Source organism: Leptospira ainlahdjerensis, from assembly GCF_016919175.1.
Lineage (GTDB): Bacteria > Spirochaetota > Leptospiria > Leptospirales > Leptospiraceae > Leptospira > Leptospira ainlahdjerensis.
Map to the genome: position 1 here is coordinate 57,672 of NZ_JAFFPU010000029.1, position 57,671 is coordinate 115,342.

50 protein-coding genes and 1 other RNA gene (2 of these 51 cut by a window edge) are annotated in these 57,671 nt (G+C 42.9%); 31 read left to right on the forward strand and 20 right to left on the reverse strand.

Features of this window, described 5'->3' with window-relative positions; all coding sequences use genetic code 11:
• From sucD to JWG45_RS07500, 4 genes are all read right to left on the reverse strand, one after another.
• Positions 1–218, reverse strand: partial view of a succinate--CoA ligase subunit alpha gene (gene sucD / locus JWG45_RS07485; protein ID WP_069606686.1) — the 5' end (the start) only. Its footprint begins 658 nt before the window's first position; only the first 218 of its 876 coding nucleotides appear in the window; it begins with the start codon at positions 216–218; the stop codon falls past the left edge of the window.
• Between the two features lie 12 nt (positions 219–230).
• Complete coding sequence (gene sucC, locus JWG45_RS07490; RefSeq protein ID WP_205279138.1) at positions 231–1,403, reverse strand: ADP-forming succinate--CoA ligase subunit beta; 1,173 nt, start codon at positions 1,401–1,403, stop codon at positions 231–233.
• 878 nt (positions 1,404–2,281) lie between these two features.
• Positions 2,282–2,923 carry a Holliday junction branch migration protein RuvA gene (ruvA, locus tag JWG45_RS07495; RefSeq protein ID WP_205279139.1) on the reverse strand — a complete coding sequence of 214 codons (642 nt, stop codon included), beginning with the start codon at positions 2,921–2,923 and terminating at the stop codon, positions 2,282–2,284.
• Positions 2,924–3,637: 714 nt separating this feature from the next.
• Positions 3,638–4,678 (reverse strand): MBL fold metallo-hydrolase, encoded by a 1,041-nt coding sequence (locus tag JWG45_RS07500; protein WP_205279202.1) that lies wholly within the window; start codon positions 4,676–4,678, stop codon positions 3,638–3,640.
• A 333-nt stretch (positions 4,679–5,011) separates the two neighbouring features.
• On the opposite strand from JWG45_RS07500, the gene JWG45_RS07505 reads away from it, so the two are divergent.
• The 5 genes from JWG45_RS07505 (at position 5,012) to JWG45_RS07525 (ending at position 9,352) form a co-directional block, all read left to right on the forward strand.
• Positions 5,012–5,278, forward strand: a complete 267-nt coding sequence (locus JWG45_RS07505) for a hypothetical protein (RefSeq protein WP_205279140.1) — start codon at positions 5,012–5,014, stop codon at positions 5,276–5,278.
• Between the two features lie 561 nt (positions 5,279–5,839).
• Positions 5,840–6,769, forward strand: coding sequence for a fatty acid desaturase family protein (locus tag JWG45_RS07510; protein ID WP_205279141.1), 930 nt, complete (start codon positions 5,840–5,842; stop codon positions 6,767–6,769).
• Positions 6,770–6,843: 74 nt separating this feature from the next.
• Complete coding sequence (gene pyrB / locus JWG45_RS07515; protein ID WP_205279142.1) at positions 6,844–7,770, forward strand: aspartate carbamoyltransferase; 927 nt, start codon at positions 6,844–6,846, stop codon at positions 7,768–7,770.
• Between the two features lie 6 nt (positions 7,771–7,776).
• Entirely contained in the window at positions 7,777–8,142 is a 366-nt protein-coding gene (locus JWG45_RS07520) for a DUF2203 domain-containing protein (protein ID WP_205279143.1), read from the forward strand.
• Positions 8,126–9,352 (forward strand): LL-diaminopimelate aminotransferase, encoded by a 1,227-nt coding sequence (locus tag JWG45_RS07525; RefSeq protein WP_205279144.1) that lies wholly within the window; start codon positions 8,126–8,128, stop codon positions 9,350–9,352. The genes JWG45_RS07520 and JWG45_RS07525 overlap by 17 nt, the downstream gene beginning before the upstream one ends.
• A gap of 414 nt (positions 9,353–9,766) precedes the next feature.
• On the opposite strand, the gene JWG45_RS07530 is transcribed toward JWG45_RS07525, so the two are convergent.
• On the reverse strand, positions 9,767–10,858 hold the full coding sequence (locus JWG45_RS07530; protein WP_205279145.1) for an aminopeptidase: 1,092 nt from the start codon (positions 10,856–10,858) through the stop codon (positions 9,767–9,769).
• Between JWG45_RS07530 and JWG45_RS07535 the strand changes: the two genes are divergently transcribed.
• The 6 genes from JWG45_RS07535 to JWG45_RS07560 all read left to right on the forward strand — a co-directional run bounded on the left by JWG45_RS07535 (position 10,857) and on the right by JWG45_RS07560 (position 18,155).
• The gene (locus tag JWG45_RS07535) at positions 10,857–11,963 is read left to right on the forward strand and encodes a S1C family serine protease (RefSeq protein ID WP_205279146.1); all 1,107 of its coding nucleotides are present in this window, start codon (positions 10,857–10,859) and stop codon (positions 11,961–11,963) included. The genes JWG45_RS07530 and JWG45_RS07535 overlap by 2 nt on opposite strands.
• A 180-nt stretch (positions 11,964–12,143) precedes the next feature.
• A complete protein-coding gene (locus tag JWG45_RS07540) occupies positions 12,144–13,448 on the forward strand; it encodes a pyridoxal phosphate-dependent aminotransferase (RefSeq protein WP_205279147.1) in 1,305 nt (434 codons plus the stop codon).
• A 33-nt stretch (positions 13,449–13,481) separates the two neighbouring features.
• Positions 13,482–14,258, forward strand: coding sequence for a glutamate racemase (gene murI, locus JWG45_RS07545; RefSeq protein WP_205279148.1), 777 nt, complete (start codon positions 13,482–13,484; stop codon positions 14,256–14,258).
• Between the two features lie 877 nt (positions 14,259–15,135).
• Positions 15,136–15,732, forward strand: coding sequence for an adhesin Lsa19 (gene lsa19, locus JWG45_RS07550; protein WP_205279149.1), 597 nt, complete (start codon positions 15,136–15,138; stop codon positions 15,730–15,732).
• Positions 15,733–15,778: 46 nt separating this feature from the next.
• Entirely contained in the window at positions 15,779–16,888 is a 1,110-nt protein-coding gene (gene purM, locus JWG45_RS07555) for a phosphoribosylformylglycinamidine cyclo-ligase (protein ID WP_205279150.1), read from the forward strand.
• A 73-nt stretch (positions 16,889–16,961) separates the two neighbouring features.
• Positions 16,962–18,155: a chloride channel protein gene (locus JWG45_RS07560; protein WP_408611615.1), complete on the forward strand. Its 1,194-nt coding sequence runs from the start codon at positions 16,962–16,964 to the stop codon at positions 18,153–18,155.
• 484 nt (positions 18,156–18,639) lie between these two features.
• On the opposite strand, the gene len is transcribed toward JWG45_RS07560, so the two are convergent.
• From len to JWG45_RS07575, 3 genes are all read right to left on the reverse strand, one after another.
• Positions 18,640–19,335 carry an endostatin-like outer membrane protein, LenA/LenB family gene (gene len, locus JWG45_RS07565; protein ID WP_205279152.1) on the reverse strand — a complete coding sequence of 232 codons (696 nt, stop codon included), beginning with the start codon at positions 19,333–19,335 and terminating at the stop codon, positions 18,640–18,642.
• A 600-nt stretch (positions 19,336–19,935) separates the two neighbouring features.
• The gene (locus tag JWG45_RS07570; protein WP_205279153.1) at positions 19,936–20,859 is read right to left on the reverse strand and encodes a sensor domain-containing diguanylate cyclase; all 924 of its coding nucleotides are present in this window, start codon (positions 20,857–20,859) and stop codon (positions 19,936–19,938) included.
• A 123-nt stretch (positions 20,860–20,982) separates the two neighbouring features.
• Positions 20,983–21,915 (reverse strand): sensor domain-containing diguanylate cyclase, encoded by a 933-nt coding sequence (locus JWG45_RS07575; protein ID WP_205279154.1) that lies wholly within the window; start codon positions 21,913–21,915, stop codon positions 20,983–20,985.
• Positions 21,916–22,528: 613 nt separating this feature from the next.
• On the opposite strand from JWG45_RS07575, the gene mutL reads away from it, so the two are divergent.
• The 4 genes from mutL (at position 22,529) to JWG45_RS07595 (ending at position 26,466) form a co-directional block, all read left to right on the forward strand.
• Positions 22,529–24,319 (forward strand): DNA mismatch repair endonuclease MutL, encoded by a 1,791-nt coding sequence (gene mutL, locus JWG45_RS07580; protein ID WP_205279155.1) that lies wholly within the window; start codon positions 22,529–22,531, stop codon positions 24,317–24,319.
• Positions 24,288–24,908: a YqaA family protein gene (locus JWG45_RS07585; protein ID WP_205279156.1), complete on the forward strand. Its 621-nt coding sequence runs from the start codon at positions 24,288–24,290 to the stop codon at positions 24,906–24,908. The genes mutL and JWG45_RS07585 overlap by 32 nt, the downstream gene beginning before the upstream one ends.
• 62 nt (positions 24,909–24,970) lie before the next feature.
• Positions 24,971–25,198, forward strand: a complete 228-nt coding sequence (locus JWG45_RS07590) for a hypothetical protein (RefSeq protein WP_205279203.1) — start codon at positions 24,971–24,973, stop codon at positions 25,196–25,198.
• Positions 25,195–26,466, forward strand: a complete 1,272-nt coding sequence (locus JWG45_RS07595; RefSeq protein WP_205279157.1) for a replication-associated recombination protein A — start codon at positions 25,195–25,197, stop codon at positions 26,464–26,466. Before JWG45_RS07590 ends, JWG45_RS07595 begins: the two co-directional genes overlap by 4 nt.
• Here the strand turns inward: JWG45_RS07595 and JWG45_RS07600 are convergent, their stop codons facing one another.
• Together JWG45_RS07600 and hisC are read right to left on the reverse strand one after the other, a co-directional pair.
• Positions 26,467–26,637, reverse strand: a complete 171-nt coding sequence (locus JWG45_RS07600) for a hypothetical protein (RefSeq protein ID WP_205279158.1) — start codon at positions 26,635–26,637, stop codon at positions 26,467–26,469.
• Between the two features lie 518 nt (positions 26,638–27,155).
• Positions 27,156–28,259: a histidinol-phosphate transaminase gene (hisC, locus tag JWG45_RS07605; protein WP_205279204.1), complete on the reverse strand. Its 1,104-nt coding sequence runs from the start codon at positions 28,257–28,259 to the stop codon at positions 27,156–27,158.
• A gap of 152 nt (positions 28,260–28,411) precedes the next feature.
• Here hisC and JWG45_RS07610 point away from each other — a divergent pair, with 152 nt between their 5' ends.
• On the forward strand, positions 28,412–28,582 hold the full coding sequence (locus tag JWG45_RS07610; protein WP_205279159.1) for a hypothetical protein: 171 nt from the start codon (positions 28,412–28,414) through the stop codon (positions 28,580–28,582).
• On the opposite strand, the gene JWG45_RS07615 is transcribed toward JWG45_RS07610, so the two are convergent.
• The 3 genes from JWG45_RS07615 to JWG45_RS07625 form a co-directional block, all read right to left on the reverse strand.
• Positions 28,575–29,732, reverse strand: coding sequence for a M48 family metallopeptidase (locus tag JWG45_RS07615; protein WP_205279160.1), 1,158 nt, complete (start codon positions 29,730–29,732; stop codon positions 28,575–28,577). The genes JWG45_RS07610 and JWG45_RS07615 overlap by 8 nt on opposite strands.
• A gap of 5 nt (positions 29,733–29,737) precedes the next feature.
• Positions 29,738–30,697, reverse strand: a complete 960-nt coding sequence (locus tag JWG45_RS07620) for a YjgN family protein (RefSeq protein WP_205279161.1) — start codon at positions 30,695–30,697, stop codon at positions 29,738–29,740.
• A 103-nt stretch (positions 30,698–30,800) separates the two neighbouring features.
• The gene (locus tag JWG45_RS07625) at positions 30,801–32,411 is read right to left on the reverse strand and encodes a peroxidase family protein (RefSeq protein WP_205279162.1); all 1,611 of its coding nucleotides are present in this window, start codon (positions 32,409–32,411) and stop codon (positions 30,801–30,803) included.
• Between the two features lie 278 nt (positions 32,412–32,689).
• On the opposite strand from JWG45_RS07625, the gene JWG45_RS07630 reads away from it, so the two are divergent.
• Both JWG45_RS07630 and JWG45_RS07635 read left to right on the forward strand, forming a co-directional pair.
• Positions 32,690–34,399 (forward strand): EAL domain-containing response regulator, encoded by a 1,710-nt coding sequence (locus tag JWG45_RS07630; RefSeq protein WP_205279163.1) that lies wholly within the window; start codon positions 32,690–32,692, stop codon positions 34,397–34,399.
• A gap of 115 nt (positions 34,400–34,514) precedes the next feature.
• On the forward strand, positions 34,515–34,904 hold the full coding sequence (locus tag JWG45_RS07635; protein WP_205279164.1) for a response regulator: 390 nt from the start codon (positions 34,515–34,517) through the stop codon (positions 34,902–34,904).
• 58 nt (positions 34,905–34,962) lie between these two features.
• On the opposite strand, the gene JWG45_RS07640 is transcribed toward JWG45_RS07635, so the two are convergent.
• Entirely contained in the window at positions 34,963–39,405 is a 4,443-nt protein-coding gene (locus JWG45_RS07640; RefSeq protein WP_205279165.1) for a PAS domain S-box protein, read from the reverse strand.
• A 731-nt stretch (positions 39,406–40,136) separates the two neighbouring features.
• On the opposite strand from JWG45_RS07640, the gene JWG45_RS07645 reads away from it, so the two are divergent.
• The 4 genes from JWG45_RS07645 to JWG45_RS07660 all read left to right on the forward strand — a co-directional run bounded on the left by JWG45_RS07645 (position 40,137) and on the right by JWG45_RS07660 (position 45,547).
• Positions 40,137–41,678: an LA_0442/LA_0875 N-terminal domain-containing protein gene (locus JWG45_RS07645; RefSeq protein WP_205279166.1), complete on the forward strand. Its 1,542-nt coding sequence runs from the start codon at positions 40,137–40,139 to the stop codon at positions 41,676–41,678.
• 34 nt (positions 41,679–41,712) lie between these two features.
• The gene (locus JWG45_RS07650; protein ID WP_205279167.1) at positions 41,713–43,827 is read left to right on the forward strand and encodes a methyl-accepting chemotaxis protein; all 2,115 of its coding nucleotides are present in this window, start codon (positions 41,713–41,715) and stop codon (positions 43,825–43,827) included.
• A gap of 603 nt (positions 43,828–44,430) precedes the next feature.
• A complete protein-coding gene (gene tmpT / locus JWG45_RS07655; RefSeq protein WP_205279168.1) occupies positions 44,431–45,066 on the forward strand; it encodes a thiopurine S-methyltransferase in 636 nt (211 codons plus the stop codon).
• Between the two features lie 70 nt (positions 45,067–45,136).
• The gene (locus JWG45_RS07660) at positions 45,137–45,547 is read left to right on the forward strand and encodes a hypothetical protein (protein WP_205279169.1); all 411 of its coding nucleotides are present in this window, start codon (positions 45,137–45,139) and stop codon (positions 45,545–45,547) included.
• A 775-nt stretch (positions 45,548–46,322) separates the two neighbouring features.
• Here the strand turns inward: JWG45_RS07660 and JWG45_RS07665 are convergent.
• Positions 46,323–47,366 (reverse strand): hypothetical protein, encoded by a 1,044-nt coding sequence (locus tag JWG45_RS07665; RefSeq protein ID WP_232380579.1) that lies wholly within the window; start codon positions 47,364–47,366, stop codon positions 46,323–46,325.
• Between the two features lie 158 nt (positions 47,367–47,524).
• On the opposite strand from JWG45_RS07665, the gene JWG45_RS07670 reads away from it, so the two are divergent.
• From JWG45_RS07670 to JWG45_RS07680, 3 genes are read left to right on the forward strand one after another with little or no spacing between them, the layout of a single operon-like run.
• Positions 47,525–47,878 carry a hypothetical protein gene (locus JWG45_RS07670; protein ID WP_205279170.1) on the forward strand — a complete coding sequence of 118 codons (354 nt, stop codon included), beginning with the start codon at positions 47,525–47,527 and terminating at the stop codon, positions 47,876–47,878.
• Complete coding sequence (locus JWG45_RS07675; protein WP_205279171.1) at positions 47,853–49,235, forward strand: PP2C family protein-serine/threonine phosphatase; 1,383 nt, start codon at positions 47,853–47,855, stop codon at positions 49,233–49,235. The genes JWG45_RS07670 and JWG45_RS07675 overlap by 26 nt, the downstream gene beginning before the upstream one ends.
• A gap of 8 nt (positions 49,236–49,243) precedes the next feature.
• Positions 49,244–50,017: an enoyl-CoA hydratase-related protein gene (locus JWG45_RS07680; RefSeq protein ID WP_205279172.1), complete on the forward strand. Its 774-nt coding sequence runs from the start codon at positions 49,244–49,246 to the stop codon at positions 50,015–50,017.
• A gap of 25 nt (positions 50,018–50,042) precedes the next feature.
• On the opposite strand, the gene JWG45_RS07685 is transcribed toward JWG45_RS07680, so the two are convergent.
• On the reverse strand, positions 50,043–50,270 hold the full coding sequence (locus tag JWG45_RS07685; protein ID WP_205279173.1) for a hypothetical protein: 228 nt from the start codon (positions 50,268–50,270) through the stop codon (positions 50,043–50,045).
• Between the two features lie 241 nt (positions 50,271–50,511).
• Here JWG45_RS07685 and JWG45_RS07690 point away from each other — a divergent pair, with 241 nt between their 5' ends.
• Complete coding sequence (locus JWG45_RS07690) at positions 50,512–50,967, forward strand: DUF192 domain-containing protein (protein ID WP_205279174.1); 456 nt, start codon at positions 50,512–50,514, stop codon at positions 50,965–50,967.
• Between the two features lie 33 nt (positions 50,968–51,000).
• Here JWG45_RS07690 and JWG45_RS07695 read toward each other — a convergent pair whose 3' ends face one another.
• Positions 51,001–51,606: a DUF3332 domain-containing protein gene (locus JWG45_RS07695; protein WP_205279175.1), complete on the reverse strand. Its 606-nt coding sequence runs from the start codon at positions 51,604–51,606 to the stop codon at positions 51,001–51,003.
• A 177-nt stretch (positions 51,607–51,783) separates the two neighbouring features.
• Between JWG45_RS07695 and JWG45_RS07700 the strand changes: the two genes are divergently transcribed.
• The 4 genes from JWG45_RS07700 to JWG45_RS07715 all read left to right on the forward strand — a co-directional run bounded on the left by JWG45_RS07700 (position 51,784) and on the right by JWG45_RS07715 (position 54,988).
• Positions 51,784–53,238 carry an MBOAT family O-acyltransferase gene (locus JWG45_RS07700; RefSeq protein ID WP_205279176.1) on the forward strand — a complete coding sequence of 485 codons (1,455 nt, stop codon included), beginning with the start codon at positions 51,784–51,786 and terminating at the stop codon, positions 53,236–53,238.
• Between the two features lie 138 nt (positions 53,239–53,376).
• On the forward strand, positions 53,377–53,736 hold the full coding sequence (locus JWG45_RS07705) for a PilZ domain-containing protein (protein ID WP_205279177.1): 360 nt from the start codon (positions 53,377–53,379) through the stop codon (positions 53,734–53,736).
• An 85-nt stretch (positions 53,737–53,821) separates the two neighbouring features.
• Positions 53,822–54,424, forward strand: a complete 603-nt coding sequence (locus tag JWG45_RS07710) for an RNA polymerase sigma factor (RefSeq protein ID WP_205279178.1) — start codon at positions 53,822–53,824, stop codon at positions 54,422–54,424.
• A gap of 6 nt (positions 54,425–54,430) precedes the next feature.
• Positions 54,431–54,988 carry an LIMLP_12425 family protein gene (locus JWG45_RS07715; protein ID WP_205279179.1) on the forward strand — a complete coding sequence of 186 codons (558 nt, stop codon included), beginning with the start codon at positions 54,431–54,433 and terminating at the stop codon, positions 54,986–54,988.
• 433 nt (positions 54,989–55,421) lie between these two features.
• On the opposite strand, the gene JWG45_RS07720 is transcribed toward JWG45_RS07715, so the two are convergent.
• From JWG45_RS07720 to JWG45_RS07730, 3 genes are all read right to left on the reverse strand, one after another.
• A complete protein-coding gene (locus JWG45_RS07720; RefSeq protein WP_205279180.1) occupies positions 55,422–56,363 on the reverse strand; it encodes a tetratricopeptide repeat protein in 942 nt (313 codons plus the stop codon).
• A 67-nt stretch (positions 56,364–56,430) separates the two neighbouring features.
• A complete protein-coding gene (gene hpf / locus JWG45_RS07725) occupies positions 56,431–56,718 on the reverse strand; it encodes a ribosome hibernation-promoting factor, HPF/YfiA family (protein WP_069609281.1) in 288 nt (95 codons plus the stop codon).
• A 189-nt stretch (positions 56,719–56,907) separates the two neighbouring features.
• A complete protein-coding gene (locus JWG45_RS07730) occupies positions 56,908–57,357 on the reverse strand; it encodes a tetratricopeptide repeat protein (RefSeq protein ID WP_205279181.1) in 450 nt (149 codons plus the stop codon).
• A gap of 126 nt (positions 57,358–57,483) precedes the next feature.
• Here JWG45_RS07730 and rnpB point away from each other — a divergent pair.
• An RNA gene (gene rnpB, locus JWG45_RS07735) (RNase P RNA component class A) lies at positions 57,484–57,671 on the forward strand; it runs 212 nt beyond the window's last position.

Consider the following 57,671-nt stretch of genomic DNA (forward strand, 5'->3'; position numbering starts at 1 on the left):
AAAATCACAGCCGCGTTTACGCCTTCGTTTTTTACGGAATCATGGATCGTGTTAAAAACGGGAACCTTGTCTTCCCATTTTGAACCGCCCTTTCCCGGGGTAACTCCGGCAACCACTTTGGTTCCGTAAGCTAACATCTGAGTTGCGTGGAAAGAACCTTCCTTACCGGTGATTCCTTGAACTACAACCTTTGTATTTTCATCAACTAATACTGCCATGTGTGTTCTCTCTTATTGAATCAGTTTGGCAATGGTACTTGCCGCTTCGCGGAGGTCGTCGACTCCGGTAATTTTGAGTCCGCTCTTATTGAGGACTTCTCTTCCGAGTTCCGAGTTGGTTCCTTGAAGACGAACCACGAGAGGAACTTTGAGATCCACAGCCTTCGCAGCTTCGATGATTCCTTCCGCGACCATGTCGCAACGAACGATTCCACCAAAAATATTTACGAAGATTCCCTTTACGTTCGGGTCACCGAGGATGATTTTGAATCCGTTGGTAACGGTGGTCTTGCTCGCTCCACCTCCTACGTCAAGGAAGTTCGCAGGTTCGGCGCCGGCGATCTTAACGATGTCCATCGTCGCCATTGCGAGTCCGGCTCCGTTGACCATACAACCGATGTTTCCGTCTAACTTCACGTAGTTGAGGTTGAACTCGGAGGCTTGCACTTCGAGAGGATCCTCTTCGGTTACGTCACGGAAAGCCGCGTTGTCCTGGTGACGGTAGAGCGCGTTTTCATCCAGATCCATCTTGCAGTCACCTGCAATGATTTCATTCTGTTTGGTAAGAATGAGAGGATTGATTTCTAATAGAGATGCGTCTTCTTTGATATAGGCTTCGTAGATCGCGAAGAGAAGATTCTGAAAAGATTTATGAGATTCGATCGGAAGTCCGAGTTCGAAAGCAAGTTGTCTTGCTTGGTTGAGTTGAAGGCCGATTCCGGGATCCACTGCGAGTTTGAGGATTTTTTCCGGATGAGTTTCGGCAACTTCTTCGATCTCCATCCCACCTTCCGTAGAAGCCATGATGATTGTCTTACGAATGGAACGATCGAGGAGAATACTCAAATAGTATTCTTTTGCGATGTCGATTCCTTGCTCCAGATATACTTTTAGGACTTTTTTTCCTTCGGGTCCGGTTTGAGGAGTGATGAGTTGCATACCGAGGATTTTGTCGATTGCGGCTAGTGCGTCTTCTTTTGTTTTGGTGACTTTGACTCCGCCGCCTTTTCCGCGTCCACCGGCGTGGATTTGCGCTTTTACAACTACCACGGAACCTTCGGTTGCGTAGGTAACTTCGTCGTGGGCTTTGGATCCGTTTTCTTTATTATCGATAACGACCCCAAAAGGTACGTTGGCTTTATGCCTTCTCAGGATTTCTTTTGCCTGATACTCGTGAATTTTCATGAATTAACCTTCATTGAACTTAGTTCAGTGCTTTTAGTAGGAGGAACAGTTTTCTCTAAATTTATAATGTTTTCGGCGGGAACTTTGGTGTCAGTAAAAAATTCGGAAGAATCTTCGTTTGAGGGTCGGGATTCCATTTGCTTGTGCCTTCTGTTTTTTTTGAGTCAGAAATCGGTTGGGTTTTGGAAAAGGATTTTTGGAGTAGAATCTTGGGCTGGGGAGTTCCTACGTTTTCGGGTTCCTTAGGGATTTTTGGTTGGAGAATTGGCATTTCAGTTTTGCTTGAGGATTGGTTCGTGAAACGAAATTTTGTGGGAACTCCCATTTTAGGGTTTCGTATTGGGAAAAGCAGGTTTTGATTTTGGAATCTAGGAACTCCCCTAAAAGATGTGCTTAAAAAATAACCACTGCGATTGGTACGGATTTGTTTCCAGAAAAAGAAAACAGTTCCTCTAACAAAAGAAAGGCTCAGATTAAAACGTGGGAACTCCTATCCAAAGACTCGGGCTGGTAAAAAGAAGCTTTGCTTTAGAACGTGAGAACTCCCGCACTAAGACGATGCCTAACTCAAAAGCGACCGATCTTGATTTTCTCCCAAAAGAGGAACAGTTTTCTTTGCAAAAAGAAAGGATCAGATTAAAACGTGGGAACTCCTATCCAAAGACCCGGGTTGGTAAAAAGGAGCTTTGATTTTAAAACGTGAGAACTCCCATTCAAAGAGGTCCTAAAAAAAATCGGACCTGTAAGGTTGAAAAAACGCGATCTAACCAAAAAAAACTCTTAAAAAAAAAGTAGGAACTCCACATAAAAGGAACTCTTTTCCAAAAGGTTCTCCAGATTCTTCAGAAACATCTAAAAAAAGTAGGAACTCACACGTATCAGAGTCCTTTCAGAATTTCTCGGATGATTTCTCCCGGATCGGTTTCCGGAGAATTTTTCAAAATCTTTTCCACCTCTTTGACAGCTGCCTTTTCCTCAAAACCCAGCTGAATGAGTCCCAAAACGGCAATCTCCTTTCTACGTGAAGCCGCGACTTCTTCCGGGGTTGAGCTCGCGGAAGGAAGGGAGAAGGAAGTTCCCTTAGAAGGGGTTCCGGAAAGAAAGAGTTCCAACTTTTTTAGATTCTGTTTTACTTCAAAAAAAATCTTCTCCGAGGTTTTGCCTTTTACCTTGGGAATTTTTTCGAGTTCTTTGGCTTCTCCGGATTGGGCGATTCGATAGAGGTCTTCTGCAGAAAAAAAGGAAAGGATTTTGAGAGCAGTCAGTTCGCCGATTCCTTGAAGCCCTTTCATCACTTTGAAGAATTCTTTGTCTTGTTCGGTTAAGAATCCGAAAAGTCTCTCTCCTCTTTCGTTCATCGCGTGAAAGATATAAAGATGAATTTCCTTGGAAGAGGGAAAGCTTTTGAGTTCGAGGTAGGTTTTGAAAGAGATCGTGATCTCGTAAGTGATTCCTCCGGTTTCTAAGTGAGCGAATCCTACTTCTAATTTTCTAAGATTACCTTTCAGGCCTGAGATCATATCCTCCTATCCGTTCATCGGAAGTCGGACCGTAAAGATAAATTTTTCCTAGTATGGGAAGTCCCGGCTGAGTTTTTTTACCTCTAAGTGCGATCTCGTTTTTGCGAGGACAAAAAAAATCCAAAAAATTATCCGTTTCGTCCTGTTCCGAGGAGAAAAAATCAAAATGAAAGAACCTTTTTTTAAAAGTGAAACCTTCTTTTTTTCAATCGATTTGATCAGAATATAAAAAAAATCTTATATTCCAAAGAATCATCGGCGACAGGATTTGATTTCGGGGGACTTTCATTCGCTGGTTGTAAAATTTCCGAATTTGATTGAGGTCTTTTCAAAGAGTCTTCCTAAAAGCCTTTCCCGAAAGAAAAGTGAGTTCGAAAGAAAAGTGCCGGAGTTTTCGCCGATTCTACCTTGCGGTGATCGAGGAAAATTTGGAGCGGACTTCTGAGTGATCCATTCTCATGGGAGTTCCTACGCCCATTTAAACCCAGTGTTATACGTTTCTTTGAGCTCGAAAGGTTTTGGGATGGGTTCCTTTTTTTTGTTCAAACAAGAAAAAAACACAATTCAAGGGAACCGGGTTTTTTTATGAATCCGAAGGATTCTTATTTTAGAAGAAAACGTAGGAACTCACACATTTCTCCTTCTTCCACAAAAATGTTTTTGTCTTTTCAAACGTTTCACTTTTCAAAAAGTTTTTTCCAAAAATCCGAGCTTTTACAAGTCGATCATTTCTCCGATCGTCCAGATTTTTACGGGAGTTTTTTCCTTATTTTCGGAATGAATTTTTTTGAGATAAAGAGCCGATTCCGAAGGAAGATCGTCGCCCAATACGAAAGTTCCCCAATGAATCGGAAGTAGAAGAGAGGATTGTAGAATTCTGCCCGCCTCCAGAGCTTCTTTCGGACCGATATGTGCCGGTTCCATAAACCATCTCGGTTTAAAAGCGCCGATCGGAAGAACCGTTGCGGAAAAACCCAGCGGAAATTTCTTTTCAATTTCGGAGAAGTGTTTTGAGAATCCGGTATCACCTCCGAAGTATATGCGAATATTATCAAGTTCGAATGCGTAACTTCCCCAGTGGTATTGGTTCATATCGGTAAGGCCCATTCTACTCCAGTGCTGAGCCGGAAGAAAGTGGATCTTAGTTCCAGCGTATTCGGCGACGGACCACCATTCTTGAATTACCGCGTTTTCAAAACCTTCCTCCTTTGCAAATTCCTTCATACCGGAAGGAAGGTGAATCGTAACTTCCGGAAATAGTTTCTGGATTTTTCTAATGGAATCGATATCGAGATGATCCCTGTGAGCGTGGCTGACCGCCACGATATCCACACCGGGAAGATTCTCAGGTTGGATGGGAAGTTCGGTAAGTCGTTTAACAAAAGGCGGAATTCCGGTGAAGATCGGATCCGTAAGAATGTGCATTCTTTTTCCATGGAAGTTGGATGCGATCCAAACAGTTGCGTGGCCGAGCCAGATGATTCTTACTTTTCCTTCCGGAGCTAAAAAGTCTTCTTTGGTTCTCGGAAGAACCTCCGGAATCTGAGCCAGATTTCCATCGGCGGCCGGCGGATCGATAGGGCCGAAAATCTTCCATCGAAGGACCGAAAAAAAACTCTTATTCAGTCTTTCGTCTTCTTCGAGGTTATGATACTTTCCGTCTCGATAGTGAGAAGAACGGATTCGGTCGGGATCGATCGGAAAGCAGGAAGAAAAGAGAACCAGGATGTTTAGGAAGATAAAAAGAGTTTTCATGTTCATTGATTTTACAATTCGAACCCTGAGTTTTTCACCAGGTTCCGGAATGGCTCGAGTAATAGCGAATCTTCTTTCGAAAAAAAGAGAAACCGGCCTAAAACCGTGAGAATTTGAGTGAAAGAAAGTTGGATCAATAGGAGGAATCGAAAAATTCTTCCGAAATGTTCGCCCGGTTTTCTTGCGAAACAAGTCTCGAATTCTTGATTCCTGAAAAGAGATTGTTCATTCCCAAAGGGCGTTTGGTTCACTTTTTCTATTTCCTTTCCATTTTTGCAGGATCATTTTTTGGTTAGAGGAATCATTCTTTCCTCGTTCAAAAGGAGAACTCTTGTGAAACTCACCAACTTTTTTCAAATCTCGCTCGCCGCTTTTGCTCTCGCCGTTCTTTCCTGTTCCAATCTTGGTTTGGATCAGGATAAGGAAAAAAAAGAGGATGATAAGAAGAAATGTAACAGCGCCGTAGCTGCGTATATCGCCTGCAATTCTTCCAATCCTTCCATGGGAGCTTGTGATTCCCTTTATCTCGGCGTTCTTGGGATTTGTGGAAGTGCGGGAGGATCCGGAAGTTCAGGCGGCGGTGGCGGGGGAGGATATTGATCGTTATTTTATAAATTAATAATTTATAATATTAGAATCCTTCTTTTATTAAATTTGGTCGACCTTGGGAGATCGTTCGGCTTTCTTTTTTAAGACCTTTTTCTTGAAGAATGGAAGAACTTTCGATTCGAGAAAAAGGGACTTTCTTTTTGGGATCCCGGAACCGACCTTCGAACATGTATTTTTCGGCGCATTTTGGAAAAACAATTTAGAATCAACAAAATTCAAATTAGGAATTTTGTCGGAGTTCCTACATAAGAATTTTTTCTTGCGAAAAGTGAAATTCTGTGATAAAGGAAAGTCTGTCGTGGTTTTTTCCGCCACCCGCCCCTCCTCCCGAAAATCGGGCGGGGCGCGCGACCTTTACTGTAGAGCGTCGGAGTTCCGACAGATTCTTCGTGAAGATTCAATTCATCAGTGTATAAGTTAAGCTTCGAACGGAAGGCCCCATCCTTTGCATCGCCGGACATTCTTTTCGGAGATCCGAAAAGGAATCCAATTTTCAATTGTAGAATTTTTACTTCTCTTTGAAAAAGGAAAAACCGTTTCCGGTCTCAAAGAATGACAATCGCTCCTCGAAGAAATCTTCCCGAAAATAAAAACAGAAGGATCGCTTTTTTGTTAAGCGTATTCTTTTTATCATTCTATTTTGGAAACGAGTTCGGACTTTTTCAATCGATTTGGTGGATCGGAGCTCTCCTTTTTTTATCCACGATTCTTTCCTATACTCTCTGGGTCTTGATTCATGAATGTGTTCACGGTAATTTTTCGAATTCTCGAAACGAAAATCATCGGATTGGAAGAGTCCTTTGTATTCTTTTCGGAACACCGTATCAATTGGCAAAAACCGCGCATCTTATGCACCATAAGTACAACCGGCAAGAAGGAGAACGAATCGAATTCATAGAACAAAACGGAACCCCCTTTTTTTTGCAAAAATTCTTATATTACTTAAAACTCTTACAAGGAACCTTTTTTCTAGAAGTTGCGGGTGGTTTTCTTCTTTCTTTACCGCTTTCGTTTTCGATTCCGTTCGCCGAAAAATATTTCTCCCGTCTCCCGGTGCAAAAGGCCTTTTTCAAACAGGTTCAAAAACCTGAAATCGTTCGCGAGTTGAGGATCGATTCTTTCTGCATTTTATTTCTTTTCTCCACGGCCTTCTTTTTTTCGAATTCTTTCTTCTGGGTTTTAGGAGCGGCTTTGATCTTAAGAGGTTTTATCGTTTCGATCTTGGATCATTCCTATCACTACGGAAAAGAGATCGACGATCCGAATTCTTCTTTCAACCTCTCCGTTCCCCCGACTCTTTCCTTTCTATTCCTCAACTTTAATTATCATAGAGTTCATCATTTTTTTCCAGGTTGTCCTTGGGATCGTCTTCCCGATCAGTTCGCAAAGTCCGAAGACCGGATGGACCTTTCTCTTGTTCGGCAGGCACTCAATCAATTTCACGGGCTCTTACCTCTTCCCAAAAATTCTAAAACTTCCTAAGAATCCTTAAATTTGCGACGCGCTCGACTTCAAATTGATTGTCAAAAGGGGCATTTTTTACATTCTGTCGCTTAATGTCCTATAATCATAAGAATGTCTTGGATACGGAGCAGTTCTCCAAAACGGATTTGGATTTTCTCATCGAGAAAACCAGAGATATGGAACGCCTGGTGGAACAGAACAAGGCCTTTGGAATCCTAACTGGAAAACTTTTGGCTTCTCTCTTTTTTGAGGCATCTACAAGGACGCGTCTTTCCTTTGAGGCCGCGATGGAACGTCTTGGAGGAAGAGTGATCTCCACGGTGGGTTTTCAGTTCTCCTCTATTTCGAAAGGAGAGACGTTGTATGACACCATGAAGATGATCGAAGCCTATGCGGATATCGCCGTGATTCGTCATCCGGTGGAAGGTTCTTCCCGAATTGCCGCCGGTGCGGTGAAAATTCCGGTCATCAACGCAGGTGACGGAGCGGGGCAACATCCGACTCAGGCCCTTTTGGATCTTTACACGATCATTTCCGAAAAAGGAACGTTAGACGGCCTTACCGTGGCTTTTATCGGAGATCTAAAATACGGAAGAACCATTCATTCGCTTATCAATTTACTCAGACACTATAAGGTTCATCTTTATCTGATCTCTCCTCCGGAATTGGCGCTTCCGGAATCGTATAAAAAAGGTCTGGAAGGTTTTTCGATCACTTGGGAAGAGACGACCGATATCAAGGCGGTCTGGGATTGCGACGTAGCGTACGTCACTCGCATCCAAGAGGAAAGATTTCCGGATCACAAGGAATACGAAAGACTCAAGGACCTTTTTAAGATCAACAAAGAGCTGATTCTTGCTTCGAAAAAGGATACTACGATTCTACATCCTCTCCCTCGGGTGAACGAACTTTCGACCGACGTGGACGATCTCCCGAACGCGGCTTATTTTAGACAGGCGAGATACGGAGTCGTAAGCAGAATGACTCTTCTTTGTCTTTCTTTAGGACAGGATTTCTAAATCTTTTTGGAACGTAAAATCTGGACATTCGAAGAGGCGCGAAAAATTCTACCCACGGTGCGGGAGATTACGGAAGAATACTATTCTTATGTTTCAGGACTGACGACGGAGCTTCGGGAAAAAATTCTTCCCGAGAATGAAATGGAACAAAAGGAAGAATCGGTTCGAAGTTCCATCTTCGAATGGTCTTCCAAAGTTCAGAATTACGGAATCGAAGTCAAAGGACTCTGGCTTATAGACTTCGATCACGGAAACGGATATTATTGCTGGCACCTCGGCGAAGAGGATCTTCTTTTTGAACACGGATACGAAGAAGGTTTTGCCGGAAGAAAATTAATCGAAAGGGAAAACGAAGATGGCGAACATCAATGAGAACTATTTAAAATTAAAAGCGGGTTATTTATTTCCTGAAATTTCCAAACGTGTAAAGGTTTATTCCGAAAAAAATCCTTCCGCAAAAATCATTCGTTTGGGAATCGGAGACGTAACTCTTCCGATCGTTCCTTCCGTCGTGGACGCGATGGTGGCGGCTTCCAAAGAAATGGGAACTGCGGGCGGTTTTCACGGTTACGGACCGGAGCAGGGATATTCGTTTTTACTAAAGTCCATCGCGGACAACGATTACGGGACTCTGGGAATCAAGATCGACGAAAGCGAGATCTTTGTTTCGGACGGTTCTAAATGCGATTGTGGGAATATTCAAGAAATCTTTTCTACGGATGCGAAGATCGCGGTCGCGGATCCGGTGTATCCCGTTTATGTGGATACGAACGTGATGGCCGGTCGAACCGGTGAAATCGGCGCGGATGGAAGATATTCCAATTTGATCTATATGCCCGCGACAAAGGAAAATGGTTTTCAACCGGAGATTCCGAAAGAAAAGGCCGATATCGTCTATCTTTGTTATCCGAACAACCCGACCGGTACCGTGACTACGAAAGAAGCCCTCAAAGCGTGGGTGGAATACGCGAAGAAAAACAATTCCATCATTCTTTACGATTCGGCATATGAAGCGTTTATCAGCGAACCGGGCGTGCCTCGTTCCATCTACGAAGTCGAAGGTGCGAAGGAAGTTGCGATCGAGTTTCGTTCCTTTTCGAAAACCGCCGGCTTTACTGGACTTCGCTGCGCTTATATCGTGATACCGAAAGAACTCAAAGGAAGAACGAAGTCCGGAGAAGAAGTGAGTCTCAACGCACTCTGGAGCAGAAGACATACCACGAAGTTCAACGGAGTGTCCTATGTGACTCAGAAGGGCGCGGAAGCTTGTTATTCTCCTCAAGGAAAAAAAGAAATTCAAGAATCCATTGCATACTACATGTCCAATGCGGCGAAGATCCGAGAAGGTTTAAAAAAAGCGGGATACGAAGTTTTCGGAGGAGTCAACGCTCCTTATATCTGGCTCAAAACTTCCAACAATCTTTCTTCTTGGGATTTTTTCGATCGTCTTTTAGACAAGGCCCAAGTGGTCGGAACTCCTGGCTCGGGTTTTGGTCCAGCCGGAGAAGGTTATTTCCGTCTCAGCGCCTTTGGAAAAAAAGAAGACGTGGAAGAAGCGATCTCGAGAATTTCCTCTCTTTAAAAAAAATTGAAATCGAAAAACGGACCCTGTCGCTCGAGTGTTTCCGAGCCGACAGGTTTTTTTTGGAGCCACAAACGTTTCGTCCTTCGTCAAAAAAATATCCATCCCCAGCCCTTTCTTGCAGGGTCTTACCCGCAAGTTGAGAGGAGTTACAACAAGAATTTTCCCGAGACGAGGGTTTTGTAGGAGTTCCTACAAGGGAATTTTGACTTGTAAAAAGTGAAATTCTGTGATAGAGGAAAATTTCCGGAATTTTTCCACCACCCGCCCCACCACCCAAGATCTGGGCGGGGCCCGCGACTTTCACGGAAGAGCGTCGTAATTCCGACAGATTCTCCGAAAATATAGGCAACTTTCGAGTAAGGATTACCCTTTTTTTTGAGCACGAGCATCGTTTCGAATCGATCGAGAGAATTATTGTAAGAGTTTTTTTCTCTCCTCTTTAGTAAGAGCGACTAACGTTCTCATCCTTTCGTGAAATTTCCGGAAATCGTATCCGACGGTTGCGAATTCTTTTTTAAAAAAATCACTCCCGGAATGATAGCGCAAATATCCGATAAAGTCTTCGTTGTTCCATTCTCTTTTGGAAAGAGTTTCCATCCGGATCGTCTGAAATTCGTGTTTTTTGGAAAAGAGAAGATTCTTGAATTCGTTTAACAAAAGGGACTTTTGTTTTCTTTTTTCTTCGTCCTCCAGGGAGGAATTATAGAGGGTTTTCAGGCGATTGGCCGTCTGGACCAAAATCTCCTTTAACTTTTTGGACTCTTCCTTTCGAAGAAGAATCTCAATTTTCTGAGGACTTTCCTTTCCTTCTATCGATTCCAGATAACGAAAGGCACCTTCCTCCTCGACGAAGCTCGCATAACTCTCGTTAAAGACGGAATCTCCGGGAAAGTAGACCGTCGCGTGTGCCATTTCGTGAAAGACTAAGGAGGCGACTTCGTGCGGTTTTCCGTCCAGCTGAGAGGAAAAAATCGGATCTTCGAACCAGCCGAGCGTGGAATATCCGGCGGTGATTCGAATTCTTGTATCGAATCCTTTTTCCTTGAGTTCCTTTTCCTCTTCCTTCGCTTTTTCCAAACTGAAATAACCCTTGTAAGGAACGGTTCCTGCAATCGGAAACCACCAAGTATAAGATTCCAATTTGAGAGGATAACAGGCTGCGACGTGCCAACCCAATTCTTCCCTTTCGAGAGGAACGAAAGATTTAAAACCGGCCGCAGGTTCCAGGGCCAATTCTTTGATTCCGAATTCTCGGAAAGTTTCCACGTCCTTGAGTTTGAGTTTTAATTCTTCTTTTGTATTTGGATCTCTGAGAACTTCAGAGATCGGAGTTCTTTTGAGAAGAATTTCGAGTTGCCCCGTTCCCAAATGCCATAAATATCCGACGCAGTTTTGAAAACACAAAGCCAAAAAAAGAAGAATCCAGATTCTCGCGATATACGCAGTGGTTTTCGATTTACAGATGTTCCGCAAACCAAGAGGATAGAATTTAGGTTCTAACATGGAATTATTACGCACACTTCCAAGGATTGTTGTTTTAAACGGAATTCTTTTAGCCGCTCTCATTTTCATTCTGATTTTTCCGAAGGATTGCGCCTTGTCTTCTCTTTTCTCCGGCAAAAGGCCGATCTCACCCGGAGAACAAAAGTCGGCGATCGAAATTCAGAATTCCTTTCGCAACGTCTATCATCTCGTGAAGGATTCCGTCGTTTCGATCCGAACCAAAAAGAGCGAATCGATTTCAAATCCTTATCACTATTTCGATTTTAGAAACGAAAGACTCGCGTCTTTTGGAAGCGGTTTTTTTGTTCACGACAAAGGTTATATCGTCACCAACTATCACGTCATCGAAGGCGCTGAAAGCATCGAAGTGATCACTTCGAACGGTGGAATTCATTCCGCAAAGTATGTGGGGAGTCACGAAAGAGCGGACATTGCACTTTTAAAAATCCGAGAAGGTTCGGGTCTGAAGCCGGTCGTATTCGGAGACTCGGATCGGATCGAAGTGGGAGACTGGGCGATTGCGATCGGTTCTCCCTTTGGCCTCGAACGTTCTTTCAGCGTCGGGGTGGTTTCCGCGAAGTATCGCGAAGACCTGGATGAAACCGGTCAAACTCATATTCAAACCGACAGCATGATCAACCCGGGGAGCAGCGGAGGCCCGCTCTTAAATATCTATGGAGAAGTGATAGGTATCAATCGATTGATTCGGAGCGAGACTGGACGGAACTCCGGCATCGGATTTGCCATCCCGAGCAATTATTCTTTAAAGATCATTCGGATGATAGAAGCCAATCAAGGGCGTCATATCCGTCCCGCAATCTTGGGGGTGATGGCGACGGTGCCTCTTCCCGATCATAGAACGGCTCTGGGAATCCCGGATTCTTGGACGGGGGTTTTGGTTTACGATATGGATCCTCAATCTTCGGCGGAAGTCGGAGGAATCAAACGTTATGATTTTATTCTCGAGGCGAACGGAACCCCGATCAAAAATATTAATGATCTGCGCGAACAGGTTGGAATAGTGGGACTTGGGGGCAAGATCAAGCTCCGTATCTACCGGGACAAAACGATGTTGGAACTTCCGGTGAAACTGATACAAAAATAAAAAACGTGAGTTGGATGAAAGAAAATTCGGGCGATTCGCTCGCAAAAATTTTTCAAAGGAAGGCTCGCGACCGCGCTTTACGCTGCAATTCCTAACGGAATTTCCGCTACAATCGCTATCGCAGTTTCTAAAGACCCATGCTAAATCGATAATATAGAAAAGAGGATAGGACAGGACGGGATGAGAAGAAACATCGTTCACAGCGGAGCGGACGCTCTGATCTATGAAATCAGACAGATCGTAGCCGTCGCAAAAAAACTGGAGGCTTTGGGTCTTCAGATCACTTACGAAAATATAGGAGATCCGATTCAAAAAGGGGAAACCATTCCTTCTTGGATGAAAGAGATAGTTTCCAATCTGGTTCTCAAAGATAAATCCTGGGCCTATACCGCCACGCAAGGATACGAACCGACCCGTAAATTCCTCGCGGAAAAGGTGAACGAAAGAGGAGGGGCGCAGATCACAGCGGACGACCTTCTCTTTTTCAACGGTCTCGGAGACGCCGTTGCAAAGATCTTCGGCTTTATGAGAAGAGAAGCTCGAGTCCTTGGACCGAGTCCCGCGTATTCGACGATATCATCCGCAGAAGCCGCTCATAGCGGATACGAACATCTCACATACAATCTTCTTCCGGAAAACAATTGGATGCCGGATCTGGAAGACATAGAAAACAAGGTTCGTTACAACGATTCGATCACAGGAATTTTACTGATCAATCCCGATAACCCCACTGGCGCGGTATATGATAAAACTCTAATGAAGAAAATCGTGACGATCTGTGAAAAATACGATCTCATGCTGATCTGCGACGAAACCTACGCGCACGTAAATTATTCCGACGCCGGTCCGCTTCATCTTTCCGAGGTCATCGGGGACAAGGTTCCCGGAATGGCTCTTCGTTCGATTTCGAAAGAATTTCCTTGGCCGGGCGGACGTTGCGGATGGTTGGAAATATTTAATAAGGACAAGGACCCCGTTTTTAGTCGTTACGTAAAATCGTTGTTAGACGCTAAGATGTTGGAAGTCTGTTCGACCACACTTCCGCAGATGTCGATTCCTGAAGTCTATTCTCATCCCGAATTTATTCCTCACCTAAAAAGAAGAAACGAGAAGTTTAAAAAACGAGCTCGTCTCGCAACCGAAGCCTTTGCCGGATTAAAAGGAGTCAAGGTCAACGAACCGAAGGGAGCCTTCTATCTGACCGTAGCTTTCGAAGACGGTATTCTCAATTCTTCGATGAAGTTGAAGGTGGAGAATCAAAAGGCTTCCGATTTTATACAACCTCTCTTGGAACAAGCCGCGAACGATCGAAGATTTGTATATTATCTTCTTGCGTCTACTGGGATCTGCGTGGTGCCTTTGTCAGCGTTCTGCACAAAGATGGACGGATTCAGGGTCACTTTACTGGAAGAAGACGAAGAAAAATTCAACTGGATCTATAAAACCCTTCGAGAAAAGATCGGTGAGTATACCGCTTCCGCCTAACGCAAAAGATCGATTCAGAATGGGGTCTTCAATTTGAAAGAGCCGCTCAAGATCGGGCTGATGGATTCCGGAATGGGCGGGCTTTCCGTACTTAAGGAAATTCTAAAGTACCAAAAGGATTTGGAGGTCGTCTATTTTGGAGATCTCAAAAACAGTCCTTACGGGGAAAAAAGCGTTAAAACGGTTTTGGAATTGACTCGAGACGTCTGCAATCGGCTTCTCGAAGAAGACGTAAAGACCATTCTTCTTGCTTGTAATACGGCGACTTCTGCCGCCGCCGAAACTCTGAGAAAAGAATTTAAGATTCCTATCTTCGGAATGGAACCCGCGATCAAACCTGCGATCTTACAAAACCCCGGAAAAAGAGTCGCACTTTTGGCGACACCCGTCACTCAAAAAGAAGAGAAACTTCAGAAGCTCAAAAAAGAATTGAACGCGGACGATTTGCTTCTTCCGATTTCTTGTCCCGGACTTGCAGGTTTGGTGGACCGAGGAGATTTCGCCGGAGCTGAAGAATATCTGAAGCCGATTCTAAAAAGTCTTCAAGAACAAGAAGTGGAGATCGTAGTTCTCGGATGTACACACTACGTCTTTCTAAAAGAGATCCTTTTAAGAAATATGCCGGATTTGAAATTGTATGACGGAAATTTTGGCACGATCAAACACCTTCTCAATTCTTTGGGAGGATTTGTCTCCGGTTCCGAGTTCTCTAAAACGGAGAATACAAAATACAAACTCATCCTAAACAGCGAAGAAGAATTTCATTTTTCATTGGCTGACAATCTTTTGAACTCGAAGAGCGAAGTTTGAATTTTACCCCACCCCGATTAGAATCGCTTTTCGAAAGGAAAGCCGGCGAGGCTTTTTTCTTTCTTCGGGGATTGCACCAAAAAAATAACGTTGTCTCTAAAAATTCTAAGACCTTTATGAAAGATTCTTTATTCAGTAATTTATAAAATTCTAATGCAAAGAGGAGGGCCGGAGGAAGTCCCTCAAGAAGCGTTTACAATCCGTCGAAACAAAGCCGAAAACCTTTTTGGTCCTAATCTCACCTCTGTGGAAGTTCGCTGGATCCCGGCGAGGAGTGTTTCAGTTCAGATAATTTGTAGTAACTCCGACGACTCTTCCGTAAAAAACCAGGCGCCCCGCCCGATTTTCGGGTGGAGGGGTGGGTGGCGGAAAAAACCGCAAGTAGCTTTCCTATATCACAAAATCAAACTTTTCGCAAGAAAAAAATCCCATGTAGGAACTCCGACAAAATACGACGTTTTCTACGGATCCTGTCGCAGAAAAGAAAGCCAAAGAGTTTTTCTTATTCAGAAAAATCGACTCTTGGAAGGCGGGGAATTCTATCCCGTTTCAGTCGACCTCTTACAAAAATGGACATTGCGACAATTGCTTTCGAACCGATTCCGAATAAAAAGAAAAGAGCATCACAAAACAGAAAATTCTCGGACTTTCACCGGGTAGAGTTTCTGATCGTTTCGAGAGAATCCGACTTTGCAGAGTCCGAGAAATATTTTTCCAAAATTAAAAAATGCCTTTATTTGGAAATAAATTTCCTGATTCCTTTCAAAAAATTTTGAAATAAATTTCCTAAATTAAAACTAAAATTTCGATCCGATTTTTTCGAACTAGTGTATAATACGAAAACTCCTCTTTTAGGGGATTTAATCGGAGTGTTTAAATGATCCGTTTTATAACCGTATGCACTGTTTTATTCTTTTTGAATGTGTGTAAACCAAAGGTAGCGGAAAGTTCGGACGCGGTTGTTACCTTTCTCAAAGGAAAGGCTTCCATCGTGGAATCCGGTAAAGAACTTTCACCTCTTTCAAACGTCGCCGAAAAACAATCGGTCAAAACCGAGAGCGATGCCGTCTTGGATCTGACTTCCAAACTCGGAAGCTTTCGTCTTTTGGGCGGAAGTACGGCGAATGTCGCCTCTCTCAATGCGGAGACCGTTTCCTTTCAAGTTTCGGAAGGTAACGTTTTGATCAAGGCTTCCAAATTGACCAAGGGCCAAAGTCTTACCGTGGACACTCCAACCGTAGTCGCGGCTGTTCGCGGAACTCAGTTTTGGGGAAGAGTCAACGGCAAAGAAGAGTCCGGAACTTTTGCCGTGAGAGAAGGCTCCGTAGAAATCACACGCAAATCCGATAACGCAAAAATTCTGATCGAAGCCGGCCAAGCCTTAGATCTAAAACCGGGTGATAAAGAGTTAAAAACAAGAACCGCCGCAAAAGAAGAACTCTCTGCGATGGAGCAGATCGACCAGATGAAATGATTTCCTGAATTCCCGAATCTTCGTCCTTAAGTGCCGGATTTCCCGTATGGATCCGGTTTTTTTTTGTGTGCAGGGATTTTATCTTTTCCAAGCTATTCTAAAAAGAGTCGGGATCTTAAGAATGGAAGAAAAGATTACATACAAAAGCGCCGGTGTGGACACAGAAAAAGGCAGAGAGTTTGTTCAGAAGATCAAACGCAACGTGGAATCCACTCACGGACCGAGAGTTCTCGGAGGACTCGGCGGTTTTGCGGGCGCCTACGACGTAAGCTTTCTTAAAAAATACAATCAACCCGTTCTACTTTCGGGAACAGACGGAGTCGGAACGAAGATAGAACTCGCGAGACTTCTCAATACGTTCCACACGGTCGGGATCGATCTCGTCGCGATGTGTGTAAACGACATCCTTGTCTGCGGCGGAGAACCTTTATTCTTTTTAGATTATATTGCCTGCGGAAAATTGGATCCTGAAAAAATGGATCAGATCGTTTCTGGGATCGTACAAGGTTGCAAGCTGTCTAACGCAGCGCTTCTCGGCGGTGAAACCGCGGAACATCCCGGAACGATGAAAGAAGACGAATTCGATCTCGCGGGTTTTGTGGTCGGCGCAGTGGAAAAAGATCTGATGATCGACGGAAGCTCCATCCAACCGGGAGATCAGATTCTCGGATTAGAATCGAGCGGGCCCCATAGTAACGGCTTTTCTTTGATTCGCAAGTTGCTCTTAAAGGACGGAAAACATCTCCCGTCCGATCCAGAACAAGTAAAGTTCTTAAAAGACTACGCTCTCAAACCGACTCGGATCTACGTGGAAAGTATATTAAAACTTTTGCAAAAGGTTCCCGTAAAAGGAATGGTTCACATCACGGGAGGAGGATATCAGGAGAATGTTCCAAGAGTCCTTCCGCAAGGATCGAAGGCGAAGTTTTATAAAGAGAAAATTCCTTCCGGATACTTTTTTGAAAAGATCAAAAAAGATAAGAACCTCGACGAGCTGGAACTCTTTGCCACCTTCAATATGGGAATCGGTTATATGTTGGTCGTTTCCGAAGAAAACGTAAATTCAACAAAACAATTCTTAGAATCCTCCGGAGAATCCGTTCACTGGATCGGAGAAATCATCTCCGGTAATAAAGAAGAAGTTCAGTTCGTCTAACAGCGAAGATATGATGCATCTCGCCAATCTGCTTCGTTCTCCACTTCTGGTTCTTTCCAGAAAAAATCCTTTTATGCTTTCGAGGTTAACGTTTTTTTATGTGATTCTCGGAGTTGTAGGAGGTTTGTTTTCCGCGGCGTTTTGGATGTTGATCGAATATCTTATCCGTTTTGCCTCGAACGTAGAAGGAATTTTTACGATTCCGTTTATGACGGCTTCCGGACTTTTGATCGGTTTGATCATTCATTTTCTCGGAGAACCGGGGGAAATTTCATTAGTAATTGATAATATACGTTTTCGAGGCGGGAAATTGGACGCGAGTCAAAATCCGTCGATGGCCCTTTCTTCGCTTCTGAGCATCTCTTCCGGTGGAAGCGCAGGCCCGGAAGCTCCTTTGGTGCAGATTACCGGATCTTTTGGAAACTGGTTCGCTGAAAAACTCGGTTTAACCGGAGAAGAGTATCGTTCCATGACGATTGCTGGAATGGCGGCCGGATTTACTTCTCTTTTCGGTTCTCCGTTGGGGGGTGCGTTATTCGCGCTTGAGATTCTCCAACACAGACACGTAGTAGAATATTATAAGGCTCTTTTACCGGCGTTTTTATCGAGCACATCGGCCTTTTTCGTTTTTCTCTGGATGACTCACGCAGGACTCCAACCGACTTGGCATTTTCCTCAATATGTTCCGGGAGACATTCAAGATTTCTTATATGCCATTTTGCTCGGCGCTATCGGAGCCGGCTTGGGTTGGTTGTTTCACGGGCTTTTTTTGACGAACCGCTGGATTTATTCTAAAATTCCTGGAAGAATTTATTGGAAGACTACGATCGGTGGTTTGGTTTTAGGAATCATCGCTTGGCAGATTCCTTTGACGCGTTTTTTCGGACACGATCAACTCAATGAAATCGTGGAAGGAAAATTCACTCTCGTATTCTTAGCTGCCTTGATTTTTTGGAAAACGTTTGCAATCACGACGACCGTGACAACCGGTTGGAGAGGAGGGGTGATCATTCCTCTTTTTTTTCTTGGAGCCAGCACGGGAAAACTTCTCTTTGGAATTTTTCCCACCGAAAGCGAATCCTTTTTGATGATTTGTCTCATGGCCGCCGTGAATTCTTCCGTTACCAAAACGCCGATTTCCACTACGATTCTTTTGTCCGAGTTGACAGGTTTGTATAGTTTTACACCTGTTTTGATTGCAAGTCTCAGCGGTTATTTTCTTTCCCCTAAGGAACCGTTCATTTCCACACAAGGAAAAGAGGGTTAGAATTTTTATGGGTCGCCGAAGAGTGGCCACAATTTTTTTGGGAAGAATTTTTTTAGCCGGAGTTCCGTCCAATGTGCTCTAAAATCTCCGAGGAAGGGTTCAAAAGAAAAATAAAATTTTGTTCTATAGTTCCTCGAACATGAGTAAAAACGAAACACAAAGTTTTTCAAAGTGTGGGAACTCCAATAAAAATTGAACAACGAGAGTCTATTCTAAATTCTCCAAGCCGTTACCGGAAAGAAAATTTGTGGGAACTCCTGCGCTCTTAATGATTAAGAACGCAGGAGTGTTCTATCAATGTCTCTCAGGCTCCGGGCCGAACTCAAAAAGTTTTGAAATCGGGAAACGTGTTTCTTTGGTTCCTACATTTTGTCTTTAGAATATTCAAAAAATAACATTTGTTGTAAAATCCCCTTTCTTCTGTGGAAATGGAATTTTGAAGAGAATGGACGGAACACCGTATTGGATACGGTGTTCCTGAGTTTTACTGCTCCGCGCAGAGAAGATTTAGCTTTTGGTTGCAGTTCCAACCGTCGATGGTAAAGGCACCGCCTGGCGTTTCGTTCGGATTGGTAGCAGTCGTATTTCCCGCTTGGCCGGACGGGGTTCCGTCGTTAGAGGACCAAGCGTTGCAATCCGAACTGGCTTCCCAAGGAAAGGTTCCCGGTCCGCCGTTCAATCCGTTCCAGAAAAACTTTTGTGCACCTGCGTCGATTCCATTTTGGAGAGTGTCTACGACGATCGAATTTGAATTCGTCGTAAATGTAATCGTAGTTCCGTCGCTTCTTCGATATTGTTTGTTCGGATACAGAACCCAGTCTTTTAAACCCGGACTTCCGTCGCCCGGAAATACCACTTCGCGAACGTTCATCGATACAAGAACCGCTTTATAAGTTCCGTTGAGCCCGGCCGGCTTTGCGGCCGTACATTTCGAGTCGGCTCCTGCGATTCCTCCAAGATTTCCATCATAACCGAGACCGTTGTTGTTCGCAATGAAGGTTCTGCAAAACGCGGCGTCTTTACACGAAGTCGGAATGTTTGCACTTGCGTTCGCATTCGCGTTAACAAAAGAATAAAGCAAAGCCAGAAGGCTTGTATTGTCATCCTTAGGCTCTTCACAGGAAAATAGTGTAATTGAGAACGAAATTACACAGAGGAAAGTAAAAATTTTCTGAAACATCGAAAGCTCCTTTGCTTGGTTGAAACGAATTGAAGTTCGGAACCGCGGGACTTTCTCCCGAGAAACGATTCCAATTCGTTCTTGATGACTTTCTCAACAAACGAGGCTTTCGTTTTAAGTTTCAGCTTGTAACATGAATCGTTTTTTAGATCTGGTTTCGAAAAGAATGAATCGATTTCAACTTGCCATCGAAAGAATGGATTCTAAGAAGAGTTTTTCCCAAAAACTCAAAGTGTGGGAACTCCCATAAAAATTGAACAACGAGAGTCTATTCTAAATTCTCCAAGCCGTTACCGGAAAGAGAATCTGTGGGAACTCCTGCGATTTTTGATCCCAAGTTTCCCCAGTGCGGAAAAGATTTTTTTTTTAAGTTTAAGAGAAGCGTTGCATCTCTTGGTCGTGGGAGGATAGAAAGTGAATTCGATTGTACGGTTTTCGGAAATTTTTTCTAAAATAAAAAAAACAAATTTCCCCGAATCTGATCGATAAGAATCCGGAACGATTCCCCTTCGAATCCAAGTTTTGTTTTTTAGACCTTTCCTTTGAATTCTACGTTTGTTTTTTTAGACCGAGATCGGGTGCGGAATCAACAAGATCGGTTTAGAGGCCGCCTATACTTCGAAAATGAGTAGAGCGGTTTCTACCCTTCGTTTTGGATTCATAAAGAGCGTTGTCTGCTTCGTTTATCAAATCGATTGTCTTTTTACTTTCTTCCCGCGTTACCTGCATCGTGGCGATTCCGATGCTGATCGTAACGGGGATTCGATCCCAGGGAAAATTTCTTACCACTTGAACCAAACGTTCCGCGACTTCTCGGGCAGTTTCCTCGTTCTGATCGGGAAGGGCTATGATAAATTCTTCTCCGCCGTACCGAGCTAAGACGTCTTCTCCTCCTAAGCTCTTTGATAAGAGCTGAGAAATCGTGGTCAAAACTTCATCACCGGCCGGATGACCGAAACAATCGTTGTAATTCTTAAAGTGATCCACGTCGATCATCAGTAAGGAAAGAAATTTCCGTTTTCCTTCGGAAAAGGCGATCAGTTTGTTGAGATCTTCGTCAAAAGCTCTTCTATTTTTGAGATTTGTGAGCGGGTCCGTGGATGCTTGTTCAAAAAGACGATCGTTCGCTTCTTTGAGTTCCCGGGCTAGTTCTCCGATTTTTTTGTTCGACTCCACCAGCTCCGTGATATCTCTCCCGGTGATGTAGACAAGACCGGCTTCCAAATCCGGATAACCCGTCCAGGCAAAATATTTATAAGTTCCATCCGCGCATCGACAACGATTTTGAATCGAGGCTCTTGGAATCCCCGTATCTAGTTTGGCAAACTCCTGTATAGTTTCAACGTCGTCCGGGTGCAAAAGGTCGAAAGGGGTTTTTCCAAGGAGTATTTCGGGAGGCCAACCAAGAATTCTTTCAAAGGAGGGATTGACCGAAATGACGATTCCATCCAATCGTTGTATGGAAAAAAGGTCGAGTGAATACTGATAAAACTTTTCCAGATTGTATTCGTCTTTATAGTTCAAGAATGATTTCTCCTAACGTTGAATTTGAGAATCGGTTGAAAAATGAAAGTCCGCCTTTAAAAAAACGAAGTCCGTTCCGGCTGGATTGGATTCTCGAATTACCAAAAGGCTCTGACGGGATTTTCATTTCAGATCGGAAAAATGAGTCAAAGCGTCTCTTCCCCTCAGTTTGGATTCGTAGAGTGCACGATCCGCGTTCTCGATCATTCGGTTGAATAGATCCAGATTTTTTTCCACTGAAATCGAATCAAAAAAGAATGTAGTGATTCCGAGACTGACAGTGATCGGTCTTTTATCCCATTGGAATTTTCGGACCGCAGTCAGGAGACTTTCCGCGACTTCGATCGATTGCTCTCTCGACGTGTCGGGTAACGCGACTATGAATTCTTCTCCGCCAAATCGGGAAAGAATGTCGTTTTCACGAAACGTTTCCAAAAGAATCGAAGCCAATTGTACCAAAACCTGATCTCCGGCCGGATGTCCAAACTGATCGTTATAGGCTTTAAAATGATCCGCGTCCAACATCAGGACGGAAAGGCGTCCCTTTTCTTTTTGGAGTTTATGGATCAAATAGTTCAGTTCTTCATTAAAGGCCCTTCTGTTTTTGAGTTTAGTGAGCGGGTCTGTCGAAGCCTGCTCGAACAAACGATCGTTCGCTTCTTTGAGTTCTTGCGCGAGTTGGCTGATTTTTTTGTTGGATTCTACGAGGTCGGTGATGTCCCTTCCCGATGTGTACAACAATCCGGCTTTTAAATCCGGAAAGGAAGACCACTCAAAATGTTTATACTTTCCGTCCGCGCATCGATATCGATTTTGAAAGGAAATGGTCGGAATTCCCTCGTTCAATTTCGAAATTTCTTTGAGTGTGGATTCAAGATCTTCGGGATGCAAAAGATCAAACGGATTTTTCCCGAGGAGATCCTGCTCTGTCCATCCGAGAATTCTTTCAAAGGAGGGATTTACTTGAAGGACGGTACCGTCCAATCTTTGAATCGAGATCAGATCCAAAGAAAGTCTTACAAAGTTTTCAAGGTCGTATTCATTCTGAAAATTCATTTTTATTTCTCTACACAGCTCATTCGGAATCTAAGATTTTTTCTCAGAATTTAAAAACGATTTCTCCTCGTAAGAAGCAGAGAGGAACAATTTTTTCCCCGCGTTCAAACAAAGTGAAACTTCAAAAATGTTCTTTCTATCTCGTTTCGAAGCCGTTAAGAAAGAATGATTTTCTTTCTTAGAAAGCATTTTTCGAAAAGAAAAATAGTTAGCTCGTCTCTCCTTTTGCTATTAGAAGTGACGTTTTTTGAATTCGTTTCTTAACGAAGTTCCTAAGGAAGAGTCCAAAGAAGCAACCTTTTTCTGCGAGAAGGTATATTCTAATTATAGAATACATTTCAATTAAAGAGTGAATTTTATAATTAGAATGGAATGTTGATTTTCCTTTCTAAGAAGAATTGAATTCTTTTTGTCCTTTGAAATCATCCGATAAATTGAACGCTCTTTTGAATTCGAAGAAATCGGCCGTTGAACGCGGAAACTTGGATGATTCGATCTAAAACCGAAGGTTTACGGGAAGCGGCTTCGTTCTTTTGTGCTCGGAAAAATGTAGAATTCCAGGGTTCCCGTCCTTGACAGTGACGCTTTCTCTCCCAAGACTGGAGTGAAGTCCATGGGAAAAATCAGGGAACTCAGCCCCGAACTCATCAATCAAATCGCAGCGGGCGAAGTTATCGAATCGGCACATTCCGTTGTTAAAGAACTTATGGAAAATTCCATGGATGCGGGCGCTACTCAAGTCGACATCGAATCCAAGGACGGCGGACTTTCTCTTTTAAGAATCACAGACAACGGTTTCGGAATCGATCCCGAGGATTTAGAACCGGCTCTGAAAAGACACGCGACGAGTAAAATCAGAGACTACGGAGATCTGGAGAACGTTTTGAGTTACGGCTTTCGTGGGGAAGCGCTGGCTTCGATCGCTTCGGTCTCCCGCCTAACGTTGGAAAGCGGGACCAAGGATCAAAAGACCGCTTGGAAAATTCAGTCGATCGGCGGTAAAATTTCAGAGAAGGAAGAAATTCCCGGCTTTACGGGAACTAAAATTCTCGTGGAAGAATTGTTTTTCAATACTCCGGTCCGTAGAAAATTCTTAAAATCGATTCGTTCCGAAGATAAAAAAATTCGAGACCGTGTTACGACTCAAGCTTTGGCGAGAGAGGACATTCGTTTTCGTTTGTTCCAAGACGGAAAGGAAGTCTATGTGCTTCCGGCGAGGGAAAATAAAAAGGATCGAATCATCGACCTTTTTGGTGAAAACTTCCGAGATCATCTTTTGGAAGTGAGTTTAGATCGCGGCGGAATCAAGGCCTTCGGTTATATCAGCGATCCCGATTTTTATAAGTCCAATCGAACCGGTCAGTTTATCTTTATCAACGGGCGTCCTATCGAAATCAAATATAGTTCCGTGCTCTTAAAAAAAGCCTATGACGAACTCCTTCCTCCGAACGGACATCCGTATTGTTTTTTATTTTTTGAAATCGATCCTTCTCGAGTCGACGTCAACGTTCATCCCGCTAAAAAAGAAATTCGTTTTTTAGACGAAGAAGGATTCAACGGATTTTTTTTGACTCTCATTCAAAAGGAACTTCGTTCGAGCACTCCGGTCAGTTTTTTAGAACTCAAGAAACGTCTCTTAAGGCCTGCGCCCGAATCCTTTAAAAGCAGTTCTTTGTATCAGGCGCATTCTCCTGCCGGATACGGACAAAGTCCTCTTTTGAGCCGAGATATGTTTGCGGACGTTCCTCGTCAGGAAGGTTTTGATCTGGATCGGATGGGGCCGGGGGCCTCTTTGAACGCTCTGACGGATAACGTTGTAAAACATTCTTCTTTTATTCCTAAAAAACATTTCGGCGTTTTGTTTGAGACTTTTATTCTCGCGGAAGCGGAAGACGGTTTTTATATCATCGATCAACATACTGCACACGAACGGATTCGTTACGAAGAAGTTTTGAGAAAACTCGAAAAGAAGAATTACGGGATTCAACCGCTTTTGACTCCGATTCGAATCGATGTCTCCAAACAAGAACAAGAAGACATTTTAAATCGAAGAAAGGAATATGAGGAAGTTGGAATATTCTTGGACGCTTTAGGAGAGGATAGCGTCGTGTTAAGGGAAATTCCCGCTTATATGGAGCCGGGCCAGGAGAAAGAAATCATTCTCGATTTTTTAAACCGAACCGAAGGAAAAGAATCCAGCGAACCCGAGTTATACGATCTTATGGCGAAATGTGTGGCTTGCCGGTCCGCGATCAAAAAGGGGGATCATCTTTCCGATCCGATCCTCGCTGAAATTTTAAATCGATTGAGTTATTGTGAAAATCCTTCCCGTTGTCCGCACGGAAGACCTACCTTAGTGAAGTTGAGCAGAGATGACCTCGAAAGAATGTTCCACAGAAAATGAAGAAGTTCCGGATAAAGAACCGGATCGAGTCGTTCGCAAATTATTCCGCCAAACGTTAGTCGGAATCGTGATTCTCGTTTTGGGAGTTGTGTTCCTCGCGAGAGTTTTCCCCGAACCGGTCCTTGCGGTTTCGCAGAAGTTTATCGAAATCACGGGTGTTTTCGGAGTTGGGATCGGAATTCTTCTCGCGGATTCTTTGCACGTTTTTATTCCACCCGACGTTTTTTTGATGATCGCGGTCGCCGGAAAATTGAATTCCGTTCTTGTCATCGTTTCGGCTTCGATCGGAAGTCTGATCGGAGGAACGATCTCGTATTTAACCGGAAGAATTCTTCTGCCTAAAATCGAAGGTGTTGCGAGTTTTGTAAAAAAACACGAACAAAAACTCGAACACTACCTGCATCGTTACGGATTTTGGGCAGTGGTTTTGGCGGCTCTGACCCCGCTCCCGTATTCTTGGGTTTCTCTCGCGGCGGGGGCGATGAAAATGAGATATGTTCTCTTTTTTCAGGGTTGTCTTTTTAGAATTCCTCGGTTTATAGTATTCTATTATCTGATCCAATTCGGTTGGGTCGGAGGCGGAATGTAAACCTTCTGCTCTTTGCAGCAGTCTTATGATAAGAAGAATTGATTGCAATTAAGGTCGAATTTTTGGAAACCAACCAGCCTAATTTATTTCCTAAAACAAGAGAAGAGGTCATCCGAGAGAACTTGGATCTATTCGATCTTCCGATTCGAATTTCTGCGTTGATCGAAAACATTCTCCAAGGAAACATCCGAGAACAATCTCTGGTTTGTTGTCACAGCGCCTGCGACGTCTGCAACGCGACGATTAGAACTTGTCTTCGTAAGATTCGAAACGAATTGGAATCCACTTGAGCGATCTTTTTACAAAAAAGCCGATTCCGCCTTTGGCTCACAAGATTCGTCCTTCTTCTTTTGAGGAAGTGATCGGCCAATCCCGAGCTACTAAACAACTTGTAAACTATCGTTCTCCCGTTTCGATCATTCTTTACGGTCCTCCGGGCACTGGAAAATCCACGTTAGCCGGCATTCTATGCAGAAAATGGAATCTTCCGTATGTCGAATACAACGCCGTTTCGACCGGAGTCGCAGAGATCAAAAAATTATTGGAAAGGGCGGAGAGAGAAGGAACAATTTTACTCTTTTTGGACGAGATCCATCGTTTCAGCGCTTCGCAACAGGACAGTCTTTTGAAAGGTGTTGAAACCGGTCACCTCGTGCTTATCGGAGCCACGACCGAAAATCCTGCGTTTCGAATCACAAGACCTCTTTTATCGAGATGTCAAATTCTTAAAATCGAACCCTTGAGTTTGGAAGAACAATCCTCTCTTTTGGAAAGAGGACTGTCCAATCTTTCACCTCCGATCAAACTCAGCGACGAAGCGAAAGAAACTCTCATTCGATTCTCCGGAGGGGACGGAAGAAAACTTCTTTCCAACTTGGAAGGAATCAGTTTTAGTTTTCCTCCCGATTCTGAAATTTCCAAAACCGATATCGAAGAATATTTGGAAAGTCGAGTGATCGAATACGATAAGAGCGGAGAAGCCCACTACGACGTTATCTCCGCGTTTATCAAATCCGTCAGAGGAAGCGATCCCGACGCCGCGTTATACTATCTTGCCGTTTTACTCGAAGGCGGCGAGGATCCGCTTTTTATTATGCGAAGACTGATCATTCTCGCGAGCGAGGATATCGGAAACGCCTCCGTCAACGGTTTACCTCTTGCAGTTTCCGGTTTACACGCGCTCGAAGCGATCGGGATGCCCGAAGGAAGATTGATTCTCGCACACGTGACTACGTTTCTTGCTTCCTGTCCAAAGTCGAACGCGAGTTATCAGGGGATCGGAGCCGCGCTTTCTTTTGTAAGAGAACACGGAACAGGGATCAAAATTCCGAATCGTCTCAGAAACGCTCCCACCTTTCTTCATAAGAAGGAAGGCGCCTCGCAAGGATACGTGTATCCGCACGATTTCGGCGGTTTTAAGGAACAAAATTATTTCCCGGATGAAATCGCGGGGCAACCTCCGCGTTTTTACTTTCCGACCGGCAACGGGATGGAGTTAAAACTCAAAGAATATCTGGAGAAGGTTTGGGAAAAAACGCCTTGGAAGAAGGGAAGCTGATTATTTGTCGTAGAGTTCGGGGCGAATTCTAAACTGTTTGCTTGTAGTTTCTAAAAAATTGTTTTTGGTTTCTTTTTCGTTTTTCTGAGTTTGAAATTCAGCATTCCAATGTTTGGAACTTCTTTTGATCGGCGAGTTCGCTTGTTTTTGTTTTGCTTCTGAATTGAACATGTTTCCTCCTTTCGAAGATAAGACCTTTTAGGTTTAGTATTCGTTTCGTGTAGTTTTAGAAAATTCTAAACCCTTTTTTTAAAGGGAGAATTGCGTTTCGGTTACAAATTCGTTGTGTTCTTTGGCGCGGAGCCGTATCTTGAGATTTTTTCATTCTTTGTTTCAAAAGTTGAGGCTAAGATTGTTCAAAACGGAGTTCTCATGCGGTCTCGTTTTGAATCTCTGATCTTCCGCATTCTTATTTCTGAATTCTTCCGGAACTTGTTTTATCTCCACTCGCTCATTGAGAAGCGATTCGGTTCCCGACTGAAGCGGGTGAGGATTTTTGTCGGAGTTCCAACGAAAGAGACGAGGAGCTTTGTGCTTGCAAAAAGTGTAATTCTGTGATAGAGGAAAGTCTTCCGGAATTTTCCGCCACCCACCCCTCCACCCGAGATTTGGGCGGGGCGCGCGACCTTCACGAAAAGATTGTCGGAGTTACGACAGATCTCTCCAAGTATTCAAAAATTATGAAATTCTTATATAAATTCCTCTTTGAGAGCTTCGATGACTCTCTCGTTTTGTTCAGGTCTTCCGATCGTGATTCGAAGTGCATTGAGTTCGTAACTTTTTAAATCTCTTAGAATCAATCCTTTTCTCAAAAGAGATTGGGTGATTTCTGTAGAGGATTTTCCGTTTTTTCTTGCAAATAATGTGATGAAGTTTGCAAAAGAATCTATAAATTCTATACTCTGCTCTTTTGCAAAATCCTCGTACCGTTTCATTTCTTCCAGATTGATTCGGAGATAATTTTCGACGTGATCTTCGTTTTTCAGGGCTTCGGTTGCCGCGAGCGCGGAAAGATTTGCGACGCTAAACGGTGGACGCATCTTGTAGATATTTTGGATCAACTCGGCGTTCCCGATTCCGTATCCGATTCTCATTCCTCCTAGTCCGTAAACTTTGGAAAAGGTGCCCGTATAAAAAACGTTCGGAAAAAGATCCGTAACTTCCTTTGCGGGAATGAATTTTTCAGGATCTTTCCGTTCCCCGAATTCCATATAAGCCGCATCGATGACGACTAACGTATCAGGGGATAGTTGTTTTAAGAATTCATAAACTTCCGATTTGGAAAGCGCATCTCCGACCGGATTGGACGGAGTGCATAAAAACAAAATTTTAGGTTTTACAACCCTCGCTAAATCTAAGAATGCATTTAAGTCGTGCGGAACGGATTCGGTCGAGTGGATCTTTGCTCCGCACTGGAGCGCGTAGATCCTATACATCGCAAACGTGATCCGATTTATGAGAATCGAATCTCCCGGCGCTAAAACACATCTGCACGCAAAATCCAAAACCTGATCGCTTCCGTTTCCGGGAATGATCCTTTCGGGAGAAACTTCGAATTTTTTTGCGAGCGCGTTTTTTAAATCCAGGTAAGAATCGTCCGGATACTGGGACATTTTTGGCGCGAAGTTTCGAACCGCTTCGATGACGGTTGGAGAACAACCGAACGGGTTTTCATTCGATCCTAGTTTGATCACCTTTTCGGGGTCGATCCCGAATTCGCGAACCACGAGTTCTATCGGCTTTCCCGCTTCGTAACTTTTGAGAGAATTGAGTATCGGTTGAAACTGGACCATCATCTCCCATACTTCTGAGTCCGAAAAAATTTGGGAATCGATTTAAGAACATTTTTCCAGGGCTTTCGAAAAAAGATTTTGTCTCGTTGGGTTTTTTAAATTTCTTCCCTCTAATCCTTACAGGTTCGCCGAATAAAAAATCTGGAAAAGAAATGAAAGATACGCAGTTAGAACAAGAACTCCTGGAAGCGAAAATGCCGACCTCCTACGACCTAAAAAACGGCGAAGCTCTGCTTCAAGATATTCTAAGATCCTTTGAAAGTTTTGATCGTGCGTTAGGAAACACCGTAAAAGAGCTTTTTCCTCTGGACGAAATTAAGTAGATTCGGAGCAACTTTCCCGAATCTTTTTCCAGTTTTGTAATTGGATTCCTTTTGTTTTCGTTTTTATTCGTTTTGAAAAATCCTTCGCCTTTTGAATCCGGGCTTGATTGTCGGGATGTGTGCTAAACCAATCTAAAATTTTCTCCGGGTCCCATTTTTTCCCTTCCTCATCGGAATGTTTTTGATTCTTATTTTTTTTGTCCGATCTGATTTTCGTTTCTTCTCTTTCAAAAAAATCGATAAAACCCTGTACTCCCACTTCCGACTTTTTAAGAGTTTCAAACGCGTTCTCGTCGGCTTCTTCTTCGAATTCTCTCGAGTATCTTAGAATCGTGAGCGTATTGATGATTTCGGTGATCGTTTCCAAGGAGCCGATATCTTCAAAGCCGAGCCCGATCGCGAGTTTGATGACGATCGAAATTCCCAAAAGACGAATGACTTGTCTGATCCCGTGTCTTTGTTCTATGTGAGAAATTTCATGGGCGAGGATCGCCGCGATTTCCTCCGGGGTTTCGGATTCTCGGATCAGGCCGGAAAGAATATAAATTTTCCCTCCCGGAAGAGCAAATGCGTTTATATCATCACTTCTTAATATTCGAATTTCATACCGGTCTTTTCTTTTATTCGGAAGAATTGTTCTATAAATTTTTTCCACGCCGTATTTGAGTTTTCGGTTTTTACATTCGGAATAGCCGGCTTCGAATCGTTCGCCAATCAGATTTCCCAGAGATTTGTCCGCAGATTCCGGAACAAAGATATAAAGTCGATCGAGTTTTGTAAAAAGAAGCAGAACGATCCCGAACGCGAGAATACCCGCTATCAAAATCTGATACAAATTCGGAAGTTGTAGGAATCTAGAAATCAAACCGCCGGGACCGTCACCGAACGTCCTACTTCTGTTCTTTTTGATCCGTGCGGCTTTATCTTCGGATTCGAACGTTAGAATCAGATCGGATCCGTCTTCGTTCGGATTTTTTAGTTCCAGTCGGTATTCGTTTCCCAGCTTCTCAAGGGATTGAATTTGTGTATAAGAAAAATGGAATGTCTTTGGAGTTGAATCGCCGGATTCAAAAATCAAACCGGTTTCTTCGGAAGTTAGATCCCCAGAAACCGGAATCGCGGATTTTCCGTCGTAATAAAAATCCGGCATCCTTTTTAATTGCCGAAAATACTGCCGATTGCCTCGCTCGCCTCGGAAAGACCGTCAGCCAACGCGCTCGCGTTCGGATCTTTTATGCTCTGAATGGAGGACAAATCGGGGGCGGATTCCAAATATAAAGAATCGGTCAGGATTCTTAAACCTCGAAGATAAGCCCAAGGAACGCCGATCCCAAGCGTAAAAAATACCAGGACGATAGAGATTAGCCCGTTTATAAAAACGGTCCCACCTTTGAGTTCCGATCGAAAGGGGATTCCCTGAAACTTCGTGTGATTCCAGATGTAGTTATGAACGTTTGCGTGAAACCAAAATAAATAGATCCCGGCGGTCAAAGGAGTCAGGAATATTCCTTTAAGATAGATAAAGAACAGATCCTTTCCGTTTCCGTCGTATTGAAAGTTCGCGTTTCCTAAGTGAGATTTTTCAATATAAAATTTTTCCATACGATTGATAAACCAGGCGGAATAGATCCCGAGGGTTACCGCGGATAGAAGCGCGCTTGGAATAAAAATTCGAATCAGTTCCTCCACCCTTCCGCTAAATCGAAATCTAATATTGTTAAACGAAGTTCTACCCAAAAAATATCTTCTGGATCCGATTACGACATATGGAATGATGCATAAAAGTCCCATATAAAGCGCGATCGTTACGATCACCTTCGCCCAGATTCCTAAAAGGGAAGCTAAGAAGTAAATTCCTCCCGCGACAAGGGCTCCTAAAATAATAAGTCCCAATCCTTTTATAAAACCGAGGAAATTTTCCTTACCGGTACCATGATAATCGAATCTTTGGCCTTGAAAGAGGACGTGTCTGTGGACAAATTTCTGAGTATTCACCTTTGCCCAAAAATAATAAACACCGAACGTGATAAGAGTGAAAAAAATGTTCTTTAGATAGATTAAGAAAAGATCTTCTCCTTTTGCATCGATCGAGAATTTCTGATTTTCATTCTGCATTTCCATCTCCTGAGATTGTAAGTAGGAAAAATTTTAAAAGTACTGATCGATCAAGTTAGAGAGGATTACGATTCGTTCAAGAAAAAAATTTCCAAAGGAATTTTTAAAGTGTGAGCTTTCTATAGGTTTGTGTAAAATCTTCGAAAAACTTATTCTGATTGAGAGCGTATTCCAAAACGAGAGCCCTTGATTCGTCGTTTTTTAATAACTCCCTATCGTTTGGAATCAAAAGCGGGCCTTCGAGTCCGGCCTTTAATAGGACATGGAAGTAGCTGTTATCGAAATAATAAGGATTGGCGGTGAAGGATTCCGCGCCTAACCATCCGATCGTTCTTGCTCCGGAGATTGTAACTAGGTCCTGTATGTTCAGATTCATCTTTCCCAAACAAGGCAACTGATCCTTTTGAGTCATCATTCCCAAAGGAAGAATCTGTTGAATAATACCAAAGGATTTGTCTTCTCTTCCCGGTTCGACCGTAATCCTCGGTCCTCCCGATTTTTCGAGAGAAACCACTCCAGCTAACGCTAGAAAGTCGGCGAGAGAATAGGAGCTTCCGTTTTTTTGCGAAAAATTTTCCTTCGCCTCGATCAGTCGATCCAGGTTGGCTGCGATATCCTGGTTTTCCGGAAGAGATCGAAAGTTCTCGAAATGAGCTGCTGCACCGAGCCCCAACCAGTTTTCTTTTTCGTCAAAAAGACAGGCGAGATGATAGACTAACTTTAACCAACTTCCAGTCTCCCTCACAAGGATGATCTTTCGAAGATAATCTTTTGCTTCTTCCCAAGTATTGAGACTCGCTTTTTTTAGGATCTCTTGGATCTCGTAGAGTTTGTAATCTCCGGTTTTTCCTTTGAGCTTTGTCGAAAAAACCCTTCCTTTACGAACGCGGCTGTGAACCTGCTCGTAAAACGATTCCGATATGAGGACGGTCGCTCCTGCCTTTTTTGTCTTAGACTCGATTCTGCTCGCCATGTTTACCGAATCTCCGATTGCGGTAAAAGACATGTTAGCAGGATGGCCGAGTTGTCCTAATATGCAGCTTCCATAATGTATCCCCACGCCGATTCGGAAGTTTATATGGAAATGCGACTTTAGATATTCGTTGAGGGAATAGAGTTCGAGTTCCATTTCTTTAGCCGCCCGTAAAGCGCCGATACAAATTTCTTCCGGAGAACCTCCGTCCACTCCGAAAAGCGCCATAAGTCCGTCGCCAATGTATTTGTCGATCTTGCCGCCGTGTTTTAATACGATGTCTCCCATTTTGTAAAAATAGCGGTTGAGAATGTGAATTACGTCGTAAGGAAGATGAGATTCCGAAAAACTAGTGAAGTCTCGAATGTCGCTAAAAAGGATCGCGATTTCCTTTTCTTCACCGGAGATTGTCGCTGAACCTGGGATCGTTAGGTTGTAGTCTTCTTCGTCTAAAACGATTCTTCGAACTCGTACGTCTCCCGTAACCTTTGCTTGACACGCAAGCCGTACAGCCTCAGGAAAACCTTTCTTTTGCGACAGATCCTTTTCTTTTTGTTGAGGTTCGGATAAATTGGAAGAATTTTCCAAAACTAAGACACGACAAGTGGAACACCTTGCATTTCCTCCGCAAGCGTGTGTATGAGGAATTCCGTGGGCTAAGCTAATTTCCAACAGACTCTGAGGTGGGGAATCTTCGGATAAACTAATTTCTCTTTCGTTTTCAAAATTAACAAGAATCATTAAAACCTTCCAGATTTCATAAGAATATAAAAAAATAATTGGCGTTCTACGGGGAAGGCTATAATTGCGGACCCGGTTGTCAAATATAAGAACTTTGATCGTCGGGTTTGTATCTTCGGCATTAAAAACTAACGCGAGTTAGAAAAAGACGGATGTTTACTTCCGCTTTTTAAAATATATTCTGCGAAAGACGAAAATTGATTTTTGGAAATAAATTTCCGACACGTTGATTCGATCGTATCGTATAATGTAAAACAAAACACTGTTTAGGATCACGAATGAACGGAAACGAACTTCCTAAAAAAGAAAGCGTAGAATCAAAACCGGTCATACTCTTGGTCGACGACGAATTGATCATTTTGAGGGGACTCAAAGAACAACTCAAACTCGCATTCGGAAAGGAATACGATATCGAGACCGCGGAAGACGCCGAATGCGCTTGGGAAATTTTAGAAGAATATCTAAGTCTCGGGATCGATATTCCCGTCGTGATCTGCGATCAAGTGATGCCTGGAGTCAAAGGGGACGAACTTCTCATCAGGATTCACAATCGAAATCCGGATATCCGAAAGATCATGCTTACGGGTCAGGCTTCCGCGGACGCCGTGGGAAACGCTTTGAACCATGCGAACTTGTATCGTTATCTTTCCAAACCTTGGGATTCGAACGATTTGATTCTAACGATTCGAGAGGCCCTCAAATCCTATTTTAAGGACGTCTCGCTCATGGACCTCAATCAGAAATTGGAGAAAACGCTTCTTTATGACAAGGAGACCGGACTTCCCAATTTGGAAAGTCTTCGCAGGGCTCTGGATGAAAAAGAGATTCGAGGAATTCCTTCTACACTTTCCGTGATCCGAATCGAATCTTCCACTTCTACAACTCATCATTTCGGAGTCGGGGTATATCACAAAGTTCTCAATCAATTCTTAAATTCACTTTCCGCATTTTTGGGAAAGTCGGGAAGATTATTTCATCTCTATCAAGACGAGGTAGCGGTTCTTTCCGATATCGAGGAAAGTAAATTCCATTCTCTTTTGGCTGCGTTTCGGATTCTTCTCAGATCGGAATATCTGGAGGCGGACGGAATTTCTTTTCGAGTGAACGTTTCTATCGGAGTCGCAACCGACTATTCTGCGTTATACTATAAGGCGAGAATCGCCATGATGAACGCGGCTCAAAACAGCGAACTCGAATTGATGCAATACTCCAATTCGATGGAAGAAGGGGATCAGTATCAGATAAATCTGATCCTCGGAAGAAAGCTGAATGAAGCAATCAATGCGGGTAACGTGATTCCTTTTTTTCAGGGAATTTACGACAATAAACTCGAGAAAATTACGAAATTTGAATGTCTTGCAAGAATCCAAGACGGGGACCAGATTTATTCACCCGCGAGTTTTATCTCGATAGCTAGATCGACGGGGATCATCCGACTTTTGACGCCGATCATGATCGAAAAATCGCTTCGATACTTTTCAAAACATCCTGATTATTCCTTTTCGATTAACATCTCCGAATCCGATCTTGAAAAAAAAGGTTTTGCACTTTGGGTCTCGAGTCGCCTGCAACACTACGGAATTTTTCCCGAAAGATTGACTCTTGAAATTTTAGAAACGGATCGGCTATCCGCGGGAGATCGGGGATTGGAGACGATCCGGGAACTCAAGGAATGCTGCTGTAAGATCGCGATCGACGACTTCGGAGTGGATCAATCCAATTTTGAAAGATTGATGGAGATTGATCCCGATTATATCAAAATCGACGGTAAGTTTATCAAAGGGATTCACTTGAGTCAGACACCTTTTCTTCTTACCTCTGCAATGACGGAAATGGCTCATCGTATCGGAGCTAAGGTGATCGCGGAATTTGTAGCCGGGAAAGAAGAATTTGACACCGTTCGTTCTCTCGGGGTGGAGTTTTGCCAGGGTTATTATATTATGGAGCCGTCTCCGGAGATTCTTCCTATCCCTCGGGTTTCGCCTTAAAAGGGTTTGTCATTTTTTTCCAAAATTGACTTGCCATTATTTTTTTTCCAAATAGTGTAACACCTTGCGTTTTTTTACGATTAGGCGAGTCGAATAAAATAGGTGAGTGTGTCAGTTGGATAAGGCAATTCTTTTTGTAGACGATGAAGCTCTGATACTTATGAGCATGAAATCTCAGGTGAAACGTCATCTCGGGGACGGATACCGATACGAAACCGCATTGGACGCCGGAGAAGCCTGGCAGATCATTGAAGAGCTGGTTCACGAAGAAGTCAGAATTCTTATCATCATTTCCGATTGGTTGATGCCCAACGTAAAAGGGGATGAGTTCCTCAGACAAGTTCACAGCAAGTATCCCGAGATCCAGAAGGTGATCGTAACGGGCCACGCCGACGATTCTTCCATCGAAGCTTTGAAAAAGGAAATCAATCTGCGTTCTTATCTCAAAAAACCTTGGGATGAAAAAGAATTGGTTTCTACGATCACAACCGCTCTCCAGGGATAAAACCCCTTCCCTTTGAATCAAGGTTCCTTTTGTTTTTTTACAATCCACAAAACACGGATTAGGCGTTTTCGGTAAGAATCGGGAGATAGATCTTAAAAGAAGTCATCCCCGGAACACTTTCTAGTTCGATCTTTCCGTCGTGTTTTTGGACGATCTTTTTTACGATGTCGAGCCCGAGCCCGCTTCCTTCTCCGGGAGCTTTTGTGGTAAAGAAGGGTTCGAAAATTCTTTCCTGAATTTCAGCGGGAATTCCGGGGCCGTTGTCCTTTACTTCCACCATCAACTCGTCGCCCGTTTTTTTTAACCGAATTAGGATCGTTCCTTTAAACTGCATCGCCTGTAAAGAATTGTAAATGAGGTTCGTCCAGATATGAAGGAGGTCGTCGGGAAAACAAAGAATAGGGGGAACCTCCTCGAAGTCCTTTTGAAGATCCACTCCTTTTTTGAGCTGATTGTGATAGATCGTAAGAACCGTTTCGATCGTGTCCTTGACCGAAGCGAGAATTCTTTCTCCGGCGATATCGAAATGGGAGAAGTTTTTGAGGGCGTAAAGAATTTTGGAGATTCTATCCACCGCGATTTGAATCGTCTTTGTATTTCTAAAAAAGAAGGATTCCAAGGAAGAATATTCCAATATCATTTCGGATTGTTCCAATAGAAGAAGGGGAACGAACTTTTCAGGTAATTCTCCGATTCCCATATCGACTAACGTGTCTGCGTAGGAAGCCGCGAGTCGCGCGGGTATTTTACGGGATTCTAATACGTTTGTGATCGCTTTTTTGCGGCTTCTTTGTTCCATCCCCGTAAAGTGTTCGTTGCCGGAAATTGCTTTTTCTATAAACTCGGCGAACAATTCCCTCGATTCGGAATCCAAGGAACCCATTGCGAGTTGCACGTCGGGGAGAAGGGAACGAAATTGATTGAGACATTCTTGAATATTTTGATTGGAGGCTTGGACGGCTCCGATCGGATTGTTGATTTCGTGCGCGATTCCCGCCATAAGCTGACCTAACGCGGCCATTTTTTCGGATTGAATCAGCTGGGATTGGGTTTTTTTTAAATTCTCCAACGTATTCTCTAATTCCGTTTTTTGGATTTCGATGAGTTTGTTTCTAACCCGGATTTCGTTGTTCACGATTCTGAGTTCTTCTGCCTCCTTAAACGGAGACGTGTCGATTACGTTGACTGAGTAGAAGAGCTTTCCTTTGTTGATAAACGTTCTGACACTTACGATTGCGGGAAAAAAAAGGCCGTTCTTTTTTCTGGCTACGATTTCCGTAGAATCCTTTCCTCCCAATGAAAAGTTTCTTTTTCTCAAATCCTTTAGGGAACTTCTGGAAAGGAGCCGAATCAAATTCAGTCCGGCCGCTTCTTTTGCTGAATATCCGAATAACTTTTGAAAGGCGGGATTGGAATCGTCGATTCGAATATTCCCTTTTTCTAATAAAATGATCGCTTCGTTCGAAAATTGATAAAAGGTCTGAAACCTCATCTCGGACGTTTTGAGTTCTTCTTCCGCTTTTTTTCTTTCGGTGATATCGGTTACCGTTCCTACGATTCGAAGGGGTTGAAAATTCCGATCCCGATAGAGTTTTCCCTTGGATTCGATCCACGCTAGTTCGTCGTTCGGTAAAAGTAGCCGGTGTTGAAAATAATAGTCGTCTCCCGGATTTTTACCTGTGAGAAGATTTTGAATGGTTTTTTCCAAAAGAGGTTTGTCTTCAGGATGTGTCAGATCGGAGACCGCCTTGAGATTGGCTTTGAATCCGTCTGCGTCCGTTCTAAAAATCTGAAACGCTTTTTCGGACCAAGTGATCCTGTCTTCTTTTATATCCCAGCTCCAGTTTCCCATATTCGCCGCGTTGAGCGCGAGACGAAGTCTTTCTTCGCTGTCCTTTAACATCTCTTCGGCTTTTTTCTTTTCGGCGATATCGATCATCGCCCCCATCATACGAAAGGGCTGGTTGTTTCCGTCGTAGATAAAAATTCCGCGGTCTTCGACTAAAATATACGCTCCGTGTTTGGTCCTAAATCTGTAAATGGAACGAAATTTGGAGTGTTTTGCCATCGATTCTTCCATTTCACGTAAAACTCGAACTAAATCGTTCGGGTGGACGGATTCTATTCGTTTATCTATATTAAAATTTTGGAATTCTTCAAGTTTAAATCCTGTCAGCGAAAAAACGGCGCCGGCCCATGTCACTTTCCCTGTGGAGATATCGTAGTCATAAACGATACTTCCGGTTTGTTCAGCAACGGTTCTGTATCTTTCCTCACTCTCTTTGAGGGCCCTTTCCTTTAAGACGTTTTCCGTGATATCGGTAACTAAAAATACGAGGGATTGAATTTCACCCTTTTGATTTTTTACCGGCGAACCGTTTACGGAAAGATATTTTACATCTCCGTTTTCTGTCACGATCGCATGTCGAATGTCGTAGACCGGCGCTCCGGTTTTTATTACCTGCGTAAACGGCTGGTCTTTCTCTTTCCATTCTCCTCCATCGAGCGACTTTGCTTTCCATTTTGGAGAATTGTATTTTCGGGAGGTTATTTCGGAATTTCGAATCCCTAAAACGTGTTCCGAACTTTTATTTGCATAGAGTATTTCGCCTTCCGTGTTTAAGACCGTGATCGAAGTCGCGCTGTTTTCCGTGATGGACGAGAGAAGGTCTCTTTCCTGTTTCAGCTCGTCTTCCACTCTTTTTCTTTCAAGCGCATTGATGATGATCTCCGCGAAGTTTCTTAAGAGTTGATTTTCCAGACGATCGAGATCTGGTTCTTTTCGGATTCCTATGTTTTCGGATCCGAAACCGAGTCTTCCTTTTAGAGCGCCGCCGATCATTAAGGGGATTGCGAGAAAAGATTGAAATCCGTTTCGGAAAAAAAGGTCGAGATCGGATTTTGTGCCGGAAGGAAGGTCCTCCAGTTTTTCGATCTTAGCGATTCGTCCCGCCTTCATTTCTCCAGTGATAAAACTGTTCGGATCGATCGATTCTATCTGATTTAGATTTTCTTTCTGAATTTTTGCTTTTGGATGAATCCATTCATAGATCACTTTTCTGGTTGTATATTTCGAGTTGTAGAGAACGATACTGGCTCTCTGCATATTGAGAAAGAGAGAAAGTTTTTCCAGAGCGGATAGAATCGTTTGAGAAATCTCATGGGAAGGAAGGTTGATGATTTCGCTCGAAACTTTTGTGGTCAACGTTTCGAATCCGAGACGGTATTGAAGAAGCCTTTCACTTTTTCTCTTTTCACTGACGTCCAAAATCGAACCGATGATCTTTTTAAGTTCTCCTTTTTCGTCGGTTATCAATTCGCTCTGGTTCAGGATCGTTTTAGTCTTACCGGAAATCGTGACGATTCTATATTCGATTTCACGAATGTATTTATTTTTAACCGCGTCTTTGAAATAGTTCAGAACCCTGGTTTGATCATCGGGATGAATCAGTTCGATACCGTAGATTCCCTTGGAGGATAAATTCTCAAGTTCGTAAATTTTCCCGAGATATTCCGAGACAAACATCGTTTCGTTTGTGAGATCGAATTCCCAGGAGCCTAACCCGGCCAACTTTTGGGAACGGGAAAGAGCGGCTTCTTTTTCTATCAAAAGTTGCTCCGCTTTTTTTCTCCGATCGATATCTGCGTGGATCCCGTACATCTTAAGCGGTTTACCGTTTGCATCGTAGTCTTGGAGTTTTCCAACGGTAAGAATCCACTTCCAAGAACCGTCCTTGCATTTTAAACGGAATTCACATTCGTAGACGGGAGTTTCTCCGGACATGTATCGATTCAGGGCTTGCTCAGCCAAGGGAAGGTCTTCCGGATGCAACAGGGATTTCCAAGTATCGACGTGCGGTGCGAGTTCGTTCAGCTTGTAACCGAGCATTTCAGCCCAATATTCGTTGTAAGAATTGCCGTTAGTCGGAATATCCCATTCCCAGAGTCCCAGTTCTCCGCCGTAAATTGCTGATTCCAGACGTTTCTGATTTTTTTTGAGTTCGTCTTTGATCTTTTTTTGATCTCGAATATCCAGAATACTTCCGCGAACTAAAAGTTTTTCTCCTGGAAGAGAGATCAATCGAACTTCGCAAGAAATGATTTCCCCCGATTTGGATTGGTGAAGCCATTCAAAGGTGACTAACTCGCCTTGACTCGCTCTTTTGAGATATCCGATCGCGGCTTCTTCGCTGGACCTTCCGTCTTCTTGAAAGTGAGGGCTGATCTCAACCGGGCCGATCGTTTGAAATTCTTCTCGAGAATAACCGAAAAGATCCGAGGCCCTTTGATTGACCGACTGGAACTTTCCGGTTTCCATATTTAGGATCACGATCGCGTCCGGAGAATTTTCGATGATCTGAGAAATTCTTTTTTCGGCTTTGAGGAGGGATTCTTTTAAGAATTCGTGTTCACGTAGTTGATTCTCCAGAGATCGGATCCGAAGTCTGGACTCTTCTAATTCTTTTTTTAAATTCTCGAAAGAATCGGAGTCAGGATTCATGATTATTTTTCCTCAATAAGATCCTTAAAACGAAAGAATCAAGATAGATTAGAATTTTATGATTTCCTAAAAAAAAATTCTTTTTGAAAACCGAATCCGAAAAAGGAAAACCCGAAACAAAATCGAAAAAACAAACCGCGTTCGTTAAGATCGGATCTAAGAATAGAGCCTGTTCCGCTTGTGAGAAGAACCCCCTCTTGAGGGAAACAGCGGCCGTCGGCTTATGTCTTAAATGAGCGTGATTTATCATTTTCCAATACAAAAGGTGAAGGAAGTCGTTCGGAATCGTTTTCGAAATTCAATCGATCCAAATTCTTTTTTCAAATTCTATTAGCGTTTTCGAATTAAAATTTTGATCTTTTCAAAAATCGGATGTTGATCCTCCGCATTTAGACGGTGGAAGCGCCGATCTTGAATCCAACAGTCGAGCAGGAAGTCGATTATAAGATTACAGTTCTTTCTTGTAAATCAGCGTTAAACTTTTAGTGAATTTTGCTCCAAAAAGACGTACTTTTGTCTCAATTCGAATGGGCCTTCCACTTTCGATTTTTGAAAGATCGTCTAATTGTGCTTCGTCGAAAGAAAAAGTTTTTCCGAGTTGATTCTTGTTATAGTCTCCTGTTTCTGTGATTCTTCCCGGATTGTATCGAAACAAGGAACTTGAATTCGGATTCGTTTCTGTTTGATAATTTGAAAAATTGGAAATAAAAAATTGATAGGGTCGGAAGTTTATGAAGCCAAATGTATTTCTTTTGTTTTTTGTCTTTTCCCTTTTTACATCCTCTCTTATGGCGGCGGATATCGTACGTTTAAAAAGCGGTTTGATCTACCGTGGTAAGGTGATTTTGGAGGACGATGAAAAAGTCCTCCTCGCCGAAAACGAGGACTTCATTCGATACATCAATAAAGAAAGTGTCTTTAGCGTGACCTACGAAAAAGGTCAGGATAAAGGAAAAAATTCGGTCACATCCGATAAAACCACTGCCCCTTCCAAAGCGGAGTCGACTCAGACAAATCCTTATGCGGGAATCGCGGCGCCCATCGAAAGGGAACCGCCGCACGCGGGCAGTCAAGGAAAGGATACAACGATCGACGTGACCCACGAGATCGTCTCGGACTTTATCTGGCGCGGTCTGAGTTTTTCGGGTGAAATGGCAAATCGAAGAAGAAACGAAAGTTATCCTTCGACAACGTTCGTTCCATCCTATCAGCCTACGATCAATATCAATACTCCGTTAAAGGGATTTATGGTTCAGTTTTGGGGAAACTTTCAGTTGAACGAAAGAAACGATCGAGACAGCGACGGACGTTTTCAACTTTCTCCCGGCGGAGCCGGACCCGCTTATCCGGGACAAGGGCTTCCCTTTACGGCGCCTAATCCGGATTTGGCGAATCAAAGTTGTGTTTATGAAACGCAGTCAAACGTAGCTAACGGGAATTATACGACGGGGCCTACCTGCGGCGGTTTGGCGCCTCGGCCTTATAAGGAACAAAACGGTATGAAACGTGCTGACGGTTTATTCTACGCGTTTTATTATACGTTTGAAAAAACGAGTTGGGGAAAGTTCACTGTAGGAACTTGGTTCTACAATACGTTTAACAAAAACCCCGGTTATGTTTCCGCTCCTTTGGGGGGATACAATTCCCTTGCGGCGCAAGGAGTAACAAGTTCGAACAACACTTCCAATCAGGTAACCCGGCTCGCTTGGCAGGAATATTATATCTTCTGGCAGCTTCCGTTTCTTTCCTACGTCACTCCTACCATTTCTTTTTATACTCAGATGAGTCAGGAGAACGCCGGATTGATGGCCGGTAAAAACTACCTCTCTCTTTACATGAGTCACGAATATTTCAGCGAGAAGTTTTTTAGAATTACTCCTGCGGTCAATATCGGCTACGCGATGTCGAATAACATCGTGGACAATCGAAACGGGATACAGGATATCACGAGCAGTTTGACTTTCTATTTTGGAAAGTTCTTTATCAAGGGCAATCACGTCTATAGACCGAATTTGTATATGTATGATACCGATAATTATTACGGAGCTACTGGAGGATTCGTGAACCGAAATACGAAGGACGGGTTGATCGTGGATCCTTCAAAGGTAAACGGTCCAATCAATCAGTATTTACTCGATCAAATCGCGAGTAGTCCGCTGATTCCGGACGCGGGCGACGGATCCTTAAGACAGATGATTCGAGAATCGTATTTGTTGCAGAAAATCCCCGCTCATTTGTTTTGGTTTAGTATCGGTTTTTCACACAGCTTCTAAAAAATATAAAGAGACAAATTAGTCCAGGAACATCATGAGCATACGGTTTAGAATTTCGTTATATCTTTCTCTCATTTTATTGGCGGGTAGTATTGCGATCACTACGATCAACACGATTACCACGTATTTTAAACTTACGGAAGATATCAGAGATTCCTCCTATTTGGTCGCGTCGCGATACGCTTTTGAGATTCAGGATTTTTTTGATAAGGCTCTCGGAGGTTTGAGAGGATTAGAATTCCAACTGGCCCACGCAAGACCGAGCCGGGAAGAGACGATAGAAACGTTGAAGGACCTTGCGAAATCGGATCCGAATTATTTCGGTGCCTGGTCCGTATTCGAACCCGGAAAATTCGATTCCAAAGACTCACAGTATAAAAACAAACTGGGGTATGACGCCACTGGAAGATTTATTCCTTATATCAACAAGGCCGCAGGGCAGGACAAACCGTTGGTTTTAGAGCCCGTGATTTACTATGAAAATCAGGATGCGAGCGGATATTTTTACAACGTTCCGAAAAAGACCGGGCTCGATTTTATAGCGGACCCGTTTGCGTATCCCGTTTCCGGAAAAGAAATTCTGATGATCTCAGTTGTAAAACCGGTTCGAAGAGAGGGGCAGGTTGTCGGAGTGGTCGGAATGGACATCACGATGGAGAATATGCAGAAGATGCTCGCTCCGATACGTCCGTATCAGGGAGAAGGATATCTGAGTTTGATTTCACCGGGAGGTTTTTACGCAGCAAACGGGCAAGAGCCTGGCTTGGTCGGAAAAGACATTCAAGATCCTGAATGGAAGAAAAAGATCATAGAGGGAAGTGAAAAACAGGAACTTCAGATCCTGAAAAAAGACGGGGCGACACATTTTTTCTATTCATTCTTTTTAGGAAATTACGATAAGAAATGGATTTTGGAAGTCAGCGTTCCCGATAACGTTTTCTGGAAGAATTTAGGAAGGATCATTCTGGAAACGGTAGCTTCCTCTCTGATCACGATGATTGTCATAGTAATCGTATTAAATCTAATATTCCAAAAATTGATTACGAAAGGAATCAATGCTGCGATCTCGTTCTCCGAAGAAATCGCATCCGGGAATCTCGTAGTAAACAACGGATACGAAAGAACCGATGAAATTGGAAAGTTGCTTCAATCCTTGGATCGGATGAAGAATAACATCAAAGGAATTATTTTTGAAATTAAGGGATCTTCCGAATCCTTAAACTCGACTTCGGATAAAATGGCAGAGTCCTCAAAGAATTTTTACGACGTCGCACAAGAACAGGCGTCAGCTTCCGAAGAATCCTCAGCCGCAATCGAAGAGCTTGCGGCTTCCGCGGAAAACGTGGGGGACTCGATGGTAAAGGCGATTTCGCACATGAAAGACATCGATGGAAACGTGATTCTTCTCAAAGAACAAATCGCAAGAATCAACGAAGAGATGAAGTCCTTAGCCTCGCTAGCCGGAGAATCTCAACAACAGGCGACGACCGGCGAAAGTTCGATGAATCAATCCACTAAGGCGATGGATGAAATCGGAGACAGCGCGTCAAGGATCAACGAAATTCTTTCCATCATCACCGATATTTCCGAAAAGACCAACTTACTCGCGTTAAATGCCGCGATCGAAGCCGCCAGGGCCGGAGAGGCAGGAAAAGGATTTGCCGTTGTCGCGGAAGAAATTTCCAAACTCGCATCCCAGACTTCCAATAGCGTTCAAGAGATCGGTCAGCTCGTGGAATCCACAAACCGCGCCGTTATGAACGGAACGAGCAAGGTAAAAGAAGCTTCCGGAATTCTCGCCAAGTTAAGAAGTTCCGTGGATATGTTCGGAGTTTCCGCGAAGAACGTTTTGGATTCCGTCAACACACAGGAAAAAAATACGGAAAAGATACATCAAAGCGCGAGTTCTCTTATGAGTTTCAGTCTTCAGATAGAAGAAGCAGTTCAAGAACAAAAGCGCGCTTCTGAAGAAATCACAAAGACCATCCTCAGCATTTCGGAAGGAACGCAGGATATTGCGAGCGGCGCCGATGATCTCACAGGATTTTCCGGGAATATGCACACTCAATCCGAGGCACTTCTTCGTTTGATCGATAAGTTTAAGATTTCCGAAAAGGAAGAAAGCGAATCCGATTCGAAAGGCAAGTGAAGAAGAAATCATAATTCACTCGTTGTATTCGGTAGGCTCGATACAAATCTCGTATCGTATCACAGGGGTTTATTGTAAAATATTTTATCGGAAACACGGATACGATCGGGGACCAAAATTCGATACTCACGAATGTCGAAGGATTCATGGATCGATCGATCTAAAAATATTTTCGAAAAACTGCCTGTAAAAAAGTCTAAGTATCCCGATCATTTCGGAAAGAAATCCTTTTTCGTTTTGAATTTTGCGCGCGCCGATTGACTTGATATTTCGGTGAAAGAGTAGGATCTTGCGAAGCAAAGATTGAAAGCCATCGATCCCCTTCGTTGAGCGTATCATAAAATCATTGTATAATTAAGAATGTTTGCCACGGGGCCGACTTTGACGATTAGCGATAAGCTGTTGAATCCAACTGATTACAACCCTCAAAATAAAGGACGAAAAGTTATCTTCGATCCGGGACTTTAAATAGCATTCGATCGAATCAAGGAAAACGACTTTGGATTTTCAACCAATGAAGACAATCCTCTCAATCGCTCGCAAATCTCGCTTTACGAGGATGAAATCGAGCGGATTATTGCGGAAGATCGATAGAGGTTTTATATGGAAGCAAACTTTTGGCATCAGAGGTGGAGTAAGAATGAGATCGCTTTTCACGAACGCGAAGCGAACCCGTTTTTAGTGGAATATTCAAAAAAATTAAATCTACGCGAAGGAAGTCGCGTATTCGTACCTTTATGCGGAAAGACCCTCGATATCCATTGGTTGCTTTCGAAAGGTTATCGTGTTGCGGGCGCCGAACTGAGTAAGATCGCCATAGAACAGCTGTTTGGCGAATTAGGCGTGAAACCGAAAGTCGAAAGTTTCGGAGAACTGGATCGTTATAGCGCGGAAAATATCGAAGTTTTTACGGGTGATATTTTTGATTTGTCGAATGGGATCCTTGGTTCAGTCGATGCAATTTACGATAGGGCCGCGCTCGTGGCGCTTCCGGAAAAAATGAGAGATCATTATACGGCGCATTTGATGGAAATAACGGGGAAATCGCCTCAGCTGTTGGTTTGTTATGTATATGATCAAAGTCTAATGGATGGACCTCCTTTTTCAATTCAAGAAGATGAGGTAAGACGGCACTATTCGAAGGACTATGAATTGAAACTACTCGAGAGCAAAAAAGTTGCGGGAGGATTGAAAAAAAGTCCCGCGAAAGAGAACGTCTGGTTGTTAGAAAAGATTTGATCCCGGATCGTATGGAAATTCTCTTACGTAAAGGGATCTCAAAATTTCAGGATGCAAGGAAGTAGAAAAAATGAATCCAACTCTTCGAAATATTCTATCTGTTGTCGCTGGTCTGATTTTAGGAAGTGTGGTCAATATGGGTCTGATCACCGTAAGCGGTCAGATTATTCCGGCTCCGGAAGGAGCGGACGTGACTACCATGGAAGGACTGAAAGCGTCGATACATCTGTTTCAGCCAAAACATTTTATTTTTCCGTTTTTGGCGCATGCCCTGGGGACGTTTACGGGTTCTCTTGTTACCGCTCTTGTTTGTATTCGGCAGAAAGCGAAGTTTGCGATGGCGATCGGTTTCTTTTTCTTGGCGGGAGGAATCGCTAATATTCTAATGCTTCCTTCCCCGATTTGGTTTATTGCTGTGGATCTTGTTTTGGCCTATCTTCCGATGAGTTATCTCGCGGGACGAGTTTTTCGGGAGAATTAAAGTCGCTTCTACGATCCGAATCGTATAAGAATTTCATAATTTTCTTGATCACAAGGGGTTCGGGAAAGAAAGAATTTCGATCCTATTGCTATCGACGGTTTTATAAAGAATGTTCGTCTTCGCCGGGAGATGGAAGTTTGCGTTGAAACCTAAACCGAATTTGCAAAAGAAAGATTTCCCTTAAGTGGATTTAAAATCACAATCGTTTCAATTCTTATACGGATCGAAGAAAAAATTTGGATGGAGAAGGTTTCTGGAAACGCCTTTGCGGTAGTTCTTACGGAGAGATTGGATACTTGCAAAAAGTTTAATTTTTGCAAGTAAAGAATTTTCTCTGAAATTTTCGCTCCACCCAAAAGTTCATTACGTAGCCCCGAAAGGTCGCTATCATCGCCTTGTCCGCAAGTTGAGAGGAGCAACCGACGAGAATCGTCCTACAAGAAAGATCTTTTAGGAGTTCCTACACGGGAATTATTTCTTGCAAAATTAGAATTTTGTGATAGAGAAAAGTCTCTTGATTTTTTTCCGCCACCCACCCCACCACCCAAGTTTTGGGCGGGGCGCGCGAGTTTCACAGTAGAATTGTCGTAGTTACGACATTTTTTTTCTGAAGATTTTCTAAAGTTGTGGATAAGGATGGGGAGGACGTAGGGTGGGCGACTTGCACGAAAGACCGCCCTAAGACGAGAGATTTCGTCTGCGTAAAACGTAAGGATTTTTAAAAAAACGCAGCGCAGGAAATTGCAAAAAGAAATCTTATTTTGACATCCAAATACTAGTGTTTCTTTTGAAACAATCGATCTAAGAATTCTTTCTGTTTGCGGCAACGTTCTTCGAGGATCCCGTTTTTCATTTCAAAAACTGTGATTTGGTCCTGAAGAATTTCCAGATGCCAGATTTTTTTTTGTAAAACTGTATGTACGTAGGAAACAAAGGAGTCTGCAAAAAAATCATCTCCGTTGGTCGCGGAGTAGAGCGTGGGAAACGGAGTTTTTATTAACGTCGGATAGATTTGATTCCAATTGTTTTCGAGATCCAAAGGTTCGTCTGTGTAAAATCGAATTTTTTTCCGTAGCGGAAAGACTGAATCGTACCGGCTTTCCGATTCTCCGGTCCAAATTCCATTAGAAAATTCAAAAGTACTAAAGTCTCTTACTTTTAAACGAAAGTCGGGAACCGTCTTTTCCCGGACGGAAACGAGATGCCCGATCTCGTGCAAAAGAATGTATTCGGTCGCACGTTCCATATCGTCTTCCGCAGCGGATTCTATTTGAACCGAAATTTTTGTCTTCCTTGATCGAAAGGGTGAATTCTCCTTTTTTGTAATCCATCTATTTGCCGTCTGTTTCAACATTTCAGTATCTAAAAAAACGATTCCGCCGACCGGACCCCGGGAATCGTATATAAAACTGGTAAGGCCCGTTCCGCCTAAATTCTTACAAAGAATCACACGATAGAGAGATTCGTCTAAAATCGAGTTTACGGAATCCGGAAGATTCTTTCTAACAGCGAATAGGCGATTCTTCCAAGCTTCGAGATTCGATTCAGGCCGGGGAGAGTCTTGGAATCCGTCGATTCGATTCATCTCCTGGATAAAATTTTTTTCTTCCTGATCTAAGCTGAAAATTCTATTCTCCCAGCCCTTGGAGAGAGTATAACGCTCGGCTTTTGTTATTTTATGATTTGAAAAGAGTTCGGCGTACGGATTATTTCCCATTGTATTCTGAGGAGGCTTGCAAAAGAAAAATCCCAAAAAAAAGGATACGATCCAGAATATTCGGAAATGTTTTTCCAAGACACCGCAGGGCAATAAATACATAGGAAAGATTTTTCCAATGCCCTGAAAAAAAGTAAACTCGAAACCGAAGCCGAATGATTCTGGAAAAAAAAAGAAGTGGCAAACGGAATGGTTTGCGCTAATCCGGGAGGCTTATAAATTTGGACTCAAAGTTCCCAGGCTAGGGAAATTCAGAAACGATGAAGTTCTATTTCCTTTTGCCCTTGTTTCTTTTTGCGGCCTTATCTTCCAATGCGGAAACCAATCCCTGGAGTCTTCCGATTTATGAAAGAATCATCAACAGAAAACACGTTTCTCATATCGTGATCGAAACACGGACGGACCATCTTAGGGTCACACTTTTGTTAAGCGAACGTTTTCCTTACAATTATAAGGCGACTTCCGGTTCTTTTTTTATTCGAGTCAATACGGAAAAGGAAGCCTTGGAGATATCGGAAAAATTAGACAAGTATTTGGAGTCGGGTTGGAACTTAAAAATTTATCTTTCCGGATCGGAAATTACTCGCTATGACTTGGATAAAACGACTCAGTAGATTTCGATCCGGCTTTCTGAATCCCTTCACTTTTTTTGATAGGGAATTCAACTACAGCGATGCGGAAGCCTGGAAGGATCAAACTCGTATCGATCAATCCTTTATTCGACTTGCGTTTCTTCTTCATTTTACGATGTATCCGACTCTCGCGATCCCGGAAGTTCGAAACTCGGAAAGGGGAGTGTTTTATTTAGGAATTATTTTTTTGATCAACGTGATGAGTCTGGTCCTCTCCTTTCAGGAAAGGTTTCTTTCATATGTGATTCAGATTTCAAACGTCGCGATCATCTTTTTGATGATGAATCTTTTTCACGAATCCTTTTACAGCTTTCAAGATTTGGAAAGCCTGCAGATTTATAATAATTACTTTTTACTTATTTCTCTCATCGTGATTTTTCAGATGTTTCGTTTGAAAAAAGGATCCTGTTTTTTTACGGGAATCATCGCCATTGCTCTTCATATCTTTTTTGTTTCGATCAAAAGAATCGAACTCGGCTTGGATGAATTTCCCCGAATTCTTTTTGTTCCCGACGTCGTTTACGGACTTTGTATCGTCATAGGGACTTCTTCCGTGATTATCGTAAAAAGACTGATCTCGATTTCGTCCGAATTGGATCTGGAATACAAATACATCCAGCAGGATCTTACGATTGCAAAACAGGTTCAAGAAAATCTTTTTCCGGGAAGATTGAGCATCAAAGGGATTCGTTACGAGGTGATGAGAATCACTCCGAATCATATCGGAGGGGATTTTTTCGACTTCGTTCAATTGAGAGAAGGAAACACCGGTATCTTTTTAACCGATATCGCTGGGCACGGGATAGCTTCGGCCTTGGTGGCGTCCATGGTAAAGATTATGGTTTCGACGATGCCTTATATTTTAAAAGTACATCCTTCTCGTTTGATGGATTATATAGACGAATCCTTACAAAAACAGTTTCAATCTTATCACGCTTCCGCGATCTATATGTTTATGGATTTTATTTCCAAAGAGATCACGTTTTCCAACGCGGGACATCCGTATTTGATCCACGGATCTTTTAAGAAAGAATTTTCTGAAATCGAAACCGAAGGTGCGATTCTTGGTTTCGGAATCAAAAAGCCGATTGCGGAACAGGTAAAACTCCCGCTCTTAGAAGACGATCGCTTCTTCTTATACACTGACGGGCTGATAGAAAACAAAAATGAGGAAGGAAAACAGCTTGGAACGGAAGGCCTCTTAGAAATATTGAATGAGAATCGATTCGAAAAGGATCTGGTCGTCTTCAAAGCCAACGTTCAGAAGTCGGTGGAGAAATTTTTCGGAAACGTAACACTGGAGGATGACACCCTCTTTCTCATCGTAGAAGTGGAGTAATAGAAAGAATGAGTGAAAAATTAATCAACGTAAACAAAGAAGGGCAAGTCGCAATTCTTACCATCCAAAGACCGTCCGCGCTCAATGCGTTGAATAGAGAAGTCTTGACTCAAATAGGTCAAGAAATCGATACTTTGGAAAAAGATAGAAATATTCGTGTGATGATTTTTACCGGAGAAGGAAAAGCATTCGTCGCCGGAGCCGACATCGCAGAGATGAAAGAACTTGGGGTTGCAGAAGGAGAGGAATTCTCCAAACTTGGGAATGGAGTATTCCAAAAATTGCATCAATCCAGAATCGTTTCCATCGCCGCTATCAACGGATTCGCGTTGGGCGGTGGAATGGAACTCACACTTGCTTGTGATATGAGAATCGGTACCGAAAAGGCAAAATTAGGATTACCGGAAGTTTCTCTTGGTCTCATTCCTGGATTCGGAGGAACTCAGAGACTCGCGAGACTCATCGGATACGGGAGAGCGATCGAACTCGTTTTGACCGGGGAGATGATAACTGCGGAAGAAGGTTATAGAATCGGAATTCTCAACAAACTCGTAAAAGAAGGGGACGATCTATTAGGAGTTTGTAAAATGATTGCGAATTCCATCTTGAAAAAAGGACCGCAGGCGATCGAAAGGGTGAAAAAAACGATCCAGCAAGGTCTTAACGTTTCTCTCAAAGAAGGAATCTCGATCGAAGAAAAAGCTTTCGGCTCCTGTTTCGACGGAGGTCAATCGAAAGAGGGAATGACCTCATTCTTAGAAAAAAGGTCTCCAAATTTTTAGTCTTTCCGAAATTTCGAGAAAGAATTTAAGAACTCCGGCTTGTCGGAGTTCCGACGCGGGGATTTGTGCTTGCAAGATTAGAATTTTGTGATAGAGGAGAATTTCCGGAACTTTTTCCACCACCCGCCCCTCCACCCAAGATCAGGGTGGGGCGCGCGTCTTCACGAAGGATTGTCGGAGTTCCGACGGCGGGGATTTGTGCTTGCAAGATTAGAATTTTGTGATAGAGGAGAATTTCCGGAACTTTTTCCACCACCCGCCCCTCCACCCAAGGTCAGGGTGGGGCGCGCGTCTTCACGGAGGATTGTCGGAGTTCCGACGGATTTATCTTAAAGATTCAAAAAAATTTTGAATAAGCTTCTGAGATTTGGATGGAGGGGAGAAAGAGCTTAAAATATCGGAAATTTTCGTCTCTCTCGGAATTGCGACAACTCTAAGAAAAACGGAAATCCGGATCTTCTTCCCGATGTAAAATTCAAAGAAAAAAAGAAAATATGTTTCAACTAAAATCTAAAAATATTCCTATTCTTCTTTTTCTCTTCGCCGTTTCATACAACGTAGATGCAAAAGACATTGAAAAAATTACGATCTTCGTGGACGAGCATCCGCTTCTTGTAGAAGTCGTGAGTACTCCAGCCGATCGCGCTCGCGGCCTGATGTATCGAAAATCTTTGGGTGAAAATGAGGGAATGCTTTTTGTTTTTTCGGAACCGGACTATCTAAGTTTTTGGATGAAGAATACTTGGATTCCTCTGAGCATCGCGTACTTTAATCGCGACAAAAGAATCACCGATATTCACGACATGAAACCGAACCAGACAAAAGAACTTTATCATTCGAGCGAAAAGGCTTTGTATGCTTTGGAAGTCAATCAGGGATGGTTCGTAAAAAGAAAGATCAGCAAGTTCGGAGTTTTGAAAATTCCGGATCGAGTCAGAGCGGCTCAGTAATCAGGGACGAATCCCTGATTACTTATAAAATTCTTAAAGGGCTTCGGCTGTCAGTTTTGCTTCCAATTCGTTTAACGTTTTGGTTTCGATCACTTTTGTGGACTTCAGCTTTCCTTGTTCCGCCATTTTTAGAATGGTCTTTGAACCGATCGTTTCCGCGCTAACCGCGATTTCTTCCAGCTTTCCGTTCTTTTCTACGTAAAACTTTCCAGGCTCTGATCGAAGAGTGGAAAGATATTGCGATTTTCCGTCTTTTTCAACCTGAAGATCCAGTCTGCTTCCAAAATTAGAATAGGTTAAAGTCAGCTTCTCACCTTGTTCTTCGAAAGTTTTTACGTATTTTCCATCTTTATCATATTCGTTGTAACCGACCGGATTGCTTCCAGACCAGAATTCGATGAGGTTGAATAGAACGATGTCAAAGAAAAAACCAACCGCGTAAAGAATGCTAAACGGAAAATACATTACGAGAGTTTTGATAATCTTCGCGAGCAGCCCGCTTCCGATATTGAAACCTTCGTTTACGTCATACACTTTTTTGACGATGGCAAATTTACCGAAACAATTTGCGAATGAAAGAAGGGTGATCATCGGAATGAGGAGAACGACGAGAGACTTACGAAACTTATTTTGTTGCATGAAAAACAACTCCTTGGTCAGATTTCTGAGAATTGAATCCTTGAATCGAAATTTATGCAAGATTTTTCTTTTTTCAAGCTGGAGAAATTCGAGCGGGAAGGTAAATTGCGGGAGTTCATAATTCCTTGACCGGATCCAGGTGCGGAAAAACATGAGAGGAACATCGGGAGTAGAAGTTTGCTTTTTCCTACTTTAGAATTTTTTGTATTTTTTGTCTTCGTATTCCTGATCTACTGGTATATCATTCCCTTTTTCTTCGGGAAGGACGCGAGAGCTCTCACCGTTACCCACAGTTTTCTTCTTATCGTAAGTTACTATTTTTACATGAGTTGGGATTGGAGATTCGGGGGACTGATTCTTCTTTCCACCGTGATCGACTTCGTGCTTGCGGAAAGAATTCACGCGAGCGAGAATAAGGAAACCAAATTTTTTCTCATCACGATCAGCTTAATTCTCAATCTTGTCTTCATTCTAGGTTTTTTTAAATACTATAATTTTTTCGCGAATTCGCTCAATTTATTTCTAACAACGTTAGGAGCCGGAAATTCTCTTCCGATTATAAACATCATCCTTCCAGTTGGAATTTCTTTTTATACGTTTCAATCTTTGAGTTATACAATCGATGTCTATCGAGGACAAATTCTTCCGGAAAAGAGCTTCTTAAGATTTGCACTGTTTGTTTCGTTTTTTCCCCAGCTTGTAGCAGGTCCGATCGTAACTGCGAGAACCTTTCTTCCGCAGATGAATTCGGTTAAGAATATGACCGAGATTCCGTTCCGAATCGCGATCCGTTTTTTTATTCTCGGCTATATTAAGAAAGTTGTAATTTCCGATAACGTCTCTCCGATCGTTGATTTGATTTTTGGTCAGCCGGAAAAATTCGGAACGGCCGCGCTTTGGCTCGCTGCGACTTTGTTTATGATTCAGATCTACTGCGATTTTAGCGGTTACACGGACATGGCTTATTCTGCGGCGCTTCTTTTGGGGTATGAACTTCCGGAAAATTTTAGGATGCCTTTTACCGCGAGAAGTATTACCGAATATTGGAGGAGATGGCATATTACTCTTTCGACCTGGCTTCGGGATTACGTCTATATCTCGTTAGGTGGAAATCGAGCCGGCGTTTTCCGCCACAGATTTAATCTTTGGTTTACTATGTTTATCGCCGGATTTTGGCACGGTGCGAATTGGACTTTTATCGTTTGGGGAAGCTGTCAGGGAACCCTTCTTTTGATCGAAGCCATTTACTCAAATATTAAGGAGAGACATTTTCCGAACTTTAGAATTCTTCCGGAAAAGATATTAGCGCCGATACAAATATTCTTGGCAAATTTCGTTTCCGTTGCAGTAGGAACTTGTTTTCGCTCCGAATCCCTTGCGAAAGAATGGGTCATGGTAAAAACGATGTTTGTTTATTCCGAAGGTGGTTTGCGTCCTTATATGTTGAAGACCGGAATTCCGGTGATTCTCACCGTTTTTATCGGACAGTGGCTTGGGCATTTGATCTTTGAAAAAAAGAAAAACTGGGAAATTCCGGTATGGCTTGAGTTCACATTCTATCCCGTATTGTTTGTCGGGTTGGCTCTTTTGACTCCGGATTTAGAAGTTCCTTTTATCTACTTTCAGTTCTGATCATCTATTAAGCGACTTCGTCTAACAAATGTTCTTCGCAAGCAGGTTTTGTTTTGTGGATTCCCTTTGAATATTCTAAGAATTTCAAAATGAAAATCCTTCTCGACAAACATTCATTCTGCTGTAACTCTGATCTGGATGTCCGGAAACCCTGATCAACAGCCGAGAAGCCATCGATACTATCCGGGTGTTTATGCGGACTATATCATACAAATCGAATTCGGTTTAATCACACTTCATGCAAAACTCGGAAATATTTCCGAAACCGGAATCTGTTTGATTTTTAACGGAGAAGATTTGGATCCTACGGAGCCTGTTTACGGGTCCGTCATCGAAAAAAAAACGGCCAGACGTCTTGAATTTGAAGGAGACATTGTGTGGTCCGGACCGGAGACGATCGATCATAAGTTACGATTCGTCTACGGACTTCGTTTTCGAGCGCCTATGATTCTTACGGAAACTCTTGTTCTGATCAATCTTTCGCTCCAGGATCCTTAAACCATTCTTCTTTCTTTCTATTTTTCCGGATTGCCATATCCGCTTCCTTAAGGATCTTTGAATTCAGGATTCAACTTCTACAAGCATGGACCAAAAACAAATCATTCCAAAAAAACCGACCCTGAGGGAAATCGAAATCGGTCTTCTAAAAAAGATCAAAGAAGGCGATGACGAGGCCTATATTCAGCTCGTAAATCCATTCCGGGAGAGACTTTTTCGAAAGGCCATCTCCATGGTGAAAGACGGAGATGACGCTGAGGATATCGTGCAAGACGCATTGATTTCCGGATATCGATCCATTCGTAATTTTAGAGCAGAATCCGGCGTTTATACATGGTTGTATCGGATCGTCGTCAACAAATCTAAGGACTTGTTAGCGAAACGGAAACGAGCTAAAGAGAATTCCATGGACGATAAGGAATATCAGGTAACGGATGAGAGAGTCGGATTCGAAAAAAAAATTGAACTTAGTGATGAGTCCAACTATCTAATTAGCAAAATCAACGAGTTGGAGGATCTCTACAAAGAGGTCATCGAACTCAGATATTTCGAGGAAATGTCCTACGCTGAAATCGCAGAGGTTTTAGGAACGAACGTAGGAACCGTGAAGAGCAGGCTCTTTAAGGCAAAAGAATTCTTGAAACATTTGATTTTACAAGACGGCAAAGGTGAAGGATATTTCAGGTAGAAAAAGATGAAAAGTTTACATTCAAAATTCAAGGTTCCGCTCTTTTTGAGAAAGGAAGACGGGGATCTGCTTAAGATTGAGAATTCTCTCGTAAAGACGATGTCCGAACTCAGAAACAAAGAACTCAGCTCCATCATGCTGAGTGAAGAATTCTCCCTCCGATTGAAAAACCAACTCCAACAGATAGAACCCGAACCCGAAAGTGGATGGGAAAGAATCCGAGAGAATGTCCTTTCCAACCGCGGTTTGCAGCTTTCCTTCTCCGCTATTCTAGCATTGGCAATCGTATTCGTTTCTTACAATCGTTTTCAATCTCCTTCGTCTCCTTCTTTAACGGAAAGATCCGGAACCGTTTTCGATTCGAAGGATTCGGGGAGTTTCAAGGATATTCCTTCCTCCGGTTCCTTTTCATCTTCGATAGACGAAGCTCTTCTCAAACAAATTCCTGCGAGCTCAGAAGCAAAAAAGACTTTAGATTCTCTTCAGAGATATTTTTCTGAAAAAGGTGATCTCAGAACTGTGGAAGAGCTCGGAAAAATTATAGAGAAGACCCAAGGGAAATAATTTCTTTTTTTAGTTCTTCTTCCTCCTTCCACAGATCTCAACAATTTGCCGTCCTTTTTTCAGGACGGCAAATTTTCATCGACTCTCTCTCAATCGGTTTTTTGAAGAAAGTGAGAATGGTTTGTTGTTCTCACGAACGTAGGATCTCACACATTTTCGAAGCGTTCTTGAAAGTGAGAATGGTTTGTTGTTCTCGCGAACGTAGGATCTCACACATTTTCGGACGTTCTTGAAAGGAGCGCCTACGCAGATATCATTCTTCCGACAAACAAGAATCCAAAAAAATGTGTTCGGACTTCCGGTTTGAGTTTCCCGAACATTTTAGAATCGACCCGAGTCGGTCTGGAAGGTTCTTTTCAATGAATTCTGAAAAAAGGATCTTGAAAGTGAAAAAGATCGAGTCAAAACTCAAAAAAAAACAAGGATCAAAGTTTTATTTTCGAATCCCGTCTTGTCTCCTCTGAAAAAAGCCGGGATCCACGAGATCGAGAATCCTTTTGGATTCCTGGTAAATTTCACTGTATTGCATTCCCCTACATACGTCCAAAATCAAGCAGGCGTGTTGGAGAATCCTGCAGCGAATCTTAAAATCATAAAGATCCTTTCTGGAATTCAAAGTATCTTTGAGACGAATTAAGTTTTTATAATATTCTAAAAGTTCCTTTTCGGAATAATTTCTCGTCTCTTCAAAAATTCCTCTTTCCGCAAGAACGACTGGAAGCACTTCTTTGAGATCCGATTCTTCTTGATAGGAACTTTTCAAGGTTTCGATCCAGTTTAGAATCGGTTCCGACTTGATCACCGAGAGTGGGGCGGCGGTAGGATCTTTGAGAAAGGCTTCCCGAAACAAGATGAGAGCTCTTCTTTCCTCTCCGGTTTGAAAAAGAGATTCCGCACGAAGATAGAGAAACTCCGGCGAATTTCTTTCCACGGAAGAGGCGTAGTTCAAAATTTCGAGCGCGTTTCTATAATCCCGAAAACGGATCAATTCACGAATAAGCCCCAAGAGCGCGGAAGGATCCTGAAAATGCAGACCTTCTCTTTGCACCGAGATCTTTAACTGATCCACTGCTTCGGAAAGGACAGATTCAGAAATACAACGAAACGAAGAAGTTCCCGAAAATTTTTTGAGTTCGAATGCGTTTTGAAAATCGGAAAAATATTGAATCAGAAGGTGGCTTCTTTCCCTTCCTTCCTTTGCATTGTGAATCCGATCGAGTCTATTGTCCCAATACGATGCAATGAAGAATCCGGCGATCACCTCAGGATGTTCGGGGTCTTCGTTTAAGAGAGAATCAAAATTCTTCTTTGCCTTTTCAAAATCTCCGTCGGAAAGATACTGATTTGCTTCTTCTAATTTTCTGGAAAAGGACATTGAGAATTTCTTTTTGGATTGAGATCCGGTGGAGACTCCACCGGAGCGAGGCACTTTCGAAATCGAATCAGTGAGTGGCTTTCTTATCGTGATGTTTGCTGACTTGTTTGACGATCTTGTCTTCCAGGCCGTCTATACAAGCGTAGATATCTTTGTTGGAATTTTGTGCGTTGAATTTGTTTCCATCTCCGTGAAGATTGAGATTCGCGCTGACTTCTCCATGGATCATTTCAAAAGAAATCTCGAACGATTGAACGGAATGGAGATACTTTGAAACTCGATCCAATTTACTATCCGCATATTCTTCGGCGGCTTTCGAATGATCGACATTCTTCCAGTTATAATTTATTTTCATAGGCGGCTCCGAATTTTTTTTGACCGGATCGTTTAGACAAAGAGAGGAGTCAGAAAATGTCAGGATCCGGGATTTCAGGTTAGTCTTGAAAGGAGAAGAGTCAAATCAAAAAAAAATCCCGCCCTTTCGGGCGGGCCAAGTCAGTTAGAACTAGAGATGGGATGAATTAATGGGCTCAAGTTACTTGAGTTATTGCGCGTTCGCAACGTTCTCCATGTGGATGGAACAAGCTTCTTGATATTTTTTATAAGCTTCTTCTTCAGCATTGAGGGCCGCGTCGATATCCCCGATTTTTTGATAGATTGAAATTACATTCTTAATGTTCTCAAGGGCTTGGCAGGATTTTCCTTGGCGAAACTCAGAAATGGATTTGAGGTAGAGAACCAAAGCGTAACCGGAAGATTCTTTTTCTCCCATTTTCTCACGGACATTGAGGGATTGGTTATAAAGATCGATCGCCGAGTTGTAATCTCTCACTTTTTGTTTGAGACTTCCCAGAGCACTGAGTTTGTTTGCAAGTTGAATATCGTTCTCGGGTGTAAACTTAATAAGCTCTTCCTCGACCTTTTGGGCCTCTGGCATAGCATAAAGTCCAGTAAAAATGCTTAAAAAGAGAGCAGCTGTTATAAACTTGTTCATCTTATCACCCCTAAATCCGTCTTCTGTATAGATATATGCAAGTGCCGTGCCAATTTTTGGGAAGAATCTCAGATTCTTTCTTTTTTTTCTGGTTCTGGGGAGGGCTTCAAAAATTGTCTAACGTAAGCATTCTGCCGGATGGTCGCGCTGCTTCTCGGTTAAGAGAAGGGTGAGGAAAGTCCGGACACCAGGAAACACGGGACCGGGTAATTCCCGGAATTCCGGCCTTCGAGAGAGATCTCGGTGATCGGGGTATGGACAAGTGCAACAGAAAGGATACCGCCTCTATCGAAGCGATTCGGTAGAGGTAAGGG

Bases quoted from the DNA above. Each gene is read 5' to 3' on its own strand.
- sucC (WP_205279138.1), bottom strand. From the start codon at position 1,403: ATGAAAATTCACGAGTATCAGGCAAAAGAAATCCTGAGAAGGCATAAA.
- ruvA (WP_205279139.1), bottom strand. From the start codon at position 2,923: ATGATCTCAGGCCTGAAAGGTAATCTTAGAAAATTAGAAGTAGGATTC.
- JWG45_RS07500 (WP_205279202.1), bottom strand. From the start codon at position 4,678: ATGAAAACTCTTTTTATCTTCCTAAACATCCTGGTTCTCTTTTCTTCC.
- JWG45_RS07510 (WP_205279141.1), top strand. From the start codon at position 5,840: ATGACAATCGCTCCTCGAAGAAATCTTCCCGAAAATAAAAACAGAAGG.
- pyrB (WP_205279142.1), top strand. From the start codon at position 6,844: ATGTCCTATAATCATAAGAATGTCTTGGATACGGAGCAGTTCTCCAAA.
- JWG45_RS07525 (WP_205279144.1), top strand. From the start codon at position 8,126: ATGGCGAACATCAATGAGAACTATTTAAAATTAAAAGCGGGTTATTTA.
- JWG45_RS07535 (WP_205279146.1), top strand. From the start codon at position 10,857: ATGGAATTATTACGCACACTTCCAAGGATTGTTGTTTTAAACGGAATT.
- JWG45_RS07530 (WP_205279145.1), bottom strand. From the start codon at position 10,858: ATGTTAGAACCTAAATTCTATCCTCTTGGTTTGCGGAACATCTGTAAA.
- JWG45_RS07540 (WP_205279147.1), top strand. From the start codon at position 12,144: ATGAGAAGAAACATCGTTCACAGCGGAGCGGACGCTCTGATCTATGAA.
- lsa19 (WP_205279149.1), top strand. From the start codon at position 15,136: ATGATCCGTTTTATAACCGTATGCACTGTTTTATTCTTTTTGAATGTG.
- purM (WP_205279150.1), top strand. From the start codon at position 15,779: ATGGATCCGGTTTTTTTTTGTGTGCAGGGATTTTATCTTTTCCAAGCT.
- JWG45_RS07560 (WP_408611615.1), top strand. From the start codon at position 16,962: ATGCTTTCGAGGTTAACGTTTTTTTATGTGATTCTCGGAGTTGTAGGA.
- len (WP_205279152.1), bottom strand. From the start codon at position 19,335: ATGTTTCAGAAAATTTTTACTTTCCTCTGTGTAATTTCGTTCTCAATT.
- JWG45_RS07575 (WP_205279154.1), bottom strand. From the start codon at position 21,915: ATGAATTTTCAGAATGAATACGACCTTGAAAACTTTGTAAGACTTTCT.
- mutL (WP_205279155.1), top strand. From the start codon at position 22,529: ATGGGAAAAATCAGGGAACTCAGCCCCGAACTCATCAATCAAATCGCA.
- JWG45_RS07585 (WP_205279156.1), top strand. From the start codon at position 24,288: ATGACCTCGAAAGAATGTTCCACAGAAAATGAAGAAGTTCCGGATAAA.
- JWG45_RS07600 (WP_205279158.1), bottom strand. From the start codon at position 26,637: ATGTTCAATTCAGAAGCAAAACAAAAACAAGCGAACTCGCCGATCAAA.
- hisC (WP_205279204.1), bottom strand. From the start codon at position 28,259: ATGGTCCAGTTTCAACCGATACTCAATTCTCTCAAAAGTTACGAAGCG.
- JWG45_RS07610 (WP_205279159.1), top strand. From the start codon at position 28,412: ATGAAAGATACGCAGTTAGAACAAGAACTCCTGGAAGCGAAAATGCCG.
- JWG45_RS07615 (WP_205279160.1), bottom strand. From the start codon at position 29,732: ATGCCGGATTTTTATTACGACGGAAAATCCGCGATTCCGGTTTCTGGG.
- JWG45_RS07620 (WP_205279161.1), bottom strand. From the start codon at position 30,697: ATGCAGAATGAAAATCAGAAATTCTCGATCGATGCAAAAGGAGAAGAT.
- JWG45_RS07625 (WP_205279162.1), bottom strand. From the start codon at position 32,411: ATGATTCTTGTTAATTTTGAAAACGAAAGAGAAATTAGTTTATCCGAA.
- JWG45_RS07630 (WP_205279163.1), top strand. From the start codon at position 32,690: ATGAACGGAAACGAACTTCCTAAAAAAGAAAGCGTAGAATCAAAACCG.
- JWG45_RS07640 (WP_205279165.1), bottom strand. From the start codon at position 39,405: ATGAATCCTGACTCCGATTCTTTCGAGAATTTAAAAAAAGAATTAGAA.
- JWG45_RS07645 (WP_205279166.1), top strand. From the start codon at position 40,137: ATGAAGCCAAATGTATTTCTTTTGTTTTTTGTCTTTTCCCTTTTTACA.
- JWG45_RS07650 (WP_205279167.1), top strand. From the start codon at position 41,713: ATGAGCATACGGTTTAGAATTTCGTTATATCTTTCTCTCATTTTATTG.
- tmpT (WP_205279168.1), top strand. From the start codon at position 44,431: ATGGAAGCAAACTTTTGGCATCAGAGGTGGAGTAAGAATGAGATCGCT.
- JWG45_RS07660 (WP_205279169.1), top strand. From the start codon at position 45,137: ATGAATCCAACTCTTCGAAATATTCTATCTGTTGTCGCTGGTCTGATT.
- JWG45_RS07665 (WP_232380579.1), bottom strand. From the start codon at position 47,366: ATGTATTTATTGCCCTGCGGTGTCTTGGAAAAACATTTCCGAATATTC.
- JWG45_RS07670 (WP_205279170.1), top strand. From the start codon at position 47,525: ATGAAGTTCTATTTCCTTTTGCCCTTGTTTCTTTTTGCGGCCTTATCT.
- JWG45_RS07675 (WP_205279171.1), top strand. From the start codon at position 47,853: ATGACTTGGATAAAACGACTCAGTAGATTTCGATCCGGCTTTCTGAAT.
- JWG45_RS07680 (WP_205279172.1), top strand. From the start codon at position 49,244: ATGAGTGAAAAATTAATCAACGTAAACAAAGAAGGGCAAGTCGCAATT.
- JWG45_RS07690 (WP_205279174.1), top strand. From the start codon at position 50,512: ATGTTTCAACTAAAATCTAAAAATATTCCTATTCTTCTTTTTCTCTTC.
- JWG45_RS07695 (WP_205279175.1), bottom strand. From the start codon at position 51,606: ATGCAACAAAATAAGTTTCGTAAGTCTCTCGTCGTTCTCCTCATTCCG.
- JWG45_RS07705 (WP_205279177.1), top strand. From the start codon at position 53,377: ATGTCCGGAAACCCTGATCAACAGCCGAGAAGCCATCGATACTATCCG.
- JWG45_RS07710 (WP_205279178.1), top strand. From the start codon at position 53,822: ATGGACCAAAAACAAATCATTCCAAAAAAACCGACCCTGAGGGAAATC.
- JWG45_RS07715 (WP_205279179.1), top strand. From the start codon at position 54,431: ATGAAAAGTTTACATTCAAAATTCAAGGTTCCGCTCTTTTTGAGAAAG.
- JWG45_RS07720 (WP_205279180.1), bottom strand. From the start codon at position 56,363: ATGTCCTTTTCCAGAAAATTAGAAGAAGCAAATCAGTATCTTTCCGAC.
- hpf (WP_069609281.1), bottom strand. From the start codon at position 56,718: ATGAAAATAAATTATAACTGGAAGAATGTCGATCATTCGAAAGCCGCC.
- JWG45_RS07730 (WP_205279181.1), bottom strand. From the start codon at position 57,357: ATGAACAAGTTTATAACAGCTGCTCTCTTTTTAAGCATTTTTACTGGA.